This is a genomic window from Borborobacter arsenicus, from assembly GCF_003934165.1.
GTDB classification, from domain to species: domain Bacteria; phylum Pseudomonadota; class Alphaproteobacteria; order Rhizobiales; family Rhizobiaceae; genus Pseudaminobacter; species Pseudaminobacter arsenicus.
Genome location: NZ_ML133511.1, coordinates 1 through 57,391, shown reverse-complemented (window position 1 = coordinate 57,391; position 57,391 = coordinate 1). Strand labels below are relative to the sequence as shown.

Annotated in this window: 55 protein-coding genes (1 of these 55 cut by a window edge); 35 read left to right on the top strand and 20 right to left on the bottom strand. The window is 61.3% G+C overall.

Going from position 1 to position 57,391, the window contains the following annotated elements:
• The 29 genes from EET67_RS05120 to EET67_RS04980 all read left to right on the top strand — a co-directional run.
• Positions 1–369, top strand: the 3' end of a protein-coding gene (locus EET67_RS05120; RefSeq protein ID WP_128625153.1) for a phage portal protein. It extends 810 nt beyond the left edge of the window; 369 of the gene's 1,179 nt are visible here — the last part of the coding sequence; the start codon falls outside the window, past its left edge; its stop codon occupies positions 367–369.
• 29 nt (positions 370–398) lie between these two features.
• Entirely contained in the window at positions 399–755 is a 357-nt protein-coding gene (locus EET67_RS05115; protein WP_128625152.1) for a DUF6107 family protein, read from the top strand.
• Entirely contained in the window at positions 745–1,434 is a 690-nt protein-coding gene (locus EET67_RS05110; protein ID WP_128625151.1) for an HK97 family phage prohead protease, read from the top strand. Before EET67_RS05115 ends, EET67_RS05110 begins: the two co-directional genes overlap by 11 nt.
• A complete protein-coding gene (locus EET67_RS05105) occupies positions 1,431–2,681 on the top strand; it encodes a phage major capsid protein (protein ID WP_128625150.1) in 1,251 nt (416 codons plus the stop codon). Before EET67_RS05110 ends, EET67_RS05105 begins: the two co-directional genes overlap by 4 nt.
• A gap of 122 nt (positions 2,682–2,803) precedes the next feature.
• Positions 2,804–3,373 carry a head-tail connector protein gene (locus EET67_RS05100; RefSeq protein ID WP_128625149.1) on the top strand — a complete coding sequence of 190 codons (570 nt, stop codon included), beginning with the start codon at positions 2,804–2,806 and terminating at the stop codon, positions 3,371–3,373.
• Complete coding sequence (locus tag EET67_RS05095) at positions 3,373–3,708, top strand: phage head closure protein (RefSeq protein WP_245450735.1); 336 nt, start codon at positions 3,373–3,375, stop codon at positions 3,706–3,708. The genes EET67_RS05100 and EET67_RS05095 overlap by 1 nt, the downstream gene beginning before the upstream one ends.
• Positions 3,705–3,893, top strand: a complete 189-nt coding sequence (locus tag EET67_RS05090; RefSeq protein WP_128625147.1) for a hypothetical protein — start codon at positions 3,705–3,707, stop codon at positions 3,891–3,893. The genes EET67_RS05095 and EET67_RS05090 overlap by 4 nt, the downstream gene beginning before the upstream one ends.
• Positions 3,874–4,284: a DUF3168 domain-containing protein gene (locus EET67_RS05085; protein WP_128625146.1), complete on the top strand. Its 411-nt coding sequence runs from the start codon at positions 3,874–3,876 to the stop codon at positions 4,282–4,284. The genes EET67_RS05090 and EET67_RS05085 overlap by 20 nt, the downstream gene beginning before the upstream one ends.
• 43 nt (positions 4,285–4,327) lie before the next feature.
• On the top strand, positions 4,328–4,744 hold the full coding sequence (locus tag EET67_RS05080) for a phage major tail protein, TP901-1 family (RefSeq protein WP_128625145.1): 417 nt from the start codon (positions 4,328–4,330) through the stop codon (positions 4,742–4,744).
• Positions 4,741–5,079: a gene transfer agent family protein gene (locus EET67_RS05075; RefSeq protein WP_128625144.1), complete on the top strand. Its 339-nt coding sequence runs from the start codon at positions 4,741–4,743 to the stop codon at positions 5,077–5,079. Before EET67_RS05080 ends, EET67_RS05075 begins: the two co-directional genes overlap by 4 nt.
• A 44-nt stretch (positions 5,080–5,123) precedes the next feature.
• Positions 5,124–5,282: a phage tail assembly chaperone gene (locus EET67_RS05070; protein WP_128625143.1), complete on the top strand. Its 159-nt coding sequence runs from the start codon at positions 5,124–5,126 to the stop codon at positions 5,280–5,282.
• Positions 5,283–5,293: 11 nt separating this feature from the next.
• Positions 5,294–5,878, top strand: coding sequence for a phage tail tape measure protein (locus EET67_RS05065; RefSeq protein ID WP_128625142.1), 585 nt, complete (start codon positions 5,294–5,296; stop codon positions 5,876–5,878).
• 10 nt (positions 5,879–5,888) lie between these two features.
• On the top strand, positions 5,889–6,533 hold the full coding sequence (locus EET67_RS05060; RefSeq protein WP_128625141.1) for a DUF2460 domain-containing protein: 645 nt from the start codon (positions 5,889–5,891) through the stop codon (positions 6,531–6,533).
• Positions 6,530–7,420: a DUF2163 domain-containing protein gene (locus tag EET67_RS05055; RefSeq protein ID WP_128625140.1), complete on the top strand. Its 891-nt coding sequence runs from the start codon at positions 6,530–6,532 to the stop codon at positions 7,418–7,420. Before EET67_RS05060 ends, EET67_RS05055 begins: the two co-directional genes overlap by 4 nt.
• Positions 7,417–7,857 carry an NlpC/P60 family protein gene (locus tag EET67_RS05050; protein WP_128625139.1) on the top strand — a complete coding sequence of 147 codons (441 nt, stop codon included), beginning with the start codon at positions 7,417–7,419 and terminating at the stop codon, positions 7,855–7,857. Before EET67_RS05055 ends, EET67_RS05050 begins: the two co-directional genes overlap by 4 nt.
• A 20-nt stretch (positions 7,858–7,877) precedes the next feature.
• Complete coding sequence (locus EET67_RS05045; RefSeq protein WP_128625138.1) at positions 7,878–11,777, top strand: baseplate multidomain protein megatron; 3,900 nt, start codon at positions 7,878–7,880, stop codon at positions 11,775–11,777.
• Between the two features lie 38 nt (positions 11,778–11,815).
• Positions 11,816–12,022 (top strand): hypothetical protein, encoded by a 207-nt coding sequence (locus EET67_RS05040; RefSeq protein WP_128625137.1) that lies wholly within the window; start codon positions 11,816–11,818, stop codon positions 12,020–12,022.
• Between the two features lie 103 nt (positions 12,023–12,125).
• Positions 12,126–12,377, top strand: coding sequence for a hypothetical protein (locus EET67_RS05035; protein ID WP_128625136.1), 252 nt, complete (start codon positions 12,126–12,128; stop codon positions 12,375–12,377).
• Positions 12,378–12,448: 71 nt separating this feature from the next.
• Positions 12,449–13,114, top strand: coding sequence for a response regulator transcription factor (locus tag EET67_RS05030; protein ID WP_128625135.1), 666 nt, complete (start codon positions 12,449–12,451; stop codon positions 13,112–13,114).
• A gap of 43 nt (positions 13,115–13,157) precedes the next feature.
• The gene (locus EET67_RS05025; RefSeq protein WP_128625134.1) at positions 13,158–14,534 is read left to right on the top strand and encodes an ATP-binding protein; all 1,377 of its coding nucleotides are present in this window, start codon (positions 13,158–13,160) and stop codon (positions 14,532–14,534) included.
• Between the two features lie 181 nt (positions 14,535–14,715).
• Entirely contained in the window at positions 14,716–15,150 is a 435-nt protein-coding gene (locus tag EET67_RS05020) for a hypothetical protein (protein ID WP_128625133.1), read from the top strand.
• Positions 15,151–15,244: 94 nt separating this feature from the next.
• On the top strand, positions 15,245–16,387 hold the full coding sequence (gene ccmI, locus EET67_RS05015; protein WP_128625132.1) for a c-type cytochrome biogenesis protein CcmI: 1,143 nt from the start codon (positions 15,245–15,247) through the stop codon (positions 16,385–16,387).
• A gap of 5 nt (positions 16,388–16,392) precedes the next feature.
• Complete coding sequence (gene ccmE, locus EET67_RS05010) at positions 16,393–16,827, top strand: cytochrome c maturation protein CcmE (RefSeq protein WP_128625131.1); 435 nt, start codon at positions 16,393–16,395, stop codon at positions 16,825–16,827.
• A 2-nt stretch (positions 16,828–16,829) separates the two neighbouring features.
• Positions 16,830–18,821 carry a heme lyase CcmF/NrfE family subunit gene (locus EET67_RS05005; protein WP_128625130.1) on the top strand — a complete coding sequence of 664 codons (1,992 nt, stop codon included), beginning with the start codon at positions 16,830–16,832 and terminating at the stop codon, positions 18,819–18,821.
• Entirely contained in the window at positions 18,818–19,285 is a 468-nt protein-coding gene (locus EET67_RS05000; protein WP_128625129.1) for a cytochrome c-type biogenesis protein, read from the top strand. The genes EET67_RS05005 and EET67_RS05000 overlap by 4 nt, the downstream gene beginning before the upstream one ends.
• 124 nt (positions 19,286–19,409) lie before the next feature.
• Positions 19,410–20,936, top strand: a complete 1,527-nt coding sequence (locus EET67_RS04995) for a Do family serine endopeptidase (protein ID WP_128625128.1) — start codon at positions 19,410–19,412, stop codon at positions 20,934–20,936.
• Positions 20,937–21,067: 131 nt separating this feature from the next.
• The gene (locus EET67_RS04990) at positions 21,068–21,742 is read left to right on the top strand and encodes a response regulator transcription factor (protein ID WP_165899795.1); all 675 of its coding nucleotides are present in this window, start codon (positions 21,068–21,070) and stop codon (positions 21,740–21,742) included.
• Positions 21,743–21,745: 3 nt separating this feature from the next.
• A complete protein-coding gene (locus EET67_RS04985) occupies positions 21,746–23,188 on the top strand; it encodes an ATP-binding protein (RefSeq protein WP_128625126.1) in 1,443 nt (480 codons plus the stop codon).
• Positions 23,185–26,142: a bifunctional [glutamine synthetase] adenylyltransferase/[glutamine synthetase]-adenylyl-L-tyrosine phosphorylase gene (locus EET67_RS04980; protein WP_128625125.1), complete on the top strand. Its 2,958-nt coding sequence runs from the start codon at positions 23,185–23,187 to the stop codon at positions 26,140–26,142. Before EET67_RS04985 ends, EET67_RS04980 begins: the two co-directional genes overlap by 4 nt.
• 11 nt (positions 26,143–26,153) lie before the next feature.
• Here EET67_RS04980 and EET67_RS04975 read toward each other — a convergent pair whose 3' ends face one another.
• Positions 26,154–28,481 carry a PAS domain-containing sensor histidine kinase gene (locus tag EET67_RS04975; RefSeq protein WP_128625124.1) on the bottom strand — a complete coding sequence of 776 codons (2,328 nt, stop codon included), beginning with the start codon at positions 28,479–28,481 and terminating at the stop codon, positions 26,154–26,156.
• Between the two features lie 142 nt (positions 28,482–28,623).
• The gene (gene pepN / locus EET67_RS04970) at positions 28,624–31,269 is read right to left on the bottom strand and encodes an aminopeptidase N (protein WP_128625123.1); all 2,646 of its coding nucleotides are present in this window, start codon (positions 31,267–31,269) and stop codon (positions 28,624–28,626) included.
• Between the two features lie 221 nt (positions 31,270–31,490).
• On the opposite strand from pepN, the gene EET67_RS04965 reads away from it, so the two are divergent.
• On the top strand, positions 31,491–32,441 hold the full coding sequence (locus EET67_RS04965; RefSeq protein ID WP_128625122.1) for a DMT family transporter: 951 nt from the start codon (positions 31,491–31,493) through the stop codon (positions 32,439–32,441).
• 17 nt (positions 32,442–32,458) lie between these two features.
• Here the strand turns inward: EET67_RS04965 and EET67_RS04960 are convergent, their stop codons facing one another.
• A complete protein-coding gene (locus tag EET67_RS04960; protein WP_128625121.1) occupies positions 32,459–33,319 on the bottom strand; it encodes a uracil-DNA glycosylase in 861 nt (286 codons plus the stop codon).
• Positions 33,320–33,354: 35 nt separating this feature from the next.
• Positions 33,355–33,924, bottom strand: a complete 570-nt coding sequence (locus EET67_RS04955; RefSeq protein ID WP_425359507.1) for a hypothetical protein — start codon at positions 33,922–33,924, stop codon at positions 33,355–33,357.
• A 275-nt stretch (positions 33,925–34,199) separates the two neighbouring features.
• Here EET67_RS04955 and EET67_RS04950 point away from each other — a divergent pair, with 275 nt between their 5' ends.
• A complete protein-coding gene (locus EET67_RS04950; RefSeq protein ID WP_128625120.1) occupies positions 34,200–35,882 on the top strand; it encodes an electron transfer flavoprotein-ubiquinone oxidoreductase in 1,683 nt (560 codons plus the stop codon).
• A gap of 159 nt (positions 35,883–36,041) precedes the next feature.
• Positions 36,042–36,629, top strand: coding sequence for a DUF922 domain-containing protein (locus EET67_RS04945; RefSeq protein ID WP_128625119.1), 588 nt, complete (start codon positions 36,042–36,044; stop codon positions 36,627–36,629).
• Positions 36,630–36,686: 57 nt separating this feature from the next.
• On the opposite strand, the gene EET67_RS04940 is transcribed toward EET67_RS04945, so the two are convergent.
• The 4 genes from EET67_RS04940 to EET67_RS25540 all read right to left on the bottom strand — a co-directional run bounded on the left by EET67_RS04940 (position 36,687) and on the right by EET67_RS25540 (position 39,777).
• The gene (locus EET67_RS04940; protein WP_128625118.1) at positions 36,687–37,700 is read right to left on the bottom strand and encodes an endonuclease/exonuclease/phosphatase family protein; all 1,014 of its coding nucleotides are present in this window, start codon (positions 37,698–37,700) and stop codon (positions 36,687–36,689) included.
• A 58-nt stretch (positions 37,701–37,758) separates the two neighbouring features.
• A complete protein-coding gene (locus EET67_RS04935) occupies positions 37,759–39,261 on the bottom strand; it encodes an AMP nucleosidase (RefSeq protein ID WP_128625117.1) in 1,503 nt (500 codons plus the stop codon).
• Between the two features lie 136 nt (positions 39,262–39,397).
• Positions 39,398–39,592: a hypothetical protein gene (locus EET67_RS04930; RefSeq protein ID WP_128625116.1), complete on the bottom strand. Its 195-nt coding sequence runs from the start codon at positions 39,590–39,592 to the stop codon at positions 39,398–39,400.
• A 14-nt stretch (positions 39,593–39,606) separates the two neighbouring features.
• A complete protein-coding gene (locus tag EET67_RS25540; RefSeq protein WP_165899788.1) occupies positions 39,607–39,777 on the bottom strand; it encodes a hypothetical protein in 171 nt (56 codons plus the stop codon).
• A 165-nt stretch (positions 39,778–39,942) separates the two neighbouring features.
• Between EET67_RS25540 and EET67_RS04925 the strand changes: the two genes are divergently transcribed.
• On the top strand, positions 39,943–40,647 hold the full coding sequence (locus EET67_RS04925; protein WP_128625296.1) for a glutathione S-transferase family protein: 705 nt from the start codon (positions 39,943–39,945) through the stop codon (positions 40,645–40,647).
• A 45-nt stretch (positions 40,648–40,692) separates the two neighbouring features.
• Here the strand turns inward: EET67_RS04925 and EET67_RS04920 are convergent, their stop codons facing one another.
• Positions 40,693–41,037 carry a DUF2147 domain-containing protein gene (locus EET67_RS04920; protein WP_128625115.1) on the bottom strand — a complete coding sequence of 115 codons (345 nt, stop codon included), beginning with the start codon at positions 41,035–41,037 and terminating at the stop codon, positions 40,693–40,695.
• A 428-nt stretch (positions 41,038–41,465) separates the two neighbouring features.
• Between EET67_RS04920 and EET67_RS04915 the strand changes: the two genes are divergently transcribed.
• On the top strand, positions 41,466–41,732 hold the full coding sequence (locus EET67_RS04915) for an SEL1-like repeat protein (RefSeq protein WP_128625114.1): 267 nt from the start codon (positions 41,466–41,468) through the stop codon (positions 41,730–41,732).
• Between the two features lie 190 nt (positions 41,733–41,922).
• On the opposite strand, the gene EET67_RS04910 is transcribed toward EET67_RS04915, so the two are convergent.
• From EET67_RS04910 to EET67_RS04870, 9 genes are all read right to left on the bottom strand, one after another.
• The gene (locus EET67_RS04910) at positions 41,923–43,884 is read right to left on the bottom strand and encodes an acetyl/propionyl/methylcrotonyl-CoA carboxylase subunit alpha (protein WP_128625113.1); all 1,962 of its coding nucleotides are present in this window, start codon (positions 43,882–43,884) and stop codon (positions 41,923–41,925) included.
• An 11-nt stretch (positions 43,885–43,895) separates the two neighbouring features.
• On the bottom strand, positions 43,896–44,666 hold the full coding sequence (locus EET67_RS04905) for a VOC family protein (RefSeq protein WP_128625112.1): 771 nt from the start codon (positions 44,664–44,666) through the stop codon (positions 43,896–43,898).
• A gap of 195 nt (positions 44,667–44,861) precedes the next feature.
• Positions 44,862–45,389, bottom strand: a complete 528-nt coding sequence (locus EET67_RS04900; RefSeq protein WP_128625111.1) for an O-acetyl-ADP-ribose deacetylase — start codon at positions 45,387–45,389, stop codon at positions 44,862–44,864.
• Between the two features lie 4 nt (positions 45,390–45,393).
• Positions 45,394–47,001, bottom strand: a complete 1,608-nt coding sequence (locus tag EET67_RS04895) for a carboxyl transferase domain-containing protein (protein ID WP_128625110.1) — start codon at positions 46,999–47,001, stop codon at positions 45,394–45,396.
• A 1-nt stretch (position 47,002) separates the two neighbouring features.
• Complete coding sequence (locus tag EET67_RS04890) at positions 47,003–48,166, bottom strand: isovaleryl-CoA dehydrogenase (protein ID WP_128625109.1); 1,164 nt, start codon at positions 48,164–48,166, stop codon at positions 47,003–47,005.
• Positions 48,147–48,776 carry a TetR/AcrR family transcriptional regulator gene (locus EET67_RS04885; protein WP_128625108.1) on the bottom strand — a complete coding sequence of 210 codons (630 nt, stop codon included), beginning with the start codon at positions 48,774–48,776 and terminating at the stop codon, positions 48,147–48,149. The genes EET67_RS04890 and EET67_RS04885 overlap by 20 nt, the downstream gene beginning before the upstream one ends.
• A 102-nt stretch (positions 48,777–48,878) precedes the next feature.
• Complete coding sequence (locus EET67_RS04880) at positions 48,879–49,991, bottom strand: pyridoxal phosphate-dependent aminotransferase (protein WP_128625107.1); 1,113 nt, start codon at positions 49,989–49,991, stop codon at positions 48,879–48,881.
• Positions 49,992–50,148: 157 nt separating this feature from the next.
• Positions 50,149–53,223, bottom strand: coding sequence for an efflux RND transporter permease subunit (locus tag EET67_RS04875; RefSeq protein ID WP_128625106.1), 3,075 nt, complete (start codon positions 53,221–53,223; stop codon positions 50,149–50,151).
• Positions 53,220–54,410 carry an efflux RND transporter periplasmic adaptor subunit gene (locus EET67_RS04870; protein ID WP_128625105.1) on the bottom strand — a complete coding sequence of 397 codons (1,191 nt, stop codon included), beginning with the start codon at positions 54,408–54,410 and terminating at the stop codon, positions 53,220–53,222. The genes EET67_RS04875 and EET67_RS04870 overlap by 4 nt, the downstream gene beginning before the upstream one ends.
• 147 nt (positions 54,411–54,557) lie before the next feature.
• Here EET67_RS04870 and EET67_RS04865 point away from each other — a divergent pair, with 147 nt between their 5' ends.
• Entirely contained in the window at positions 54,558–55,106 is a 549-nt protein-coding gene (locus EET67_RS04865) for a TetR/AcrR family transcriptional regulator (RefSeq protein ID WP_128625104.1), read from the top strand.
• On the opposite strand, the gene EET67_RS04860 is transcribed toward EET67_RS04865, so the two are convergent.
• Complete coding sequence (locus EET67_RS04860; RefSeq protein WP_128625103.1) at positions 55,068–56,090, bottom strand: tyrosine-type recombinase/integrase; 1,023 nt, start codon at positions 56,088–56,090, stop codon at positions 55,068–55,070. The genes EET67_RS04865 and EET67_RS04860 overlap by 39 nt on opposite strands.
• Before the next feature lie 277 nt (positions 56,091–56,367).
• Positions 56,368–57,391: porin (locus EET67_RS04855; RefSeq protein ID WP_133308877.1), on the bottom strand; the 1,024-nt coding region annotated here is incomplete at its 5' end.

Here is a 57,391-nt window from a genome sequence, read left to right as displayed (position 1 = left end):
ATGACGCCGAAAGACATGGATTTCATCGAGGCCAAGCATTCGGCCAGCCGCGACATAGCGCTCGCCTTCGGCGTGCCGCCAATGCTGCTCGGCATTCCCGGCGACAACACCTATGCCAATTATCAGGAGGCCAACCGCGCCTTCTACCGGCTGACGATCCTGCCGCTGGTCGGCCGTATCGCAAAGGAGCTGTCGGCGTGGCTTGGCCCGGTTTTCGGCGGCAGCCTGCGGCTCTGGTACGACGCCGACCGAGTGGACGGCCTGTCGGGCGAGCGCGATGCGCTGTGGGCGCGTGTGGAGGCGGCATCATTCCTGAGCGACGACGAGAAGCGCGAGGCCGTGGGTTATCAGCCTCGCGGTTTCGACTGATCGGCGTTTCTGTAGAAGGAGCGAGGACTATGACTGACCTGACCGAAGCGGCCTGGCTGTGGCTGGCCAAGGGGGCGGGCGCGGTCGCCGGCTCGGCGATCTCGCTTGCCTATATCCTGCCGCATGGGCGGCGCGAGGCGGCGGCGCGTTTCGCCGTCGGCGTGGTGTGCGGGATGGTGTTTGGCGGGACCGTTGGGCTGAAGATCGCCAACGAACTGGGACTGCAGGACAGGATCGGGCCGGGCGAACTGGTGCTGATGGGCTCGGCGGTAGCCAGCCTGTGCGCCTGGTGGGCACTGGGCTTTGCCGCCCGCACCCTGCAGCACGGCAGCCTGGGGCGGCTGCTTCAGAAAAACCGGATTAAGGAGGATGCGGATGAGCGCTGACGCCATCATGCGGCGATGCGAAACCAAACATGTCGATCTGACGCTCGATGCGGTGGAAAGCGACGGCAGCTTTTCCGGCTATGCCAGCCTGTTCGGGCGCATGGACATGGGAAAGGATATTGTCGAGCCGGGTGCTTTCGCCAAATCCTTGCGGACAAGAGGAACGGCAGGCATCCGCATGCTGTTCCAGCACGATCCCAACCAGCCCATCGGCGCCTGGACGCAATTGAAGGAAGACGCTCGCGGCCTGTTTGTGCGCGGACGCCTTGCCACCGGTGTCGAGCGGGCGCGCGAAGTGCTGAGCCTGATGCGTGGCGGAGCGTTGGACGGATTGTCGATCGGCTTTCGCACCATCCGTGCCCAAAAGGATGCCGCCAAAGGTGCGCGCCGCATCCTGGAAGCCGATCTCTGGGAGATTTCAATCGTCACCTTTCCGATGTTGCCCGAAGCGCGCGTCGAGACCGTGAAGGCGAGGCGGCTGCCGACGATACGGGAATTCGAATGCTGGCTCACGCGGGATGCGGGGCTGACGCGAAGCGAGGCCAAGGCGGTGATCGCCAAAGGCTTCGCCAGCCTGGCAGCAGAGCGGGATGCCGCGCCGGGCACACCGGGAAACCTCGCCGCGACCATAAGGCAGGCGACCCGCATGATCCAATCAACAAGGATGAAGCAGATATGACGCAAGCACTGAACGCGCCGGAGATCAAATCCGTCTCCGGCGACCCGGCTGACCTGGCGGATGCCTTCGGCGAATTCATGGCCACCTTCGAGGCTTTCAAGGACAGCAACGACGAAAGGCTGGCGCAAATCGAGCGCCGCAGCGCCGATGTGGTGACCGTGGAAAAGGTGGACCGCATTTCCAAGGCGCTCGACGAGCAGAAGCGGGCGCTCGACAATCTTTCCCTGAAAAAGGTCCGCCCGGTACTTGGCCGGGAAGGCGCTACCGTACAGCGTAGCGAGCACAAGAGCGCTTTCGAAGCCTATATCCGCAATGGCGACGATCGGCATTTGCGGGCACTCGATACGAAGGCGATGTCTTACGGCTCAGGCCAGGACGGCGGCTACCTCGTACCGGACGAGACCGAAGCCGAGATCGGCAAGCGGCTGACAGCCCTGTCGCCGATCCGTTCGATTGCGTCGGTAAGGCAGGTTTCGGCCTCGGTGCTGAAGAAGCCGTTCGCTATCTCCGGGCCGGCGGTTGGCTGGGTCGGCGAGACTGCGGCACGCCCGCAAACGGCAACGCCTACGCTGGCCGAACTGCAGTTTCCGACCATGGAACTCTACGCCATGCCGGCGGCGACGCAGACGCTACTGGAGGATTCCGTGGTCGATCTGGATCAGTGGATTTCCAGCGAGGTGGAAGTTGCGTTTGCCGAGCAGGAAGGTGCGGCATTCGTCAGCGGCGACGGGGTGAACAAGCCCAAGGGCTTCCTCGATTATACGCAGGTCGCCGACGCGAATTGGGTCTGGGAGAAGATCGGCTATAAAGTGACCGGCAAGGCCGATGCGCTGCCCGATACCGCCCCTTCGGACATATTGATCGACACGATCTATGCGCTGAAGGCCGGCTATCGCCAGAACGCGAACTGGGTGATGAACCGCAAGACCCAGGCCTCGATCCGCAAGCTGAAGGATGCGGATGGGAACTATATGTGGCAGCCGCCGGCGGCCCCCGGCCAGCGCGCAATGCTGATGGGGTTCCCGCTGGTGGAGGCCGAGGACATGCCCGATGGCGGCGCCGATACCACGCCGATCGCCTTTGGCGACTTCGGTCGCGGCTATCTGGTGGTCGACCGCACCGGCGTGCGGGTGCTGCGCGACCCCTATTCGGCCAAGCCCTATGTGCTGTTCTACACCACCAAGCGCGTCGGCGGCGGGGTCCAGGATTTCGAGGCGATCAAGCTCTTGAAATACGGCACCGCCTAGAGACTCTACCTTGCCGGCCATCTGACGCGGCAGAGCGAGTTATTGAACGGTCTCTCACAGAAAGGCCCCGGGACTCTTTGCCGGGGCCTTTTCTTTCAGAAATCTCCAACAGGGGTATTCGAATGACGCTTTTGCGAACGGTCGATCCGGCCAACGAGCCGGTGACGCTGGTCGAGATGAAGACCCATTTGCGGCTGGCGCATGACAGCGAGGACGAGCTGCTCACCAGCCTTATCCGGGCGGCACGCGAGGATGTCGAAAGGGCTACCGGTGTGGCCATGATCCAGCAGAGCTGGCGGCTGGTGCGCGACGACTGGCCGCGCGAGGATCGCGTCGTGCTGATGCGCCATCCGGTGCGTGAAATTCTGTCAGTCACGCTGTTCGGCAGCGAGGGCGAGGCGAGCGTCATGGACCCGTCCGATTATCTGCTCGACAGCGTTTCGCGGCCGGCGCGTCTGCATTTCGAACGCCGGCCCGGACGGCTGCGCGCGATGAACGGGATTGAGATCGACTTTACCGCCGGCTTCGGCGAGGCGGGCACCGACGTGCCGGACCTGCTTCGGCGCGCCGTGGTGATGCTGGTGGCGCATTGGTATGAATTCCGCGCCAGTGTCGCCCCCTCGCAGCAGCCGGTTTCCTATCCCGCCGGATATGAGCGCCTGATCGCCTCCTATCGTGACCGGAGGCTGTGATGCGGGCGCTGTTCATCGATCCGGGCCGGTTGCGCAACGAACTGTCGCTGGAAGCCTGCGTGCCGGTGGCTGACGAAATCGGCGGCTACCAGGAAACATGGACCGAGATCGCCACCGTTTTCGGCATGATCGAGCCGGTATCGGCCACCAGCGTGTTCGGTGCAGGCCAGCCATTGGAGACCACGACGCACCGCATCACCATCCGGCATCGCAGCGGCGTCGAGAGCGGGATGCGTTTGCGCAGACAGGATCGGGTTTTCGAGATCATCACGGTGCATGATCCGGACGATTCCGGGCGATACCTCATGTGCCGGGTAAGGGAGACCGGAGCATGAAGATGGCCATGACGATGACCGCTGACGGGCTGATCCGCGCTCTGCGCTGGAAGGCGCATGATCTGGCGGAAGACATCGAACGCGATTACCGTAAGGGAGCCCCGATGCCGGGATCGGGTCGGGACGCTCGCGCCGAGAAGGACAAAAGCGCCAGGGAGCAGAGCGATGAACGCGCCGGCCGTTGAGTTGCAGAGAGCCATTTTCACGGCCCTCAAGCAGGATGGCGTGCTTACTGCGCTGCTTGGCGGCGAAAAGATCTTCGACCAGGTGCCGCCGAAGGCGACCTTCCCCTACATCACCTTCGGGCGGACCAGCCTTTACGACTGGAGCACGGGAACCGAAAGCGGCACTGAGCAGCTTTTCACGTTGCACATCTGGTCGAGAAGCAAGGGCAAGAAGGAAGCGCTCGACATCATGGAAGCCTGCAAGACTTGCCTGCATGACAGCGGGCTTGCGCTTGACGGGCATCATCTGGTGAATCTGCGGCTCGAATTTGCCGAATGCAGATATGACGAGAACCTCTTGGTCCATCATGGGCTGCTGCGCTTTCGTGCCGTGACCGAGCCTGCTGCCTGACGGCTGGCCAATTCCAAGACATTCGCAAAATCAGGAGGCCGATATGGTCGCACAAAAGGGCAAGGACCTGCTCTTGAAGCTCGACACCAGTGGTGCCGGCAGCTTCGTCACGGCAGCGGGAATGCGTTCGAAACGGATTGCCTTCAACAGCGAGACGGTGGACGTGACCGATGCCGATTCCGCCGGAAGGTGGCGCGAATTGCTTGCCGGCAGCGGCGTGCAGCGTGCTTCGATCAACGGATCGGGCATTTTCAAGGATGCGTCATCCGATGCGGAAATCCGCACTCGGTTCTTTGCAGGCACGATCGCCGACTGGCAATTGATCGTTCCGGATTTCGGCACGGTCGAAGGCGCTTTCCAGATCACGGCGCTCGAATATTCGGGCAGCCATGACGGCGAGGTGACATTCGAGATGGCGCTGGAATCCGCCGGGCCGATAAGCTTCACGGTGATGCTATGACCGCAAATCGGCATCGCGGCGAAATCGCCGCCGAACTCGACGGCCAGACGGTGCGGTTGTGCCTGACGCTGGGGGCCTTGGCTGAATTGGAAGCCACTTACGCCGCCGACGATCTGGGTGCGCTGGTCGAGCGGTTTTCGCGCGGACGGCTGTCGGCCCTCGACATGATGCGCATCGTGGGCGCCGGATTGCGAGGGGCCGGCCAAGACATCAGCGACGAGGAAGTCGGCCAGATGCACACGCCGAACGGCGCGGCGGGGTTCGCCGCAATCGTTTCGGAACTGCAGGCTGCGACCTTCGGCGCCGCAAGGGAGCAAGGCCCGGAAAACCCTTAGACGCCGTGGCAGGCCAGCGAAACGCGTTTCCCTGGGATGAGGCGATGGCCATGGGATTCGGTCTGCTGCGGCTTTCACCGGCCGCATTCTGGGCAATGACGCCGCGCGAATTGGAGCGAGCGCTGAGCGTATTGCCGCGTGACGGCGGACAAGCACCTCGCCGCGCCGAGTTGAGCGCACTGATGCGCATCTTTCCTGACTGATGGGAGAAACGATGGCCGAAGATGTCACCGTATCGATTACCGCAGACACGGCACCGTTCCAGAGCGCACTGGAAGGACTGCAGAAAATGTCCGACCGGTTCGGCGTGCAACTGACCGGCGCGCTGAAGAGTGCGGCCGTCCATGGCAGGGAACTCGATGATGTTTTGCGGCGGGTTGGGCTGAACCTCGCAGGTCTGGCGCTGGAACAGGGGCTGAAGCCCCTGCAGACGCTGGCAGGTGCGCAGTTTTCCGCATTGCTTGGCGGTATTTCCGGAGTGATGCCCTTTGCCAAAGGCGGGGCCGTCCGTAACGCGAATGTCGTGCCTTTCGCCAGTGGTGGGGTGATATCGAGCCCGAGCTACTTTCCGTTGGGAAGAAACATAGGTCTTGCCGGCGAAGCAGGCGCCGAAGCGATCCTCCCTCTGCAGCGCTCCGCCGATGGCAGGCTGGGCGTCGCCGCAACCGGAACAGGCGGGGCGCCGGTGAATGTGGTCTTCAACGTGACCACGCAGGACGCGCAATCCTTCCGCAGATCCGAAGCACAGATTACCGGCATGCTGGCACGCGCGGTTTCGCGCGGCAGCAGGACATTTTGAGGGGGCTTCCGTGTCAGAGCTTGCTAGTTTTCATGACGTGCGGTTTCCGCTGGCTGTCTCATTTGGAGCAACGGGCGGTCCCGAACGGCGCAACGAGATCATCACGCTGACGTCGGGCCGCGAAAAGCGCAATGCGCGGTTCTCGCAGTCGCGCCATCACTACGATGCCGGGACGGGTGTGCGCTCGCTGCGCGATCTTCACGTCGTGCTTGCCTTCTTCGAGGCGCGGCGCGGCTCGCTGCACGCCTTCCGTTTTCGCGACCCGTTCGACATGAAGTCCTGCCGGCCGGACGAAACGCTATCCTTTCTCGATCAGAAAATCGGGACCGGCGACGGGACGGCGGTACGCTTCAAGCTGGTCAAGGCTTATGGCGAGGGCGAGGACGTCTATCTGCGCAATATCTCAAGGCCCGACACAGCGGCATTGACGGTGGCGGTAAATGCCATTCCGCTGTCCACATCGGTCGATTTCCATTTCGACGAGCAAACCGGCGAAGTGGTTTTTCAGATCGCCCCGTCGCCGGGCGCCGCGATAACAGCAGGCTACGAATTCGATGTGCCGGTGCGCTTCGACACTGATCGCATGTCGGTTAGCCTGACGGCGTTCAAGGCCGGTCAGATCCCCACCATACCGCTGATCGAGGTGCAGCTTTGAGCGCATACAAGCAACAATTGGTCGACCATCTGGCCGGCGAAGTGACAACGGTTTGCCATTGCTGGCGGCTGACGAGGAAGGACGGCAGTGCGGCGGGCTATACCGACCATGACCGTCCGCTGAGCGTCGATGGCATGGCCTTCAAGCCGGAGAGCGGATTCAGCGCCAGCGAGGCCAGAGGCACGCTGGGGCTTGCGGTCGATACCGTCGATATAGAAGGCGCGCTTTCGTCGGCCGATATAAGCGAAGAGGACATTGCCGCCGGCCTTTACGACGGAGCGAAGATCGAAACGATTTTGGTCAACTGGTGCCAGCCGGAAGATTTTGCGGTGCTGCGGACGGCCACGATCGGCAAGATAAAACGAAGCGATCAGCGTTTCGTGGCCGAGCTCGAGAGCCTCATGCACACGCTCGACCAGCCCAATGGACGCTATGTGAGCCGCACCTGCGATGCCGAACTCGGCGATGCGCGCTGCCGTTTCGTCCTCGATCTGCCCGGTTTTCGTGGCAACGGCCATGTGACGGCTAAAGAAGACGGCGATACATTCCTTGTTGCAGGGCTGGAGGCATTTCAACCCGGATGGTTTTCGCATGGCACGCTAAGCTGGTCGACAGGCGCACGTGCTGGGCGCAGCGAGCAGATCGTGGATCATGGCCGGCATGTGGAGGGGATGGCAATAGCGCTGCGGCCTATGGGCGGGCCGCCAGTCGAGATCGGTGATGCATTCGTTGTCCACGCCGGGTGCGACAAGAATTTTGCCACCTGCAAGGGCAAATTCTCCAACAGCGTGAATTTCCAAGGGTTTCCGCACCTGCCGGGCAACGATGCCGCCTATGGTTATGTCGTTGATGGCGGGCAGTTTGACGGGAGCCCGATCGTGCCATGAGCGGTGACCACGCGATTGCGTTGCGTATCGTCGCCGAGGCGCTGACCTGGCAAGGCACGCCCTACCGGCATCAGGGATCGCGCAAGGGTGTGGGCTGCGACTGCCTTGGGCTGGTGCTCGGGGTCTGGCGGGGCGTTTACGGCGAGAAGCCGGAACTTCCTGGCCCTTATGCGGCGGACTGGGCCGAGGCCGGAGGCAAGGATCTGCTTCTTGATGCTGCCAGACGCCATTGCGCTGAAAAGGCAATGGGCGGCATGTCGGACGGGGACCTCGTCCTGTTTCGCTGGCGAGCGCATCTGCCGGCAAAGCATGCCGGCATAATGGTGGCGAAGGAGCGCTTCATCCACGCCTATCAGGGACAGTCGGTGGTGGTTTCAGCGCTGGTGCCGCAATGGCGCAAGCGCATCGCGGCGGTCTTCGCATTTCCCAAAATATGACCTGATTTCCGGAGGCCTATATGGCAACCATTCTGCTGCAAGCGGCCGGGGCCTTTCTCGGCGGCGTGCTCGGGCCTGTCGGCAGCGCGATCGGCTCGGCTGCCGGTGCGCTTGCCGGCTACGCCATCGACAGTTCGCTGATCAATGCCACGCGACGCATCGAGGGTCCCAGACTTTCCGGCGCACGGCCTTTCACCGCCGAGGAAGGGGCGCCGATCCCGCGGGTTTATGGCACAATACGGGTCGGCGGGACTCTGATCTGGGCGACGCAGTTCGAAGAGACGCGCACGACCAAGCGTCAAGGTGCCAAGGGTGGCCCGCGCCTTACCGAATACGCCTATTTCGCCAATGCGGCCTTTGCCATTTGCGAAGGCGAGATCGCGGGCATTCGCAGAATCTGGGCGGACGGACGCGAGATTGACCGCAATGGTGTGGAAGTCAGGGTCTATCGCGGCACGGCGGATCAGCCTGTCGACCCCCTCATAGAGGCCAAGCAGGGGCAGGGGAATGCTCCAGCCTATCGTGGTCTTGCCTATGTGGTGTTCGACCACCTTCCGCTCGCTGAATATGGCAATCGCTTGCCGCAACTTCAGTTCGAAGTGTTGCGCCCGGTCGGAACACTGGTGGATCAGGTTCATGCCGCCTGCCTCATACCGGGGGCAACAGAATATGGCCTGTCGCCATCGCTGGTAACGCAGGAAAAGCGGCCCGGCGAGACGCAGGCCGAAAACCGGCATATGTTCCACGCAGCGACCGATCTCGCTGCATCGCTCGACGAAATTCAGATGCTTTGCCCGAAGCTGAAGCATATCGGCCTCGTCGTAACCTGGTTCGGGGACGATCTGCGCGCAGGCGCTTGCAAGATCAGACCCGGTGTAAGCACGCGTTCGTCGCAGGGACTGTCCGAAGCGTGGTCGGCCTCCGGCGTGGATCGAAATGGGGCGATGCTGGTGTCGTCCTATGGCGGCGGGGCGGCCTATGGTGGCACGCCCTCCGACCGCAGCGTGATTGCGGCAATCCGCGAGATCAAGGCACGCGGCCTGAAAGTCACCCTCTATCCGTTCATCATGATGGATATCACGGCCGATAACGGGTTGCCCGATCCATACGGCAAAGCGCAACAATCGGCATATCCATGGCGCGGGCGCATTACGTGCTATCCGGCGCCACTGAAACCCGGAACCGTCGACCGGACCATTGCCGCACGCTCGCAGGTCGCGAGCTTCTGCGGGACGGTGCTTCCCGAGGATTTTACGGTATCGTCGGATACTGTCTCCTTTCACGGCGATGCCAATGACTGGGGTTACCGGCGGTTAATTCTGCATTTTGCCAACCTGGCCGTCGCAGCAGGCGGCGTCGATGCATTTCTGCTTGGATCGGAACTGCGTGGACTGAGCACCTTACGTGACCAGAACGACGCATTTCCGTTCGTCGAGGCATTGTGTGACCTGGCAACCGATGTGCGGTCTATCCTCGGGCCGCAGACAGCTATCACCTATGGCGCGGACTGGAGCGAATATTTCGGCCACCATCCGGCGGATGGCAGCGGAAACGTCTATTTCCACCTTGATGCTCTCTGGAGTCATGCTGCAGTCAATGCTGTCGGTATCGACAACTATATGCCGCTATCGGATTGGCGCGATAGCGATCACGCCAATCCGAACCCGGACGGGTTTGCCGGGCCGTACGACCTAAACGGATTGCGTGCGGCCGTCACGGGTGGCGAGGGCCAGGACTGGTACTATCCGAGCGAGCAGGCCCGAGTCCAACGCTTGCGTGCTCCCATTACGGACGGCGCTTATGGCAAGCCGTGGGTGTTTCGGTACAAGGACCTGGCCGGCTGGTGGGGAAATGAGCATTTCAATCGGATTGGCGGTGTGGAAACGGCCCAGCCGACGGGCTGGGTGCCGCGTTCAAAGCCGATCTGGTTTACCGAGCTGGGCTGCCTGGCAGTTGACAAGGGGCCAAACCAGCCAAACGTCTTTCCGGACCCGAAGTCGGCAGAAAACGCCATTCCATATTTCTCGAATGGCGGGCGTTCTGACATCGCCCAGCACAGGTTGCTGGAGGCTCATGCGCTGGTGTGGGACCCGGCAAGCCTGGGCTTTGACGACGCAAAAAATCCCGTATCGTCCCTCTATGGCGGCCGGATGGTCGATCACACCCGCAGCTACCTCTGGGCATGGGATGCCAGGCCGTTCCCGGTATTTCCGCTGCGGGGCGAGGTGTGGGCCGATGGGGCGAACTGGCATCGCGGACATTGGCTGAACGGCAGGCTTGAAGCTCCGGACGTCGGGGCTCTGATCAACGAGATACTGGCGGATCACGGACTACCGCCGGCCGATATAACCGGCGTCGAGGGAACGGTTCATGGTTACATGATCGGCGATCCGTCTTCAGCGCGCTCGGCCCTGGAACCACTGGTCGATCTGTTCGATCTGGCAGTGCACGAGGAGGCCGAGAAACTAATCTTCCGGCGGTGCGGTGCGAACGCTGCGGCGCCGGTCGAAATCGAAGAACTCGTCTCCGATGGCCAGAATACCGTCATCGAAAAAGTGCGTGCCCCTGAGCATGAATTACCGGTTGAGGCAATTCTGGCCTTTCGTGACCCGCTTGCCGAGTATCAGACGGTATCTGTCCGTAGTCGACGCTATGGTGCCGCCGGGAGCAGGCAGCAGACCATTTCATTTCCCGGTGCTCTGGAAGCCGGGCAGGGCAGGGCGCTGCTGGACGACTGGATGCGGCGGACCTGGTCCGAGCGGGAAAGCATCAATTTTTCCGTCGAGGCCTTGCATCCCGAGATTGTCCCCGGTGCTGTCATTCATGTTCCGGCAGCGGCCGACGATGTCTTTTTCCTCGTCACCGAGGTTGAAGACGGACTGGTGCGCAGGGTTTCCGCCAGGCAGATCGCCCATTCCATGCCTGCCGCATGGCGGCCGTCCCAAACCGGAGCGGTGCCGTCAAGGGTGCCGGTGACAGGCCGGCCATATGCGCAATTCCTGGATTTGCCGTCGATCTCGCATGAGCCTGCGCAGTCCCGGTTCCGGGTAGCACTCTGGCAGAAGCCATGGAGAAGCCAGGCGCTGTTCTTGTCGCCTGAAGACAGCGGCTTCGTGCAACGCGGTACGATCGGCAAGGCTGCGAATGTCGGGAGGTTGGTCGAGCCGCTTTTGTCCGGCTTTTCGGGGCGTATCGACTGGTTGCGGCCGATCGTTGTCGAGTTGTTCGATGGCGAGGTGGAAGGTGTCAGCCGGCTCCAATTGCTCAATGGGGCCAATGTCGCCGCCATAAAATCGGCTGTTGGAAACTGGGAAGTGATCCAGTTCCAGTCGGCCGAAGAGATTGCGCCGAATGTCTGGCGGCTCAGCGGATTGTTGCGTGGCCAGTTGGGGACGGATGACGGCATGGCGGCTGGCGCTCCTATCGGTGCGAGTTTCGTCGTCTTGGACGATGCCGTGCAACCCGCCGGCCTGCTGGCCAGCGAAATCGGCCTGCCCCTCAATTGGCGGGCAGGGCCGGCAGGGTCCGACTTTTCCGGCGAAAATTTCGTGACATCGGCTGAGGTCGGCGGTGTCCGTGCGAGCCTGCCTCTATCTCCAGTGCATCTCAGGGCGGTGCGTCAGGCAAATGGGGATCTGGTGCTCTCCTGGATACGCCGCGGACGCATCGATGCCGATAGCTGGGAGGTCGGAGACATTCCGCTGGGAGAAGAGACCGAACAATATCGCATCACCATCCTCACCGTCTCCGGCGAAAGCATTCGTACCCAAACCGTGTCGCAGCCCGGCTGGATTTATACGGCTGCGGCCATCGAATCGGACCTCGGTGTCTCCGCCGGCGAGATAGACATTACCGTAAGCCAACTGAGCCTGTCGGTGGGCTGGGGTATTCCGGCACGTCTCCGTTTGGTTCTGGCTTGACGTCGGGACCGCGCATCATTGTCAAGAAAGGAAAAATCATGATCGCCAACAAACCCTGGTATCTGTCGCGCACCATTTGGGCGTCGTTGATCGCCGTTCTGTCGGCCGGCGGCAGCCTGCTGGGCGTGCCGGTCGATGACGCGGATCAGGCTGCACTCGCTGATACGGTCCTGCAGGCAGTGGCAGCGCTTGCGGGCATTCTGGCCATCATAGGTCGGGTAAGTGCAACTAGCCGGATCGGTTGACAGAAAAGCATTCGTGCGAGGGCTTCCAAGCTCTCGCTTTTCAGCTTCTGCTGTGGTCGATTGTTCATTCCACGTTCAGCAGTCGGGGGCTAGAAGAACACGTATGAAAACGCTTCGCCGTCTTTTTTGTTCTGCAGTTCTGGCATCTTGCATGGCAAGTTTGCTTGCGCCTCCCGCGTTTGCAGCCGACTGCTACGCCATAGGCCAGCAGATCGCCGCTCAAAACGGCGGCACGCTGGCCAAGGCAAGTTCGTCCACGCAGGGCGGGCGGCCTGTCTGCGTGATTGTCGTGCTCGTTCCGGGCAGGGATGGCGAACGGCCGCGGCGGGCTGAATTCGTCGTTCCCCAAGGCTGAAACGCGGCGTTGTTTCAACAAAGGCAGGAATCGGCCTATATCTCACAGGATCGACAACGGACAGGCAGGCGATGCGCATACTCGTCGTTGAAGACGACAAGGAATTGAACCGGCAGGTGTCCGATGCACTGACCGATGCCGGCTATGTCGTAGACCGCGCCTTCGACGGCGAGGAAGGGCATTTTCTCGGCGACACGGAGCCCTATGATGCGGTGGTGCTCGACATCGGCCTGCCGCAGATGGACGGGATCAGTGTCGTCGAGCGCTGGCGCCGTGACGGGCGCAAGATGCCGGTGCTGATGCTGACGGCGCGGGACCGCTGGAGCGACAAGGTTGCCGGCATCGACGCCGGCGCGGACGACTATGTTGCAAAGCCGTTTCACATCGAGGAAGTGCTGGCCCGGCTTCGCGCCTTGATAAGACGTGCCGCCGGTCATGCATCCTCCGAGCTATCCTGCGGGCCGCTGCGCCTCGATACCAAGGCATCGAAGGCGGATGTGGACGGCGTTCCGTTGAAGCTCACCTCTCACGAATTCCGGCTGCTCGCCTATCTCATGCACCACATGGGCGAGGTGGTTTCCCGCACCGAACTGGTCGAGCATCTCTACGATCAGGATTTTGACCGTGATTCCAACACGATCGAGGTTTTCGTCGGCCGCCTGCGCAAGAAGATGGGCATCGACATGATCGAGACCGTGCGCGGTATGGGCTATCGAATTCGAGAGCCGGGCGATTGACAGCCAGCGACCGGACCTGTCGTTCGACTTGTGACCGAGCCCTATGATCGCCGGCTCCCGCTCGCTCGCGTTTCGCGTCATTGCGTTTTCCACGGTGTGGGCGATCGTAGCGCTGGTCGTTATCTATACCGTGATTGCAACGCTCTATCGCCAGGCAAGCGAGCGGGGCTTCGAAAGCCTGCTTTCGGCGCATCTTTTCAATCTCATCGGCTCGGTAGGCCTATCGGATCAGGACATGCTGACCGGGCGCCCGGATCTTGGCGATCTCCGTTTCTCACGGCCAAACTCCGGCTGGTACTGGGCGGTCGAGCCGGTTTCGCCCGGACTTGGGGGCACGCTGCGCTCGCTGTCGATGACCGAGGGCGTGCCTTCCCCGCCAGTCTCGGAAGTGCCTTTCAATTCCGAGTTCCAACGTAACTACGATACCCAAGGCATCGCCGGTGAGGAGCTGGAGGTACTTGAGAGCGAATTTGTGCTCGGGACCAACAATCAGATCGCGCGGTTCCGCGTCATGGGCAATCGCAGCGAACTGGAAGACGAGATAGGCATATTCGAACGCCGGCTGGTGACTTACCTGTCCCTTTTCGGCCTGGGGATGATCGCCATCAACGCCATTGCCATTCTGCTCGGACTGAGACCGCTCGGACGAGTCCGGGAGGCGCTGGCGATGGTGCGGGAAGGAAGGGCGCATAGGCTGGACGGGCGATTTCCGACCGAGATCGAGCCGCTGGCCAATGAAACCAACGCCCTTATCGAAAACAACAGGCGCATAGTGGAGCGCTCACGCACGCAAGTCGGAAACCTGGCGCACTCGCTGAAAACACCATTGGCCATATTGCTCAACGAGGGACGAACACTTGGTGGAAGGAAGGGCAAGCTGATTGCCGACCAGGCGTCGGCCATGCAGAGTCAGGTCGAGCACTATCTGCAACGCGCCCGCATGGCCGCCCAACGTGACAGTGTCGTCTATCGCACGCCGACTTCAGCGCTTCTGCGGCGTATGGTGAGGGTGGTGGAGAAGCTCCACCCCGAAATCGCCCTCTCGCTCGTGCTTCCGGCAAATGAGATCGTGTTTGCCGGCGAACGCGAAGATCTGGAAGAGATCGTCGGCAATTTGCTGGAAAATGCGATGAAGTGGGCGAAGACCACCGTACGCATATCGGTTGCACCGATCCCCGGAGAGGAGAACGCTGCCGCGCAGTTCTCAATTGAAATTGAAGATGATGGACCTGGTATCCCGGAGGACAAGGCGCGTGAGGCGCTGAAGAGGGGGAGAAGACTCGACGAAACCAAGCCGGGAACAGGGCTGGGGCTCGCGATCGTCAGCGATCTGGTGAACGAATATGGCGGGAAGCTCCTGTTGGAGGAGTCGGCGATGGGAGGGCTGAAGGCAATTGTTCGGTTGCGCGGCGTGCGCTAGGTCCTGACCTTGGTTCTGTCTGGGCGCCCGGCCAAATTTAAGCCAAAGATCACCGCTAACGGCGCATCCGGCTTCAGCGCCGCGTAATGCTTTGAATCGACGCAGCTTCTTTCCAGAAATCGATTCCGGTTTCCGGGCTTATGCGTTAATCATCAGGGCGAATTCGGAATTGGTGGCAGGCATGATTTTTCGCGTGGCGGTAATTGTCGGGCTGGTTGGGGTCTCTGGCTGCACGACGATGGGGCTGCCCGGTACGAGGGCCAGCACTGGCAGCGCGGCGGTGGCGGGCAACGGTCAAGTTGCAGCGACGATCATTTCGTCAATGGGCGGTGGGCTTGTCGGCGGTCCTATCGGAGATGGCCTTAGCGAGCGCGATCGGCGCAGCGCGCTGGAGGCGGAGTATCGGGCCTTGGAATACACCCAAGGTGGGCGTCCGGTGGGCTGGAAGAGCGACAGATCGGGTCGTTCCGGCGAGGTGGTTGCCGCGCAGCCCTATCGGGTAGGCTCGCAGGATTGCCGTCAATATACCCATACGATCTTTACTGCCGGCCAGTCACGCAGCGCCCGTGGAACTGCTTGCCGCAATCCGGACGGCAGTTGGACGCCGCTTACATAGAGCCCGCGTAAGCAGCGCCGGAACAAGTGCAACCGTCAATCAGTCGCAGCCCCAGGATGTTGGCATGCGATGCCGCCAGGGCTATTAAAGGCATATGGTGTTCTGGTTCGTAGCCGCTTTGCTCACATTTGGTGCCAGCGTCGCGGTTTTGCTGCCGCTGACGGGCTCATCGCGACGTGATTCGGCAGGCAATCAGCACGACCTTGCCGTCTATCGCGATCAACTGGCCGAGCTGGACCGCGATGCAGCGCGGGGCCTTATCCAGCCAGCTGATGCAGAACAGGCGCGAGCAGAGATCGCCCGGCGTATCATCAGGGCGGACAGCAGCGAGGAGATGCCCGCCGAAAAAGCTGGGTGGTCCGCTGCGGGCCGCGTGCTTGGCGGAGTGGCAGTGCTTGTTGTACCGCTGATGAGCTGGGGGCTCTACGCTGCTCTCGGCTCCCCGGATATACCGTCGCAGCCGCTGGAAGCGAGACTGACGCAAAACCCTGCCGATAGTTCGGTCGATGAGCTGATCGCGCGTGCCGAGGGCCATCTGGCCGCCAATCCGCAGGATGGGCGCGGTTGGGACGTCCTGGCGCCGATCTATCTGCGACTTGGGCGATTCGACCAGGCCGTCACCGCGTATAAAAACGCAATCAGGCTGGAAGGTGCTTCGGCTGCGCGTGAAGCGGGGCTTGGCGAAGCGCTCACCAATGCCGGCGGAGGAATTGTCTCATCCGGCGCACAGCAGGCTTTTGAACGCGCGCTCGTCCTGGAACCCGCCCAGCCCAAGGCCAGGTTCTTTCTGGCCGTAGCGCTGCTGCAGGACGGAAAGTCGGCGGAGGCGATCAAGGCCTGGGAGACGATGGGCGCCGAGCTTCCGGAAGGATCGCCCTGGCGAGAGCCGGTGGCGCAGGCCCTGGCGGAGGCTCAAAGTCGTATTGCCGCAACCGAAGCCAAAGAGCCGGCAGCAGGCCCGACACAGGCGGAAATGGATGCAGCCGCTTCCATGTCGTCCGGCGACCGCAAGGCGATGATCGAGACGATGGTCGCAGGGCTTGACCAGAAGCTGCGCGAGAATCCTCAGGATACTGACGGTTGGATGCGCCTGGTGCGTTCCTATGTCGTGCTCGGCAAGACCCAGGAGGCACGCTCGGCGCTTGGAAGGGGGCTTGAGGCACTGGGCGCAGCCACGGAGAACGGGCGCAAACTCACCGAATTCTCGGCTGGTCTCGGTATCCCGGTTTCGGAGTAGGTCACGTGACACGCAAGCAAAAGAGACTGTCAGTCATCGCCGCCGGGGCGGTCTTTCTGGCAACGGCAACCGGCCTGACATTCTATGCCCTGGGGCAGAAGGCATCCTATTTCTACATGCCGGCCGATTTGCAGGCAGCTACGCTTCAGCCGGGGCAACGCATTCGCCTGGGCGGACTGGTGGAACCCGGTACGATCGTGCGCGGGCAGGGGACCGAGGTCAGCTTTGGCGTGACCGACCATGAAAAATCCGTCAAGGTGACGTATACAGGCATTCTTCCCGATCTCTTCCGTGAAGATCAAGGTGTCATCACCGAGGGCACGTTCGGTTCTGACGGGGTTTTCGTGGCCGACAGCGTTCTGGCCAAGCACGATGAAACCTATATGCCCAAGGAAGTGGCCGATGGCTTGAAAGCCAAGGGCGTCTGGCAGGAGAACTGACCATGGTCGAGACCGGCCACTTCGCGCTCATTCTCGCCTTTTCGCTTGCGCTGGTTCAATCCGTGGTGCCGCTTTTCGGCGCCCGCACCGGCAATGAGCGCCTGATGGCAGTTGGTGGCCCTGTGACGGTGACCGGCTTTGCCCTAACAGCGCTGGCCTTTGCCGCCCTGACAATGGCTTACGTGCAGTCGGACTTTTCGGTGCTGAATGTCTGGGAAAACTCCCATTCGCTCAAGCCCATGCTGTTCAAGATCACCGGAACATGGGGCAACCACGAAGGCTCCATGCTGCTGTGGGTGCTGATCCTGACCTTCTTCGGGGCGCTCGTCGCGGTGTTCGGCGGCAATCTTCCGGCGACGTTGCGGGCAAATGTGCTGGCGGTCCAGGGCTGGATCGGGGCCGCTTTCCTGCTGTTCATCCTGACGACCTCAAATCCGTTCACACGGCTGGCCCCGGCTCCGATCGAGGGGCGCGATCTCAACCCGATCCTGCAGGATATTGGGCTCGCCGTTCATCCGCCGCTGCTCTATCTCGGCTATGTCGGCTTTTCCGTGTGCTTTTCCTTTGCGGTTGCAGCCCTCATTGAGGGCCGTATCGATGCCGCATGGGCGCGCTGGGTCAGGCCGTGGACGCTTGCGGCGTGGGTTTTCCTGACCGGGGGCATCGCGATGGGTTCCTACTGGGCCTATTACGAACTCGGCTGGGGCGGGTTCTGGTTCTGGGACCCGGTGGAGAATGCCTCCTTCATGCCGTGGCTGGCCGGTACGGCGCTGCTGCACTCGGCCATCGTCATGGAAAAGCGGTCGGCATTGAAAATCTGGACGCTGCTGCTGGCAATCCTGACATTCTCGTTTTCGCTGCTCGGAACCTTCCTTGTCCGCTCGGGCGTGTTGACTTCGGTGCATGCTTTCGCCACCGACCCTAGCCGCGGCGTCTTCATTCTCGGCATCCTGATGCTCTTCATTGGTGGTTCGCTGGCATTGTTTGCGCTGCGTGCCGGAAATCTCGCCGCAGGAGGTATATTCCAGCCGATCTCGCGCGAAGGCGCACTCGTGCTCAACAACCTTTTCCTGACCACGGCTGCGGCCACCGTGCTGATCGGAACGCTTTATCCGCTCGTGATCGAAGCGCTGTCTGGCGACAAGATTTCGGTTGGCGCTCCCTTCTTCAACCTGACCTTCGGATCGCTGATGGTGCCGCTGTTGGCGCTTGTTCCGTTCGGACCGCTGCTTGCGTGGAAACGTGGTGATATTCACGCTGCCGCACAACGGCTGATGGCCGCTTTTGCCGTGGCGCTGCTTGCCGTACTTTCGACGCTGCTGTTCATTGATGGCGCCACGGTGCTGGCGGCCTTGGGAATAGGCCTCGGTGTCTGGATGATTCTGGGGGCGCTGACAGACATTGTATTGAAGTCGGGTCTCGGGGCGGCATCCGGGAAGGTGATGCTCAGCCGGCTGCGCGGCCTGCCGCGCTCGGTCTATGGAACCGCGCTTGCGCATATGGGGCTTGGGTTATCGGTGCTTGGCATTGTCGGTGTCGTTTCGTTCGAAACCGAGAACATCCTGACCATGCGCCCCGGGCAGACTGTCGAACTTTCCGGGCATACGCTGCGGTTTGATGGGCTCCATCCGGTCCAGGGCCCGAATTTCACCGAAGACCAGGGGCGGTTCGAACTGCTCGACGACGATCAGAAGGTCATTGCCGAGATCGTTTCTTCGAAACGCTTCTACCCGGCAAGGCAGATGCCGACGACCGAAGCCGGCATCAAGACGATGGGCTTGAGCCAGCTCTACGTTTCGCTGGGCGACGAAACCGCCGATGGCGGCGTCGTGGTGCGGTTGTGGTGGAAGCCGCTGGTGATCCTGATCTGGTTCGGCGGACTGGTGATGATGGCAGCTGGTGCCATATCGCTGAGCGACCGGCGTTTGCGGGTAGGAGCGCCTTCACGACGGGCAAAGCCGCTGGCCGGCAAGGTAAGCCAGAGCCAATCATGAGACGGGCACTGATCCTTTGCGCGGTATTGATATGCAGCCTCCTCGGCGGCCTGTCAGCACATGCGGTGCAGCCTGACGAGGTGCTGCAAGATCCTGCCCTTGAGCACCGGGCGCGTGAGCTTTCAGCTGAACTACGCTGCATGGTGTGCCAGAACCAGTCGATCGACGAATCGGACGCCGACCTGGCGCGCGATTTGCGGGTGCTGGTGCGCGAGAGGCTGGTTGCGGGTGACAGCGACACGCAAGTGCTTGACTATGTGGTTTCCCGCTATGGCGAATTCGTCCTGCTGAAACCGCGCCTCAGCTTACGCAACGCATTTCTTTGGGGTGCGCCGCTGGTCCTGCTGCTGCTGGGCGGCGGCTTCATGGCCTATGCGATCCGCACGAAACGACGCGACGAAGTTCCGGCGCTGACCAAGGATGAAAGCAAGGCGCTTGAAACGATCCTACGGCGGGATGACTGACGCCGCATGCGCCAGGCCAACATTACGAAAGTTTCATTCCCCGGAAAGAGTACCGTAATGTGAGCTGTCTTATCTCTTTTGCCAAGGATGCGCTTCGAGTGTCCCTGCAAGAGGATATGATCACATGACTGATTCTCCCAACTCCGTTTCAAAAACCCGCAGCCGGCTTCTTGCCGCTGCCGCTTCCGTTGCCATTGCCGGCGCCATCGGACTTGGCGCGGTAACGACCGGGACCGCGCCCGTATTCGCCGAAGCCGTTCGCGTGGACGCGCCCCAGGCTCCGAGTTTCGCTGATGTCGTCGAGCAGGTCTCGCCCGCAGTCGTCAGCGTGCGTGTGAAGGCAAAGACTGCCGCCGTATCCGACATGGACGGCGATTTCTTTGGCCCTCCCGGATTTGAAGACCTTCCGGACGACCATCCGATGAAGCGCTTTTTCCGCCAGTTCCGTGGTGATCAGGAAAAAGGCAAGCGCTTCGGTCGCCGTGACCGCGGCGAACCCCGTCCGGTCGCGCAGGGCTCCGGTTTCTTCATCTCCGAGGACGGCTATCTCGTCACCAACAATCACGTCGTCGATGGTGGCGCCACCTTTACGGTGGTGACCGATGATGGCACCGAGCTTGACGCCAAGCTGGTCGGCAGCGATCCGCGTACCGATCTGGCCGTGCTGAAGGTCGATAGCGACAAGAAGTTCACCTATGTGGATTTTGCCGATGATGCCAAGGTTCGGGTCGGCGATTGGGTGGTTGCCGTCGGTAATCCGTTTGGGCTTGGCGGCACCGTCACGGCCGGTATCGTTTCGGCCCGCGGCCGCGATATCGGTGCGGGCCCCTATGACGATTTCATCCAGATCGATGCCGCGGTCAATCGGGGCAACTCGGGCGGTCCGGCCTTCAACCTCAGCGGGCAGGTCGTCGGCATCAATACGGCGATCTTCTCGCCCTCCGGTGGTAACGTCGGCATTGCCTTCGCGATCCCTGCCTCTACGGCAAAATCGGTGGTCCGGGAGCTGATCGACAATGGTGCGGTTCAGCGCGGTTGGCTCGGCGTCCAGATTCAGCCGGTAAGCAAGGAAATTGCCGAGTCGCTCGGCATGGCTGCGGATGCAAAGGGCGCACTCGTTGCCGAATCGCAGGATGACGGTCCTGCAAAGAAGGCCGGCATCGTCGCCGGCGACGTCATCACCAAGGTCAATGGCAAGGATGTGGCATCGCCGCGTGAACTTGCGCGCGTAATTGCGGGGATCGCACCGGGAACCTCCATTGACGTTGATCTGTGGCGCAAGGGCAATTCCGAGACTGTGAAGTTGACCCTTGGCGAATTGCCCGGCTCTGACAAGCTGGGATCGACCGATGAGCCGTCATCGTCGCAGACCAGCACCGACAAACTCGCCGATCTCGGCCTGACTGTGACCGGGGCCGACGACGGCAAGGGGCTGGTCGTGACCGATGTCGATCCCGACAGCGATGCAGCAAGCCGTGGCATCCAGGCCGGTGACGTCATCGTTGCGGTGAACTCGATGCAGGTGAACGGGCCAGCCGATGTCTCCAAGGCAATGGATGAGGCATCGAAGGCAGGCCGCAAGGCGGTGCTGCTGCAGATCAGCCGCGATGATACCAACCGGTTTGTCGCGCTTCCGGTTGCCAAGGGCTGAGTGCCGATCAAGAGTGTCTAAAGGTGTCCAAGTCTAGCGGCAGCAGGTGAATGCCTGCTGCCGCTCGTGGTTTGGAGGTTGCCATGAAGATCAGCACCATTGAACCAAGTGAAATCGCGTATAGTGGCTCGATGAAGATTCTCATCGTCGAAGACGACCGCGAAGCGGCTGAATATCTGGAAAAGGCGTTTGCCGAGGCGGGGCACACCGCCCATGTCGCCGGTGATGGCGAGACGGGTTTTGCGCTTGCCGATTCGGGTGACTATGACGTGATGATCGTCGATCGCATGCTGCCGCGCCGTGACGGGCTGTCGCTGATTGCAGGATTGCGCTCGCGCGGCAATCGGACACCGGTGCTGATCCTTTCGGCGCTCGGCGAGGTCGATGACCGCGTGACCGGCCTGCGCGCCGGCGGTGACGATTACTTGACCAAGCCCTATGCGTTTTCTGAATTACTGGCGCGGGTAGAGGTGCTCAATCGCCGCGCCACGTCCAGGGAAGCCGAAACCGTATACCGGGCCGGGGATCTGGAACTCGACCGCCTGTCGCACACCGTTCGCCGAGCGTCGCGCGACATAATCCTTCAGCCGCGGGAATTCCGGCTGCTCGAATACCTCATGCGCCATGCTGGCCAAGTGGTGACGCGCACCATGCTCCTGGAAAACGTCTGGGACTATCACTTCGACCCGCAAACCAACGTCATCGACGTTCATGTCTCGCGGCTGCGGGGCAAGATTGAAAAAGGATTCGACAAGCCGATCCTGCACACCGTTCGCGGCGCCGGCTACATGCTCAAGGCCGACTGAGTGATGGCGCTGCGGCTGTCTGCAATCATGAAGACGACGGCTGCGCGCCTTTCGGCTCTCTATCTGCTGCTATTTACGCTCTGTGCCGTCCTCCTGGTCTTTTACATGACCTCGCTTTCGTTTGACATGCTGAAAGCGCAGACCATGGAAACCATAAATGAGGAGATGCAGGGGCTGGGTAGCGCTTATCAGCGTGGGGGATTGCCTCTGCTTGTGCGCACGATCGAACGGCGCTCGCGTCAACCGGGCGCAAATCTCTACCTGATTGCCGACCCGGCCGGCCGTGTCCTTTCCGGCAATGTGGAGGGTCTGGACCCAACTGTTCTGGCAATGGAAGGCTGGACCGAACGGCCATTTCGCTATCTGCGTTACGGAGATGCCAGTTCCGAACGGCGTGATTCAAGTAATTCTGACGCCACCAGGCCGGAGGTCGGGCATGAAGCCATCGCGCTGGTGTTGCGGCTGCCCAACCAGATGATCGTGCTGGTCGGCCGCGATCTCGGCGAGCCTGAGCGGTTTCGGGCGGTGGTGCGCCGCGCGCTGGTAGCGGCGCTGGGGACGATGGGGCTGGGTGCACTGCTGATCTGGTATTTCGTCGGACGCCGCGCGCTCAAGCATATCGACAAGGTCTCGGAAGCAAGCCGCCGCATCATGGGCGGCGATCTTTCCGGTCGGCTGCCGGTTACAGGCGCTGGCGACGAGTTCGACAGGCTCTCGGAAAACCTCAATACAATGCTGGCGCGTATCGCCGAATTGAATGAGGGCCTGAAACAGGTCTCTGATAATATTGCGCATGATTTGAAGACGCCGTTGTCGCGGCTGAAAAATCGCGCGGAGGCGGCTCTGTCAGGCAAGCGCACGCCAGCCGAATATCGTGCGGCGCTGGAAGGCACGATTGCGGAATCGGACCAGCTCATCCGTACATTCAATGCGATTCTGATGATTTCCCGGCTCGAAGCTGGCTATTCCGCAGAGAGTCTCTCCAAGGTCGATCTTGCCGAGACCGTTCGCGACGTTGTCGAGCTTTACGAAGCGGTCGCCGAGGAGGTTGGGGTCGGGCTGGAGTCCGTCGTGGCCGGTTCAGTCATCGTGGACGGCAATCGCGAACTGATAGGGCAGGCGCTGTCGAACATTGTCGATAATGCGATCAAATATTCCGCCGAGACTGACAATGCATCGGTCCGCGTCACTTTGGAGGCGAGCGGCACCGATGTGAGACTGACGGTAACCGACAATGGCCCCGGCATTCCCGATGATGCCGATCGCCAGCGGGCGACAGAACGGTTTGTGCGGCTGGAGAAGAGCCGGTCGCAGCCGGGGTCGGGGCTGGGCTTAAGCCTGGCCAAGGCGGTGATGAAACTGCATGGCGGGCGGCTTGATCTTGTGCCTGCGAATCCCGGATTATCAGTGGTGATGGTTTTCCGGAAGAAAGAGGCAGGCGCATGACGACGGGTGTCGCGGCAAGAACGGCCGGCTCGGACTGGCGCCTGAAAGTCGTCCACGAACTGGCTCCGCTTGATAGCAGCCGCGCGAAGCAGGAATGCCGTGAAATTGCCATGGCGGCCAAACAGGCAGGCCTGCCGCGATTGTCCGAATTCCTGTCCGCAAATAGCCGCCAGGCACGATTTCTTCGCGCGGTTTTCGACCTGTCGAGCTTCATGCGCGACTGTGCCCGCCGTGCACCGGATATGCTGGACTGGCTATTCGACCGCGATGTCGAAGAGCTGCTGGCCTCCATCCATGCCGATATTGGTCGTTCTGTTCATGCCGAGGATGTTTCGGAAAAGAGCGTGATGATGACGCTGCGCCAGCTCAAGCTGCACGCGCATTTCCTCATTGCCCTTGCCGATCTGGCAGGCGAGGCCGAGCCGGCAGTGACGGTGCGCAGATTGAGCGATCTGGCCGAGGCCTGCACGCAGGCTGCGGTGATGTTCCTGCTGCGAGAGGCGCATCTCCAGGGCAAGCTCAAACTGCCGGACCCGCAGCGCCCGACCGAGGGGTCGGGCTGGATTGTCCTTGGCATGGGCAAGCTCGGTGCACATGAACTCAATTTTTCGTCCGATATCGACCTGGTGGTTTTTTTCGATCCTCAGGCGCCTGCCATCATCGATCCTCTCGATGCCTCCGAGCTTTTCTCGCGCCTGACAAAGCGTCTGGTGCGTATCCTTCAGGATCGCACCGAGCATGGCTATGTGTTCCGCACCGATCTTCGCCTGCGCCCGGACCCGGGGTCCACACCGCTGGCGATCCCGGTTCAGGCAGCACTGCTCTACTATGAGGGGCGGGGTCAGAACTGGGAGCGGGCCGCCATGATCAAGGCGCGCCCTGTGGCCGGAGACAGGGAAGCGGGAGTGAATTTCCTGAAGGAACTGCAGCCCTATGTCTGGCGCAAATATATGGATTTTGCCGCTATCGCCGACGTGCATTCGATCAAGCGTCAGATCCATGCGCATAAGGGCCACGGCGAAATCACGGTCAAGGGGCACAATATCAAGCTGGGGCGCGGCGGCATCCGCGAAATCGAGTTTTTCGTCCAGACGCAGCAATTGATTGCCGGCGGCCGGTTCCCTGAACTGCGCGGTCGCGAAACCGTGCCGATGCTTGCCGAGCTTGCTTCCCGCAACTGGATCACTGCCGAAGCGCGGGATTCTCTTGCCAAGCAATATTGGTTTCTGCGCCGGGTCGAGCACGCAGTCCAGATGGTCGCGGATGAACAGACCCACACATTGCCGCAGGACGATGAGGGGCTGGAGCGCATCGCGCATATGCTGGCCTTTGCGAACGCCGATACGTTCGCGGACGCGCTGCGCCGGGCTTTGCAGGAGGTCGAGCGACATTATGCGGCGCTGTTCGAAACCGCGCCGGAATTGTCTTCGGGCGTCGGCAATCTTGTCTTCACCGGCGATGTCGATGATCCCGACACGCTACAGACCTTGCAGCGGCTCGGCTTCGAGCGGCCGAGCGACATTTGCCGGGTGATCCGCGCCTGGCATTTCGGCCGCTACCGGGCAACTCAATCGGCCGAAGCGCGCGAGCGGCTGACGGAACTGACGCCGGCGCTTCTGGAAGCTTTCGGCAAGACGCGCCGCGCCGACGAAGCGCTTATGCGCTTCAACGAATTCATCGCCGGACTGCCGGCAGGCATTCAGCTCTTTTCGCTGCTGCAATCCAACCCAGGCTTGTTGAAGCTGCTGGCCACGATCTTGAGCGCCGCGCCTCGCCTGGCGGCGGTCATCACGCGCAGGCCGCATATTTTCGACGGACTGCTCGACCCGGCATTGCTCTCCGAATTGCCTGACCGTGCCTATCTGGCGGCGCGGCTTTCGGCGTTTCTGGAAGCCGCCAAAACCTATGAGGAAATCTTAGACAGGCTGCGCATTTTCGCAGCCGAGCAGAAGTTCCTGATCGGCGTCCGGTTGCTTGCAGGGTCGATCGACGCAGAGCGGGCCGGCCGGGCTTTTTCCGATCTTGCCGACCTGACCATCGGCGCCGCACTCGAAGCGGTGCTGGAGGAGTTTGCTGTGCGCCACGGTAAGATCGCAGGCGGCAGGGTTGCGATCCTTGGCATGGGCAAGCTCGGCAGCCGTGAACTGACAGCGGGCTCCGATGTCGATCTCATCCTGCTTTACGATCACGCGGCGGACGCCGAGGAATCGGATGGCGAAAAGCCCCTTGCGCCTTCGCACTATTATACAAGGCTGACGCAGCGCCTGATTGCCGCCGTTTCGGCGCCAACCGCCGAAGGCGTGCTCTACGAACTCGATCTGCGCCTGCGCCCTTCGGGCAACAAGGGCCCTGTCGCTACCAATATCGATGCGTTCCGGAAATACCAGAACGAGCAGGCCTGGACCTGGGAGCACATGGCGCTGACACGTGCGCGCGCGGTGGCGGGAGATGACGCGCTCTGCGGCGAGGCTGAAGCCGAGGTGGCGGCTCTGATTGCCTTGCCGCACGATAAAACCAAGATCGCCAAGGAAGCCGTCGAAATGCGCCACATGATCGAGGAGGAAAAGCCGCCGCGTGATTTGTGGGATATCAAACTGGTCCCCGGCGGGCTGATCGATCTGGAGTTTATCGCACAGGTCGGGGTGCTGACCGGGCAACTCACATCCGGTGAGCGCCCGATCGGCACGGGCGAAACCTTGCGGCGCCTGGCGCCTGGCTTTGCCGGTGAGCAGGCTAGGCAAGATCTTGTCGATGCCTATTCGCTCTATTTGGGGCTCACACAGATGATAAGGCTGTGCCTGACAGATGCATTTCAGCGCGACGACGTCCCGCCAGGACTCTCCGACCTGCTATTGCGCAGCACGGACCTTCCGGGTTTCAGTGTTCTTGAAGCGCACATCAAGGCCACGGCACGAAAGGTGAGGGCGGTTTTCGACCGCTTGTTGCGAAGCTGATTGAACGGGTGTCAGGCTGCCTTCCGGCTTATCTTGGATGGCTTCTTGCGCACCGGAATGCGAACTGAAACGATTGTTCCGGATCCTTCGGTCGAGCGGATTTTCAGGGCGCCGCCATGGAGCTCGGCCAATGACCGCGAAATGGCAAGGCCAAGGCCCGATCCGGTGTGGTTTTTGGAAAACTGGTTCTGCACCTGTTCGAACGGCCGCCCAAGCTTGCTCAGCGCTTCGCTCGGGATGCCGCAGCCATTGTCCTCGATGGTGATCATCAAGGCGCCGGCGACGTTGCGCGCCCGCACCAGAACATGCCCGCCATGACCGGTGAATTTGACCGCGTTGGACAGGAGATTGATGACGATCTGCTTGACGGCCCGCCTGTCGGCGAACAGCGTCAGGGATTCCGCGATGCGCGTCTCGACGGTGATGGACTTCTGCTTGGCTTGCAGAGAAATCACGCGCACCGTCTCGTGGATCAGCGGGCACAGGTTGATTTCCTCGCTGTCGATCGAGAACTGTCCTGCCTCGATCTTCGACATGTCGAGAATGTCGTTGATGACGCCCAGCAGATATCTGCCGCTGCTGAGGATATCGCTGGCATATTCTTCATAGCGCGACGAGCCGAGGGGTCCGAACAGCCGCGATTCCATGAGTTCGGAAAAGCCGATGATGGCGTTGAGCGGCGTGCGCAGTTCATGAGACATGTTTGCGAGAAACTCGGACTTGGCGCGATTGGCAGCCTCCGCTCGCTCCGTCTCCTTCATGTATTTCTTGTTGAGGTCGACCAGTTCGCGTGCACGCTCCTGCTCGGCCCGGCGCGCGACGCTGAGATCGTGGATCGTCGCCATCAGGCGCCGTTCGCTATCGACCAGCTTTTCCTGATGCTGCTTGATCTGGGTGATGTCGGACCCCACCGACACGGTTCCGCCGTCGCGGGTCTTCAACTCGTTGACCTGCAGCCAGCGGCCATCGGCAAGCTGCCTTTCATAGGTGGCGCCGCCGCTGCGGCCATTGGCATTGGCAAGCCTGCGCTCGGAGGCGTAGGCGGTCATGCGTTCCTCCAGCGTCGGGCGCAGAGCGCCGGCGACCACGTCGGCGTCGGACAGGCCATTGTCCTGCTGATATTTGGAATTGCACATGACAAGGCGCTGCTTTGCGTCCCAGAGGACGAAGGACTCATTGATGCTCTCGATTGCGGTGCGCAGGCGCTGGTCGGCGGCTTCCGAACGCTGCGCCAGATGGCGCTGCTCGGTGACGTCGACGGCAATGCCGATAAGCTGGATTTCCGGCGCGTCAGGATCGATGACCTGTGCGCGGGCACGAACCCAGACCCACCGCCCGTCGGCATGGCGCATGCGGAAAACCTGGTCGATGTGGTCGATCTCGCGCGCTACGATTCGGTTGGCCACCTGGAACAGATCGCCATCGTCCTCGTGAATGATCGCATCGACCTCGCCGAAGGAGAGCATCGTCTCGCATGGCTCGTAGCCGAGCATGTCATACATGGAGCGCGACCAGTACATCTTGCCGCGAACCATGTCCCAGTCCCACAGGCCGCAGCGGCCGCGCACCAATGCCAGGTCGATGCGCTGATGGGCTTCCAGATAGATGCGGTCGGCCGCCTGCGCCCGCGCCGCCTGGCTGAAATAGGCATAGAGGACGATGATCAGGATGCCGGCGGTGAGCACGAACAGGGTAACATTCAGCGACACGGTCTTGCGCCATTCCGCAAAGACGGCGGTCTGCGGGATCAACGCCGTTGCTGCCGCGCTGCGGTCGTCGGTTAGGCTCAGCGCGGCGTACCAGACTTGACCGTCGATCCGGACCTTCATCACACCGGCACGCTCACCGAACATGAACAGTGGCTGCCCGCCGGAGACGAGTTCGTTGAGCACCTTGCCTTCCCAGCGCGTCGACTGGGGCGACACCGCGACCACCCGAAAGGAGTGATCGGTTATCGCCAGCACATGCCTGCTTCCCATGCCGCCTTGCTGGATCACGCTTTCCAGAAGGTCCCGGGGCGCCGTCGGGTTGGTGTCGTCTGCGATATTCTCCGCCATCAGGCTATTGGCGAGCTGAGCTGCACCCAGAGCCAGTATGGCCCTGGTGTTGCGCTCGACATCATCGTGCCAGGCCATCAGTGAAAGAAATCGCGCGGCCGCCACCACCAGCAGGAAAATGACGATCAGGGCAGGGATGGAACGCCGCAAAAGCGGTTCGGCGGCAAGAAGCCGCCGGTAAGCCGGTTCGGCAATGATGCGCGCGCTTCCCGCAAGGCTGCTGCCCTTGCGTCGCACAAACGCATTCCCATCGGGCGCGCCCCACGCGTCCGCCTTCGCCATACCCAGGCTCCCCGAAACCTATTCGCCAAAAATGATCCGGAAACACCGCACATCCGAATCATCCATAAGGAATCAGAGGTGATTCGCCTTGTCCAGAGGCAAGAGTGAATAGAACGTAAATAGTGCTCTTCGGTCTCCGGAATCAGGCCAGTGTGCGCTCGACGATGTCACGCAGGTCGGCCGAGAGATTTTCTGCTCGGCTGATGGTCACAAGCGCCTCGCGTGCCTTGGCCTGGCGTCTGGGCTCGAGCGAACGCCAAGAACGCAGGGCCGTTGCGAGCCGGGCCGCCACCTGCGGATTGCGTTTTTCGACAGAAAGCACCGTCTCGACGAAGAATTCGTAGCCGGCACCGTCGGCGCGATGAAAACCGGTCTGGTTGAGGGTTGCGAATGTGCCGATCAGCGAGCGGACACGATTGGGGTTCGCAAGGGCAAATGCAGGGTGGGTCGTCAGCTTCTTGACGCGATCGACGGTGCCGGCGCCCGGCGCGGATGCCTGGATCTGGAACCATTTGTCCATGACAAGGGCATCGGAACGATATCTGGCTTCAAAGCCGGTCAGCGCCTCCTTGGCTTCCGGCGTGTCGATATGGCGATGGGCAAGCACGGTCAGTGCTGCCGCCCGATCGGTCATGTTGGTTGCTTCGGCAAAATGGGTGGCGGCAAGCGCGGCACCATTCGGCAGGGTCGAGAGATAGTCCAGAAGCACGTTGCGCAGCGCCCGTCGTCCGGCACTCGCAGCGTCCGGGCTGAATGCGCCGTCGCTGCTCAAGTCATGATAGAGCTTCGTGAACAGGTCCGCATTTGCCTGTGCGATCGCTGCCATCAATGCTTCGCGGCCGGCAAGAATTGCGTCGGGATCGATATTGGAGGCGGCTTCACGCGCGATGTCGGCTTCGCTCGGCAGGGTCAGCGCCAGTGCGCGGAACGCATGTTCCAGCGTTTCGTCGGCCGCTATCGTTCCGGCCAGTTCGAGCAGATCCGTACTGAACTCGATCGGCTTTCCGCCGCGCGACTGGCGAAACGCCGAGATCAGCGTCTCGGTCAACAGCGTGTTGAATGCCTGCCAGCGTGAAAATGCATCGCTATCGTGTCGTGCCAGGAAATATTGATCCTGCGCGCTTTGCTCGATGGAAAGGGTGATCGGCGCGGAAAATCCGCGATTGAGCGAAATGGCCGGGCGCTCCTTGACGCCTGAGAAGCGCACCGTGTGCCGGCGCTTGTGAAGATGAAGCACATCATCCTCGACGGTCGCACCCTCGACGCTGTCATAGGCGATATCCTTGCCATCCGGTCCGACCAGTCCGAACGCCAGCGGAATATGCATCACCCGCTTGCGGCTTTCGGAGGGCGTAGGCGGCACCGACTGCTCGATCTCCAGCGTGAACTGCTGCGAGGACGCATCATGCGAGGCGGCCACGGTCACATTGGGTGTTCCCGCCTGGTGATACCAGAGCGCGAATTGCGACAGGTCACGACCTGAAACATCCTCGAATACCTTCAGAAAATCCTCGATGGTCGCCGCTTCGCCGTCATGACGCTCGAAATAAAGGTCCATGCCTTTGCGGAATGTCGCTTTGCCGAGAATGGTGCGGATCATCCGCACTACTTCCGAGCCCTTCTCATAGACGGTCGCGGTATAGAAGTTGTTGATCTCACGATAGCGCCGCGGCCGCACCGGATGTGCGAGCGGTCCCTGGTCTTCCGGAAACTGATGCGCGCGCAGGGTCCGCACTTCGGCGATGCGCTTGACCGATCGCGAACGCTGGTCGGCTGAAAACTCATGGTCGCGGAAAACGGTCAGCCCTTCCTTCAGGCAAAGCTGGAACCAGTCTCGGCAAGTGATTCTATTGCCAGTCCAATTATGGAAATATTCATGCGCGATGATGGCTTCGATATTGGCGAAGTCCGTGTCGGTCGCGGTCTCTTCATCGGCAAGCACATATTTGTCGTTGAAGATATTCAGCCCCTTGTTTTCCATCGCGCCCATGTTGAAATCCGACACGGCAACGATGTTGAAGACGTCGAGGTCATATTCGCGACCGAACACTTCCTCGTCCCAGCGCATAGAGCGCTTGAGCGCATCCATCGCATAGGCGGCAAGCCGCTCCTTGCCATGCTCGACATAGATTCCGAGCTCGACTTCCCGCCCGGACACGGTCACGAAACTGTCCGCCACGCGGCCAAGGTCGCCTGCGACCAGCGCAAACAGATAGGACGGCTTGGGGAAAGGGTCGTGCCAGATCGCATAATGCCAGCCATCGGCCAGATCCCCGCGCTCGACGGGGTTGCCATTGGCCAAAAGCAGCGGCGCCTCATCACGGCGGGCTTCGATCCGCACGGTGTAGACCGACAATATGTCCGGGCGGTCGAGGAAATAGGTGATGCGCCGAAAGCCCTCGGCCTCGCACTGGGTGCAATAGACATTGTTGGAGCGGTAGAGCCCCATCAGCGCCTGGTTTTTTGACGGGGCGATTTCCGTCTCGATAAGTACCCGGAACTGCTGGGTGGCAGGCGGGGTTTTTATCGTCAGCCGGTCAGGTGTGGATTCATAGGCTGCGGGATCGAGAGACGTGCCATCGATTTCAACCCGCTTGAGGACAAGCCCGTCGCCATCGAGCACCAGCGGTGGATTTTCCGTACTGCCGCTGCGCCGCTCGACCGTCAGTTCCGAAACGACGGAGGTTCCGTCTGGCGAAAGCCTGAAGGTAAGGCCGGTCAGCGGGATGAGATAGTCGCTGGGCCGATAGTCCTCGAGCCTGAAAACCTGGCCGGTATCTGTGCGCATTGCGGATTTCCTGACGAAGTTCCGAGCCTACCGGTGAGTCGTGGCTTTCTGGTGGCCCAACAAATTGAAGCTGGTGCTCTTTACACCAAACATCCCCTCGACAAAACTGCCGCAGGGTCTATGGCAGGGCGGCGTCGCCCCGGAAATTGCAGTGCAGAAATGATCATCGACACGTCTAACCTCGATAAGAATCCAGATTTGCTGGCCGCGATGGCCGCAAAGTGAAGGCATCGCATAACCCCGGCACAAACAACCCAATCAAAGGTATCGCCCTCAAGGTGTCGTCGGTCGCCATTTTTGTGGCGATGTCGTCGCTGATCAAGGCAGCCGGCACGGTGCCCGCCGGGCAGATCGTGTTCTATCGCTCGCTTTTCGCCATGTTGCCGATACTGGCTTTTCTGGCCTTCCGTCATGAGTTGCGAACCGCTTTCTACACCACAAGGCCGCTCAACCACATTGCCCGCGGCGTGGTCGGCGTGACCTCGATGGGCCTTGGCTTTTTTGCCCTGACGCGGCTTCCGCTGCCGGAAGCGATCACCCTGAACTATGCGCAGCCTCTGATGGTGGTGGTTTTCAGCGCGATTTTTCTCGGCGAAACCGTTCGCGTCTTCCGCTGGAGCGCGGTCATTGTCGGCTTGATCGGTGTCTTCATCATCTCCTGGCCGAAACTGACCCTGCTGAGCGGGGGCGCTGCAATGGGAAATGAGCAGGCGGTTGGCGTCATCGCCGCACTTGCCGCCGCCGCGGTGTCGGCAGTCGCTGCCATCCTCGTACGCAGCCTCGTCCACACCGAAAGGACAGGCACCATCGTCCTGTGGTTTTCGCTGACCGCCACTATAATGGCGTTGGTAACCTATCCGTTCGGCTGGGAGAAGCTCACCGTTGCCCAGACGATATGCCTCACCGGCGCCGGCCTTTGCGGTGGTCTGGGCCAGCTCCTGATGACGGAAGCCTATCGCCATGCCCAGCTGTCCACCGTTGCGCCCTTCGAATATACCTCGATGATCCTTGCCATTGTGGTGGGCTATTTCGTTTTCGCCGACATTCCGACCATCCATATGCTGGTCGGTGGGGTGATCGTGGTCGGCGCCGGCATCTTCATCATCTGGCGTGAACAGCGGCTCGGACTTGAACGCGGTGCCGCTCGCAAGGTCACGCCACCGCAAGGCTGAGCCGACCTTGGGACAGGTCAGTTTCCGCTCAATTGCCTGAGCCTGACCTTCACTTCGAGGAAATCGCGCCAGGCCAGCTTCTTGTGGGCGGGGTTACGCAGCAGGTAGGCCGGGTGCAATGTCGGCATGGCCGGAATGACAGTGCCCGTCTTCGTTACATGTTGCCGCCAGCCGCCCCGCAGCCGCAGGATACCTTCCGTCGTGTTGAGCAGAAGCTTTGCCGACGGGCCGCCGAGCGTGACCAGCACCTTTGGATTTGCCAGCTCGATCTGCCGCTCGATGAAGGGGCGGCAGATTTCAGTTTCATGCGGGGTCGGCGTACGGTTGCCCGGTGGCCGCCACGCAATGACGTTGGCGATATAGGCGCTGGTGCGGTCAAGGCCGATGGCGGCCAGGATCCGGTCGAGCAGCTGGCCCGAGCGCCCGACGAAGGGCAGGCCTTCCATGTCCTCGTCGCGTCCAGGAGCTTCGCCGACCAGCATCACTGCCGCATCGGGATTGCCATCGGCAAAGACCGTGTTCTTTGCGGTATATTTCAGGTTGCAGCCCTCGAAGGCTTCCAGATGTCGGCGCAGTTCATCGAGCGTATTGGCGCTGGCAGCGAGTTCGCGGGCGAGCGCTGCCTGGCCCTCATCCGGTATGGCGGCGGTCGCACGTATGGGAGCCTCTGTCCTCGGCCGGGATTCATGCCGGGCAGGGGAAGGGCGTTCCTGTTTACCGGAGGCGCTTTCACGCCGCTCGCTTTGGAGCGGCGACGCTGCCGGTTGCGAGAAGCGGTCTACAGCCTCCTCCACCAGCGCATCATCGACGCCTGCTTCGGCGTAGAAGGCAAGCAGTTCGCCAAGATTGGCAATGTCGGTTCCGGAGGGCAAATTCATGGCCCACAATCTCCCGGACGCCTGCTGAAAGCAAGTCAGGTCGAAGGGATACGGGGGTCCTGGACCAGATAGAATTGAGACTTCGGCGTGAAATCGGTGATCAGGAAACCGAATGTCGCGGTTTCACCCGGATCGACTTTGCCGTTGCGCAAAAGCAGCCGGTCATATGGCTCGAAATCCCGGCTGAACTCCATGAAACTGTCGGACGAAATGGTCCTGGCATCCGTACGCCGTTGGTCGAAGGAGAGACCGTCGCCAAAAAGACTCGGCTCGTGCAACTGTTCCTGAAGCTCGAATTCGAATTCGATCCAGGCCAGCCGGCTGTTGTTGAGGATCTCCAGCCGCACATGCAGGAAGCCATTGGCGTAGTTTCCTGAAAAATCGAAGGCTCGAATCGGCCGAATGGTGCGGATGACGAGCGTGACCGGACTTGCGGAGTTCATTTCCTCGGAAATGACGACCGGGTCTTCCCTGGTTCCCCTGCCGGTGACCGACCTGATGTGAAATCCGCCCAGCTCGTCTGAAAAGGAATAGGCCCCGGCAGGCCATTGCCGATGCTCGAACTCGCTTTCCTGTGCAGGTGCGGGCAGGGTCCAGAGAAGCAGGCAGTACAAAACCGCAAACAGGATACCCAGCGCCTCGCGACGGAAATTGCGCGGGCGCGTCAACACGGACGGGGACACCACGGCGTGTCGCATGCTGCGAGTATGACCGAGAACCGCGCCGACGCAAATCCATGAAACGCGTTCGTTCGCCTGCGTGACAGGTGGAGATTGGCCATTGCCGCTCCTTGCATGGTTCCCCGTCGCATTCGGATGCGCTATGGGAGCGCTGAAACCAGCAAAGTGCCAGATGGGGCGAAGCCAGTGCGGAGGTTTGGATGAGTGAGATTGAACGCGAAAGCATGGAGTTCGACGTTGTCATCGTCGGTGCGGGGCCTGCTGGTCTGGCCGCTGCAATCCGGCTGAAACAGGTCAACCCCGAGCTTTCCGTCGTGGTTCTCGAAAAGGGCGGTGAAGTCGGCGCGCATATTTTGTCCGGCGCCGTGGTCGATCCCATCGGCATAGATCGCCTGTTACCGGCTTGGCGCGAGGAAACTGACCATCCTTTCAAGACCCCGGTCACCGACGATCATTTCCTGGTGCTTGGCCCGGCGGGTTCGGTACGCCTGCCGAATTTCCTGATGCCGCCTTTGATGAACAATCACGGCAACTACATCGTGTCGCTCGGCAATGTCTGCCGCTGGCTGGCAGGTCATGCCGAAGCGCTCGGCGTGGAAATCTATCCCGGATTTGCCGCCGCAAGCCTGATCTACAATGATGAAGGGGCCGTCACCGGCGTCATCACCGGCGATATGGGCGTTGAGCGCGACGGCTCGCATGGACCGGCCTTTGCGCCGGGCATGGCGCTGCTCGGCAAATATGTGCTGCTTGGCGAGGGCGCGCGCGGATCGCTCTCCAAGCAGGCGATTGCGCGCTTCGGCCTCGATAAGGATCGCGAGCCGGGCAAGTTTGGCATCGGCCTGAAGGAACTGTGGCAGGTGAAGCCGGAAAACCATAGGCCGGGCCTCGTGCAGCACTCCTTTGGCTGGCCGCTGGACATGAAGACGGGCGGCGGCTCGTTCCTGTACCATCTGGAAGACAATCTGGTTGCAGTAGGTTTCGTGGTTCACCTCAACTACAAGAACCCCTATCTCGCACCCTTCGAGGAATTCCAGCGCTTCAAGACGCATCCGGCAATCCGGGGCACGTTCGAGGGCGCCAAGCGCATTTCCTACGGCGCGCGAGCCATTACCGAGGGCGGCTGGCAGTCTGTGCCGAAACTGACCTTCCCCGGCGGCGCGCTGATCGGGTGTGCGGCCGGCTTCGTCAACGTGCCGCGCATCAAGGGGTCGCACAACGCGATATTGTCGGGCATGCAGGCCGCCGAACATGCTGCTGCGGCCATCGCCGAAGGGCGCGCCAATGACGAGCTTTCGGCCTATGAAGCTGGCTGGCGTGCGAGCGCTATCGGCAAGGATCTCAAGCGCGTTCGCAACGTCAAGCCGCTATGGTCGCGCTTCGGCACACTGATAGGCGTCGGCCTCGGCGGGCTGGATATGTGGCTCAACACCTTGTTCGGATTCTCGCCCTTCGGCACCATGAAGCATGGCAAGCCGGACTATGCCACGCTTGAACCTGCCGAAAAGCACAAGCGTATCGATTATCCGAAGCCGGATGGCGTGCTGACCTTCGATCGCCTGTCATCGGTGTTCTTGTCCAACACCAATCATGAAGAGGATCAGCCGATCCATCTTCAGGTCAAGGACATGGAACTGCAGAAGCGTTCTGAATACGGCCTGTTCTCAGGCCCGTCGGCCCGCTATTGCCCGGCCGCCGTCTATGAGTGGGTCGACGCCGACGGCAATTCGATTGCCGCCGAGCCTGGGCACGCCGATGCGCGCTTCGTCATCAACGCGCAGAACTGCGTCCACTGCAAAACCTGCGACATCAAGGACCCCAACCAGAACATCAACTGGGTGCCACCGCAGGGCGGCGAGGGGCCGGTCTATCCGAACATGTAGCTATTGGCCCGGTTGACGACACCGGATCAGGCCGGGCGCGGCGCCCGGCCTTTGCAAGACCATGAGCGTATGAGGGAACGCTTCCTTTAGTTCATGCTTTATCATTATTGAATTCGCCTTGGCGATATGCTGTGTTCAAAGCCTCACTGGAGCCAGGACATGTGGTCAGTCGCAGTCGCAGTTCTCGCCTTGGTTTTCGGCTTCGCTAACGCCGCCTATGCCGGAACAAAGACGGTCGTCCGGACTGAGACATACGCCGTTGCCGGAAAAAATGGCGAGGCCCTGATGAGGGCGATGAACCTGAAGGGTCCGAAGCACGGGTTCCTGGCGCGCGCGATGGCACAGACCCGCTACAGCGTTCAGTGGGACATGGACTGGGCGGCCACGGCAGGCGGATGCAAGCTGAAGCGCGCCAATGCGGTGCTTGCCGTCACCTACCGCTATCCGCGAATAACCGGATCGGTAACCCCCGACCTCAAGCGGCGCTGGGTTCGTTTCATGGCCGGCGTTCGCGCCCATGAGGAAACCCATGGGCAGATTGCGCAACAGATGGTGACCGCCGCGCACCAGGCGATCGCCGGAATCGGCAATGACAACGATCCGAACTGCACCAAATCGCAAAGCGAGGTCAGGCGCCGTGTCAACATGGTCTATGCCGATTATGAGCGACGGCAGCGCAAATTCGACGCCAAAGAGCACCATTATGGCGGCAATGTCGACGGGCTGGTTGCACTTCTGACGGATTGATTGTCATTTACGCTGGACTTTGAGCTGCTCGCAGCAGCACTGCGCTCTTTGCGCTCTTCATTCGGTTATGCCCGCAGTTGCCGTTTCTGCATCCTCCTCGGGCGTCGGCTTCCGCAATGGCAGCGAGAATTCCACCAGCACCGGCAGATGGTCGGATCCCACTTCATCAAGCGTTCGCGCGTTATGGATGGTCGCGCCCCGATGGAAGACCTGGTCGATCGGCAGGCCGGCAAAGCGCATGAACTGCGGCAGCCGGTTGCTTTGCCAGGTCGGTCCGACCGACCGCATCAGTTCGAGGCCGCCAAGCTCGGTCACGCGCGATACCGCCGCGCTCCATGGCGTGGCATTCATATCGCCAGCGAGTAAAGCGGTATCGGCCAGAAAGGCGAGGGGCCCCGCCAGCGCGGAGAGCTGCCGAGGCTGATGAAATGGCCACGGCCAGCCAAGATGGAGCGTTGCAACATCCACTGCCCGCCCGCCGAAATCGATCGGTGCGATTGCGAGTGAGCCGCGATCGTAGCATCTCGCCTCGGCATCCTGCGCGAACGGACGGCTGGACAGGATGGCGACGCCCCAGCGTCCGTTCGGGAACGGGCACAGGACCCGGTGAGGATAGGCCGCCGACAGCAGTTCCAGCTTGTCCGCCCACATGGGCGAGACCTCGTTGAGTGTGATGACATCGGGGCGGATGCGGCCGATCAGTGACAGCACGCGGTTCGGTTCCGGATTGTTGTAAAGCAGGTTGAGCTGCAACAGCCGGTAGACCGGTTGCCCTGCCGACGCCTGCGCATGAATTGAGCCAAGCAACGGCAAGTCCATCGATTTCGTCGTAGTCGCGACGGCACCAATGGCAAGGGCAATCGCCACCGCACCTTCGAGGAAAAACCTGCTGCCGATCAGCAGAAGCGCCGCCAGTGCCATGAGCACCGCGAGGTGGATACGGAAATGCGCGAAGGAATCAAATGCCGGGTGCAGCCGGCCGAAAAAGCCCGCCAATAGTGGCAGCGACAGCAGGGTGACTGCGGCCAGTGCTGCCAGCCCGATCTTCTTACGCAGTGCCGATCCATCCATGCGGCGTTCTTATCGGCACAATTGCGGCCCATTCAAGATGCACCAAAAGTCGATGCAGCTATTGGAAGGCAGTCTCCGAGAAGCTGCGCAACTTGCGCGAATGTAGCCGATCCATCGGCATTTCGGCCAGCTTCTCCACCGCCCGGATGCCGATGCTCAGATGCTGGGCGACCTGGCGCTTGTAGAATTCAGTGGCCATGCCCGGCAGCTTGAGTTCGCCGTGGAGCGGCTTGTCGGAAACGCATAGCAGCGTGCCGTAGGGGACACGGAAGCGGAAGCCGTTCGCGGCGATGGTTGCCGATTCCATGTCGAGCGCGATGGCGCGCGATTGCGACAGCCGCTGCACCGGCCCGCGCTGGTCGCGCAGTTCCCAGTTGCGGTTGTCGATCGTGGCGACGGTCCCGGTGCGCATGATGCGCTTGAGATCGTAACCTGACAGGCCGGTCACTTCGGCCACGGCCTCCTGGAGCGCGACCTGGATTTCGGCCAGCGGCGGCACGGGAATCCAGACCGGCAGGTCGTCGTCGAGAACATGGTCCTCGCGCACATAGGCATGGGCAAGCACATAGTCGCCAAGCGCCTGGGTGTTGCGCAGGCCAGCACAATGGCCGAGCATCAGCCAGGCATGTGGCCTCAGCACTGCGACATGATCGGTTATCGTCTTGGCGTTGGAGGGGCCGACGCCGATATTGATCATGGTGATGCCGGCGTGCCCTGCCTTCTTCAGATGGTAGGCGGGCATTTGCGGCATGCGCGCCGGCGAGGCGCCGTCGGCCGGCTTTGTTTCGCCGGCAGTGGTCATGACGTTGCCGGGTTCGATGAATTCATCATAGCCGCCGCCGCCATCGGCCATCAGCTTGCGGGCATAGACGCAGAACTCATCGATATAGAACTGATAGTTGGTGAACAGGACAAAGTTCTGGAAATGCTCCGGCGTCGTCGCCGTATAATGCGAAAGCCGATGCAGCGAATAATCGACGCGCTGCGCGGTGAATGGCGCTAGCGGCCGCGGTTCACCGGGCAGGGTCTCGAATGTGCCGTTGGCGATATGGTCGTCGGTTCCGTCCAGGTCGGGCACGTCGAACAGATCGCGGATCGGGCGCTTGATGCGATCGGCCACCGAACTGTCGACATGGGTGCCTTCCAGGAAGGCGAAATGTAGAGGAATGGGCGTTGCCGATTCCGATACGACAATCGGAACGCCATGGTTGCGCATGATCAGCTGGAACTGCTCGATAAGATAGCTTTCGAAGAGATCGGGACGGGTAATCGTCGTCGTATAGTGGCCGGGCAGTGGCATATGGCCGTAGGCCTGCCGGGAATCGACCTGGGTATAGGAGGAGGTCGTGACGCCGATCTCGGGATAGAATGCCCGGTATCTCTGGTGGCTGTCGCCGCTTTTGGCCAAGGCAGTGAATGCGTCGCGCAGGAAAGCGGTGTTTCGCGTATAGACTGCCTTCAATGCGGCGACGGCCTCGGCGGCATCGGTAAAACTGTGCTGCCCGAACGGTTCCGGGCTGGCGATCAAGTCGATCGGTTCAGGGTAGATTCTCTTTTCCATGCCTCAATATAGAGTGGCGGAGGCCGGCTTGGGAGGGGGGAGGCCGCGCTATTCGTTTCAGCCGGCCGACAGGCGTTAAGGTCGTGAACTCATCTCCTCTGGCCGGCTACAGCGTCGCGAAGGACTTGAAAATGGTCTAGCCGCGCTGGAGGCTCATCAGCAGGACCAAGCCCGCTCCGGATTTCTTCAAGGCGGGTGCCTCTATCGTCGTTCCGGTCGAACTGCGTGCTGCGGAAACGCCAAGAACCGGTGCCGTCAGCACGGCGACGACAAGCGCTGCCCGGGGGAGCAATCTCAGGATTTTCAGCGAAGGGGCGATGATGGTCGACATGGTGTGGCGCCTTCTCACAGAGGCCGGGTCATTATGCAGCGTATGCTCGTCTCGGCAGGGCAGGTCCGCGCCACACCACGATCCCAGGAATGGGCGGGCCGGCTGGCCTTGGCGACCAGAACCGAAAACGCCATTCCGAACAGGGCCATCAGCAGGCAGAAAATGGTGAACCGGCGGGCAAGCATGGGTATCTCCTTCAATGGTTGGGAGAATGCCCGCTGCCGGCTGAACGGCCTCTGAGGTGTCCGTTCATCTTCGGTTCAATTTTATTAAATCAGCATCGCGCATTACGCGCTTGTGCCGGCGGCCCATATGCCTATCTGGGAGTTAGACCAACCGGAGACCGCATGATGACGACGCAGACCAAGCCGATCGAACTCTATTACTGGCCGACGCCCAACGGTTGGAAGATTTCCATCATGCTGGAAGAACTGGGCGTTCCCTATGTGGTCAAATATGTGAATATCGGCAAAGGCGAACAGTTCGAGCCGGCTTTCCTGAAGATTTCTCCCAACAACCGCATGCCGGCGATCATTGATCCGGAAGGGCCGGGCGGAGAGCCGATCTCGGTGTTTGAATCAGGTGCCATCCTGCAATATCTCGGGCGCAAATTCGGCAGGTTCTATCCGTCGGATGAACGGCAGAAGGTCGAGGTCGATCAATGGCTGTTCTGGCAGATGGGCGGGCTTGGGCCGATGGCTGGGCAGGCACACCATTTCCGCCAATATGCCCCGGAGAAAATTCAGTACGGCATCGACCGCTACACCAATGAGGTCAACCGGCTCTATGGCGTCATGAACAAGCGCCTGGCCGACCGCGAATTTCTCGCCGGCGATTACTCCATCGCCGATATGGCCAGCATAGGCTGGGTGAGGCCCTACAAGAACCAGGGTCAGGACCTGGACGATTTTCCACATCTCAAGCGCTGGTTCGAGACCGTGATGGCACGTTCTGCCGTCGCTCGCGGCGTGGCGGTCGGCGAGGAGCGCCGCAAAAACCTGGCCGACGACAAGGAGGCGCAGAAGGTGCTGTTCGGGCAAAGGGCGCGCGCCTGACGGCTGAAACCAGCGCAGGAGCCTGCTATCGAGGCGGGCTCAGCTCTACTGTTTCGACCAGTTCTGGCTTTTGCAGATCAGGCCGCCGAACACGCAGCCGCTCATTTTCAGCGCGCTTCCATTCAAGTTGGCCTTGCCCTTATAGGTCTTGTCGTCGGCGGGGTCGGTGATCGAGCCGGCATAATTGCCCTCGCCGCCCGCCTTCATCTGGCCGATCTGCTTGCCGGCATGCTTGCCCGTCTTCAAGGTGATGCAGAAGGCGCTGCCGCATCCGCCGATCGCCGCCGTCTCGCCGCTCTGGGTCTTCCAATTCCCCTCGATCGGATCGGCATAGGCTGCGCCTGCCAGCATCACGGTCGCCGCGAATACGATGATTGAAATGCGCAACATCAATCTCCTCCTGTCGATGCCTGCTGGTCGCTAGACCAGCAGTTTACGCAAACGTAGCTAGCCTGGTTGGCTGGAAAGGAAAAGCCGGTCCAGTCGGGGAAGGATTGCGGGATCTGACATGGCTTGCCGCGTGAAGTTTCTTGATTTTCCGATCGGAATCTTTCGGGGGTACCCGTTTTGTGGTTATCGAACCCTTTCCGCCATCATACCGGATTTTCAGCAAATTTATCGCGAAACACCGGAATCCCGCGCCTCTGCATCCTTAATGAATTCAGTAATTTACCTCTTGTTTGAACTTTGTTTGCGCCAAATTAAGCACGCCATTTAACGGCGGATTCAAGCCTCCGGTTCATGCTTCGAAGCATCGGAAGAGCAAGCCCGAAACGCAAAGAGGCGGCCTTCCAGAAACGGGACAGGGACTTGGAAAAATGGCACGTTTTGAGATGCTTGAAGCCGGTTTCGGCACCATGGGCGCAACGGCTCAGGCCGATATCCTCTTCGAACTGGGCATGATGTATGCGACCGGCCGCGATTGCGAGGTCGATGTCGTCAGCGCCCATAAATGGTTCAACATCGCCGCCATCAAAGGGTCGGCGCGGGCTGCCGAATTGCGCTCGGAACTGACCTCCTCGATGTCGAAGCAGGAGATCGCCCGTGCGCTGCGTGAAGCGCGCGAATGGATGACCGTGCACTGAGATCGAATACAAGGGCAAAAGCCGCGCAGACGGCAGGCCCCAATCAAAAGAACGCGGCAGCTTGGAGGCGGGCCAGCCGCGCGGGTGACGGGGAATGGCAGACAGCTTTTCGGGCGGGGGTGTTCGGAGGAGAAAGCCGCGATCGGCCTTGACGGCTGGCGCGGCTTTTTGCCGGATTCGGGACCGCCGTTTACTCTGCTGGCGTCTCCTCGAACCGCACCAGAACCGTGCCATCCGTCACCTGAGCGCCCTCGGCGGCGATCTCGGCGATCACCCCGTCATGCTGGGCGGTGATGGTGTGCTCCATCTTCATGGCTTCGAGAATGAGCAGCGGCTGGTTCTTGACCACCGCATCGCCCTTTGCCGCCCGCACCAGCTTGACCAGACCGGGCATCGGCGCCCGCATGCTGGCGGCGCCATTGCCGCTTTCGGCAGCCTTGGCGAAGGGATCCGGAACCTTGAAGTCGAATGCGGCACCATCGGCAAATATGGTGACATGACCGGGCCAGGCAACGGCGCCCTGCCGGTCGCCGGAGATGATGACGCCATCCTCCTGGCCGTCGAACCGGATTTCGACCCTGCCGTCGGGGCGCATGCGAATGCCGGCCGTCGTCTCCTGTTGCTCGAAGCCGACACTAGCCTGCCGCCAGAGCGGGTGGAAATGGCCATAGCCGGAAATCAGCTCCCACGGATCATTGCCTGTCGGTGCGAGGTGGCCGACGCCCGATGCGGTGAGCAGTGCCCGCGCGATGATATCGGGGTCAGGCTTGGGGCTTGCGACAAGCGCCGGCTGCTTGCGGGCTATCAGCCCGGTATCGACGTCGCCGGAAGCGAAATCCGGGTCCTGCGCGAGTGCGGCGAGGAAGCCGATATTGGTGGTGGAGCCGGCGATTTCGCTGGTCTTGAGCGCCTCACCGAGGGATGAAAGGGCCGAGGGCCGGTCGGGCGCATGGACCACCAGCTTGGCGATCATCGGGTCATAGAAAGGCGAGATGGAATCGCCCTCGCCCACGCCGGTTTCCACCCGGATGCTCGATTTTCCTGCGCCTACGCTTGGAAAGCGCAGATGGTGCAATGTCCCGATTGCCGGCAGGAAATCCTTCGCAGGGTCTTCGGCATAGATGCGCGCTTCGAAGGCGTGGCCGGAAAGCGTGATCTCCTTCTGGCTTTTCGGCAGCTTTTCGCCTGCCGCCACACGCAACTGCCATTCGACCAGATCGACGCCGGTGATCATTTCGGTCACCGGATGCTCGACCTGCAGCCTTGTGTTCATCTCCATGAACCAGAAGCGGTCAGGCTTCAGCCCGTCCGATGCATCGACAATGAATTCGATGGTTCCGGCACCGGAATAGCTGATGGCCTTTGCCGCCGTCACCGCCGCATCGGTCATCGCCTTGCGCATCTCGGGCGTCATGCCGGGGGCAGGGGCTTCCTCGATCACCTTCTGGTGGCGACGTTGTGCCGAGCAATCGCGCTCGAACAGATGAACGGCATTGCCGAAATTGTCGCCGAAGACCTGCACCTCGATATGACGCGGCTTGTCGACATATTTCTCGACCAGCACGCGATCATCGCCAAACGCAGCCTTGGCCTCGCGCCGTGCGCCCGACAGCGCCTCGGCGAAATCGTCGGGATGCTCGACTCGGCGCATGCCCTTGCCGCCGCCGCCAGCACGCGCCTTGATGAGCACCGGATAGCCGATCTCGCGCGCCTTCGAAGCGAGGATCACGATCTCCTGGGCTTCGCCGTGATAGCCGGGAACCACCGGCACGCCGGCCTTTTCCATCAGCCGCTTGGCGGCATCCTTCAAGCCCATCGCCCGGATGGACGCCGCCGAAGGGCCGATGAACACCAGACCGGCAGCCACGACCTGATCGACGAAATCAGGGTTTTCCGACAGGAAGCCGTAGCCGGGATGGATGGCTTCGGCCCCTGTTTTCCTTGCTGCCTCAATGATCCTGTCGCCACGCAGATAGCTTTCGCCGACCGGCGAGGGGCCGATATGCACCGCCTCGTCGGCCATTTCGACGTGAAGCGATCTGGCGTCGGCGTCGGAATAGACGGCCACTGTCTTCACGCCCAATTTGCGGGCCGTGCGGATCACCCGGCAGGCGATCTCGCCGCGATTGGCGATCAGGATCTTTGAAAACATTGCACCTTCCGTTACTTGCGGGAGCCGACCAGCGCGAACATTGCGCCCTGCGGGTCCATTGCCTGTATGATCCATGCGCCGCCCGGCACCTCCATCGGCCCGTTGAGCACCTGGCCCTTGCTTTCGGTAACGCGCGAGACGGCGGCGTCGATATCGGTTACGTTGAAATAGAATAGCCAATGCGGGGAGGGCACCTGAGGAGGCTTGGTCATCATCCCGCCGATGGCATCGTCGCCGCCAGCGGCAAAGAGCTGATAGGTACCCATCTCGCCCATATCCATCGCATTACCCTTGGTCCAGCCGAACTGGCTGGAATAGAAGGCGAAGGCGCTCTTCCAGTCGGTCGCATAGAGTTCGCGCCAGCCGATCTGCCCGGGCGCCGTCATGGATTCCGGCGGCCGTTCTTCGCCTTTGGGCGTCAGCAGCATGAACATGGCGCCTTGCGGATCGGCGACGACCGAGAAACGGCCAACCTCCGGAATATCGTCCGGCTCGCGATGGATCGTGCCGCCGGCTTCCTTCACCCGCCGCGTGGCAGCATCGACATCGGGCGTGCCGATATAGCCGACCCAGGCGGGCCGCAGTCCCATTTTTGCTGCGTTTTCAGGAATGTTCATCAGCCCAGCAACGCCGGTGTCGCCCGCTTTCATGATGACATAGGGCATTTCGGCGCCACCCCATGCTTCCGGTTTCCAGCCGACGACGGTCTTGTAGAAGGCCTCCGCCGCGTCAAGGTCGGAGGTCATCAGTTCGTACCAAACGAAATTGTTGGGTTTTGCCATGTCACGCTCCTAAGTTCGTGCCGGCCCCGCGCAGCCTTATAGTCTAGGCCTGCCCGATGCCGGGGCAACCGCCCTCCTTGCGTGGAAATGCGCGCTACCCGGATTGTGATCGCCCGCACGCAAGCGTCCCGACCTGGCCCGGCCAATCGAGGGATGGCAGTTGGAAACGGGGTGCTGGGCTGTACCGCGCCCATCTTATTCTTCGCCAAGCGCTGCGAATTCACGCAGATAAAGAACTGTGGTCTGCTCGTCGAAACAGCAGAAAATCACCTGATGCGGCAGGTCGCTGGCCTCAAGAAAACGGGAAACTGCCCCGACCGCGATATGTGCGGCGGCATCCTTGGGATAGCCATATATCCCCGTCGAGATGGCTGGAAAAGCGATGGTGCGGCAGTCATTCTCGGCAGCCAGTTCGAGTGAGCGACGGTAGCAGGAGGCGAGCAGGCCAGCCTCGTCGCCGTCCCCGCCCTGCCAGAGCGGGCCGACAGTGTGGATGATATATCGCGCTGGAAGCCGGTAGCCGCCGGTGATCTTGGCGTCGCCCACCTTGCAGCCATTGAGGGTGCGGCATTCGGCATCAAGCTCCGGCCCCGCCGCGCGATGAATGGCGCCATCGACGCCACCGCCTCCCAGCAGTGAGGAGTTGGCGGCATTGACGATAGCATCCACGGTCAGCTTGGTGATGTCGCCGGTAACCACCTGCATGCGCTGGGTCAGGCTCATTTCCTCACATCCTGAACACGCCGAATTTCGTTTCCGGTATCGGTGCGTTGAGCGCAGCGCTAAGCGACAGCGCCAGCACCTCGCGCGACCGGGCCGGATCGATGATGCCGTCGTCCCACAGCCGCGCCGACGAATAGAGCGGTTGGCCCTCATGCTCATATTTCATCAGGATCGGCTTCTTGAACTTCCGCTCTTCCTCGGCAGACCATTCGCCGCCCTTGCGCTCGATGCCCTCGCGCTTGACCATGGCCAGCACCGTGGCGGCCTGCTCGCCGCCCATCACCGAGATGCGTGCGTTGGGCCACATCCACAGGAAGCGGGGCGAATAGGCCCGGCCGCACATGCCGTAATTGCCGGCGCCGAAGGAACCGCCGATGATCATGGTCACCTTGGGCACCTGCGCGGTGGCGACTGCCGTCACCAGCTTGGCGCCGTCCTTGGCGATGCCACCGGCCTCATATTTGCGGCCGACCATGAAGCCGGTGATGTTTTGCAGGAAGATCAGCGGAATCTTGCGCTGGCAGCACAATTCGATGAAATGCGCGCCCTTCAGCGCGCTTTCGGAAAACAGCACGCCATTATTGCCGATGATGCCGACCGGCATGCCGTAAAGATGGGCAAAGCCGGTGACCAGCGTGGTTCCGTAATTCTGCTTGAACTCGTCGAATTCCGAACCGTCAACGATGCGGGCGATGACCTCGCGCACATCATAGGGCTGGCGGATATCGGCGGGGATGACGCCGTAGATCTCATCGGTCGCATAAAGCGGCGGAATCACTTTCGCAAGATCGAGCCCTATCGCCTTCTTCCGATTCAGGTTTTTGACGATGCGCCGCGTGATGGCGAGCGCATGGGCGTCGTCCACCGCGTAGTGATCGGCAACGCCCGACTGGCGTGTATGAACCTCAGCGCCGCCAAGGTCCTCGGCGGTCACGTCCTCGCCGGTGGCCGCCTTGACCAGCGGCGGGCCGCCTAAAAAGATCGTGGCCTGGTTGCGCACCATGATCGATTCATCGGCCATCGCCGGCACATAGGCGCCGCCGGCCGTGCAGGAACCCATGACGCAGGCGATCTGGGGAATGCCCATCGCCGACATATTGGCCTGGTTGTAGAAGATGCGGCCGAAATGATCGCGGTCGGGAAACACCTCGTCCTGGTTGGGCAGATTGGCGCCGCCGGAATCGACCAGATAGATGCAGGGCAGGTTGTTCTGCATGGCGATTTCCTGCGCCCGCAGATGCTTCTTGACCGTCACCGGATAATAGGTGCCGCCCTTCACCGTGGCGTCGTTGACGACGACCATGACTTCGCGGCCTTCGACGCGGCCGATGCCGGCAATCATGCCGGCCGCCGAAATATCGCCGTCATACATGTTCCAGGCGGCGAACTGGCCGATCTCAAGAAAGGGCGAGCCGGGATCGAGCAACTGCGCCAGGCGCTGGCGCGGCAGCATTTTTCCGCGCGAGGTATGGCGCTTGCGCGCTTCCTCCGAGCCGCCCTGCTCGACGGCGGCTCCCTTTTCGGCAATGTCGGCCACCAGCGCGCGCATCTGCTCGGCATTGGCCTTGAAGGCATCGGAGGAGGGGGATATCTGCGACTGGATGACGGGCATGTCAGAGGCTCTCCGCCATGATCTCGCGGCCGATCAGGAAGCGGCGGATCTCGCTGGTGCCGGCCCCGATCTCGTAGAGCTTGGCGTCGCGCAAAAGCCGCCCGGTCGGATAGTCGTTGATATAGCCGTTGCCGCCCAGAAGCTGGATCGCGTCCAGCGCCATCTGGGTCGCCTTTTCGGCAGCAAACAGGATGCAGCCGGCGGCATCCTTGCGGGTGCTGCGCCCGGCATCGCAGGCGGAAGCCACGCCATAGACATAGGCGCGGGCAGCATTCATGGTCGTGTACATGTCGGCAAGCTTGCCCTGAACGAGCTGGAAATCGCCGATCCTCTGGCCGAACTGCTTGCGTTCATGCACATAAGGAACGGCGACATCCATGCAGGCGGCCATGATGCCGAGCGGCCCGCCTGAAAGCACGGTGCGCTCATAGTCGAGCCCCGACATCAGCACTTCGACGCCGGCGCCTTCTTCATGCAGCAGGTTTTCGAACGGGACCTCGACATTCTCGAACACGAGTTCGCCGGTGTTGGAGCCGCGCATACCGAGCTTGTCGAGTTTCTGCGCTACCGAAAAGCCGGGCATGGTCTTCTCGACGATGAAGGCCGTGATGCCACGCGATTTCTTGTCCGGATCGGTCTTGGCATAGACCACCAGCGTGTCGGCATCCGGGCCGTTGGTGATCCACATCTTGGTGCCGTTGACGATGTAGCGGTCGTTGCGCTTTTCGGCGCGCAGCTTCAGCGAGACGACATCGGAGCCCGAACCGGATTCCGACATTGCGAGCGCGCCGACCTTCTCGCCCGAGCACAGGCCGGGCAGGTATTTCTCCTTTTGCTCGGGCGTTGCCCATCGATTGATCTGGTTGATGCACAGATTGGAGTGGGCGCCGTAGGAGAGGCCGACCGAGGCGGATGCGCGCGAAATCTCCTCCATCGCCACCACATGGGCAAGATAGCCCATGCCGGTGCCGCCGAAATCCGGATCGGCAGTGATCCCAAGCAGGCCGAGTTCGCCCATCTCGGTCCAAAGCTGGGCAGGAAACTGGTTGGAACGGTCAATTTCGGCGGCAAGCGGGGCGATGCGGTCCTGGGCGAAGCGGCGGACAAGGTCGCGCAGGCTGTCGAGGTCTTCACCCTGGCCGAAATCAAGCGTGTGCGTGTACATGCGGTTTCTCCCTGATTTCTTCCGCGCCCGTCAGACGCATTGTCATTGTGAGATAGGTCTCGGCGACTTCCTCGACAGAAAGACGCTCGTCGGGCCGGAACCAGACGATCACCCCAGTGATCATCTGGATGATGGCGATGGCGGTCAGCCCGACATCGTCGATCCGGAACGCGCCGGAGTCTGCGCCTTCGCGTAGGATTTGTCGAAGTTCCTTCTCATAGCCGCCGCGCAGCCGCAGGATATGGCTGAGATTGTCACGCGACAGGCTGCGCAGCTCCATATTGGAGACATGGGTGGAGTGCCGGCGGACCACATGGAAGCGGATATGGTTGCGCACGAAGGCGGCAAGCCGCGCCTGCGGATCGGCAGAAGCTGGTCTTGCCTGATCCCAGTCCTTCAGCAGGTCCTCCATATGCTCGCGCATGAGCGTGAACAGCAGGTCTTCCTTGTTGGGGAAATAGCGGTAGAGGGCAGCAGCCTGCACGCCGACCTCGGCGGCCAGTTGGCGCATGGAAACGGCTTCATAGCCGAAGCGGGCGATAAGATTGATCGCCGCCTCGCGGATAGCCGCTTCGGTCCTGCCGCCGTCTGAGCCGGTCGTCCGCGCCATCTTGCCTCCCTATTGAAAGCAAGAATAAAACGAACGTTCAATTATTTCAAGCGGTGCTGTGGAAAACCGCCTGGCCTGCGAGAAAATCCGTATCGTTGTTCGTCAGTTGGCGCGTGCGGCGGCCAGTGCTGCGGGCAGTTCCTCGGCAAGGACGTCGAGTTCGTGGTCGAGCCCGACGCTGATACGGATGCAGCGGTTGAGCACCGGCGCCATCGGCTTGCGGATGAAGACGTCGCGTCCAAGCAGGTTCTGCATCACCTTCATGGCGAAGTCGGCATCTCGGCCGCAATCCACGGTCACGAAATTGGTGGCGGATTGTATGGGCGCAAGTCCGTTTTCGCGGGCGATGCCCGAAATACGATCGCGCGCGGCCGCGACCCTGGCGATGACGCTGGAGAGATAGGACTGGTCGGCCAACGCTTCCAGCCCGGCGATCTGCGCCATGCGGCTGACCCCATAATGGTTGCGGATCTTCTCGACATTCGCGATGACCTGGGCGTCGGCAAAGGCATAGCCGCAGCGTATGCCGGCCAGGCCATAAGCCTTGGAGAAGGTGCGCATGCGCAGCAGGTTGACGCGCTCGACCTCCACCGGCGGCAGCGCGGAGGCTGGTGCGGTCTCGCCATAGGCTTCATCGAGAATGAGCATCGTGGTCTGCGGCAGCGCATCCATGAAGCGGATCAGCTCGTCCGATTCCCACCAGGTGCCCATGGGGTTGTCGGGATTGGACAGATAGACCAGCGGCGCCTTCTCGCGCTTGACCGCTTCCAGCAGGCCATCAAGGCTTTCACGGTCGTTTTCGTAAGGAACGACAACCAGCCTGCCGCCCACGCCGGCGACGTGGAAATTGAAGGTCGGGTAGGCGCCGAGAGAGGTGATAACCGCATCACCGGGCGAGACATACATGCGCACCGCCAGGCTGAGCAGACCGTCTATGCCTTCGCCGACCGCGACATTGTCCTTGCCGAGGCCGAGATGGGCGGCGAGCGCCATGCGAAGATCGTAATTGTCCGGGTCGCAATACATCCACATGTCGCGGGCGACTTCCTGCATGCGCGCGATGACGCGGGGCGAGGGGCCGAAGCTGCTTTCATTGGCGCCGATGCGCGCACGAAATACGTGGCCGCTGGCGCGCTGCTGGGCTTCCGGGCCGACAAAGGGAACGGTGGAGGGCAGGGCGTCGATGATCGGCGTCAGGGGCGGGCGTGTGGTCATGGCGAACTCGAAGAAAATGGATGCTGGTCGGCGAAAGCCGCGCCAGCAATAACCTATTCCCCGCCGGGCCGGTACAAAAATTCTGGATCCGAAGAAACGGCAGGTCCTGCAATGAAAAAGGGCCGGCGTGCCGGCCCTTCGAGCTTGATCCCGAAAATCAGGATTGAGCGGCAGGAGCCGTCTCCGGCTCGGTGGCGCTGCGGTGCACGATCTCCTTTTCCGAGATGATGGTGTAGAACATCGGCACCACGAAGAGCGTGAACATCGTTCCAACCAGAATGCCCGAAAAGATCACCAGGCCCATCGAGTAGCGTGCGGCCGCACCTGCACCGGCCGCGGTGATCAACGGCACGACGCCGAGCGCCATGGCAGCCGTGGTCATCAGGATCGGACGCAACCGCACCTTGGCCGAGGCAACGATGGCTTCGCGCCGCGACAGCCCATGTTCCTCTCGCTGCTGGTTGGCGAACTCCACCAGCAAGATGCCGTGCTTGGTGATGAGGCCGATCAGCGTGATCAGGCCGACCTGCGTGTAGATGTTGAGCGTGCCGAGACCGAGATTGAGCGGCACGATGGCGCCGAAGATCGACAGCGGCACCGACATCATGATGATGAGCGGATCGCGGAAGCTTTCGAACTGCGCCGCCAGCACCAGATAGATGACGATGACGGCGAGGCCGAAGGCGATGATAATCGTATTGCCCTGATCTTTTTCCAGCCGCGACTGGCCCGAATAATCGGTGAAGAAACCGGCCGGCATCAGCGGCTGGGCAATTTCCTCGATCGTCGCCAATCCGGTTCCGGTGGTGACGCCCGGCACCGGCAGGGCCGAGATCGTCGCCGAGTTCAACTGGTTGAACTGCTCGATGGATGAGGGCGAGGCATTGGTCTCGATATTGACCACGGCAGAAAGTGGCACCATTTCGCCCGACATGCTGCGGACATAGAACTTGCCGAGTTCTTCTGGGTTTTCGCGATATTTCTGCGGCACCTGGGTGATGATGTCGTAGCTGTTGGAATCGCGGTCGAACTGCGCGATGGACCCGCCGCCGACCAGAAGGCCGAGCGTGGAGCCGATGTCGCGGATCGGCAAGTTGAGTGCAGCTGCGCGATCGCGGTCGATGGTGACGGTCACCTGCGGCGCGTCGAAGGACAGCGAATTCTGCACGACGATGAATCGGCCGGAGGCTTCCGCCTCCTGCTTAATGCGGTCGGCAACCTCGAACACCTCGCTTGGGTCGCCGGTCGACTGGATGACCATGGAGATCGGCAGCCCGCCACCGGCGCCGGGCAGCGAGGGCGGTGCAAAGACCAGCGCCTGCGTACCCGAAACCTTGGACAGGCGACCCTGGATGTCCTGCTGTATCTCCTTTTGCGAGCGCTCGCGCTCAGCCCAGTCCTTGAAGGCCCAGACCGCAAAGCCGCTATTGGTCTCGCCGCCCATGCCGACGATGGAGAAATTCGCGCGCAGTTCGGGCAGGTCCTTGGTGAGGTCGCGAATCTGGTCGGCATAGAGGCTGGTATATTCGCTCGTTGCATAGCGCGGCGCCTGGATCAGCGAAAACAGCGCCCCGACATCTTCTTCCGGCGCCAATTCGCTGGAAGTCTTCATGAACATGAAGCCGGTGGCGCCCATCAGCGCGACCACCACCATCAGTGTCACCGGACGATATTTGAGCGAGCCGAAGACTAGCCGTTCATAACCGTTGGCGATGCGATCGAACGTCCGGTCGATGAAGCCCTGGAACCGGCTGTGGCCGGGCTTGAGAATGCGCGCCGACATCATCGGCGTGATGGTGACGGCCACGAAACCCGAAATGATCACCGCACCTGCAAGGGTGACGGCGAATTCGCGGAACAGCGAGCCGGTGAGCCCTCCGGTGAAGGCGAGCGGCGCAAACACGGCCGCCAGCGTGATGGTCATGGCCACCACCGGGCCGAAGATCTCGCGCATGCCCTTGAAGGCGGCCTGCATCGGCGTCATGCCTTCTTCCATGTGGCGGTGGATGTTTTCCACCACCACAATGGCGTCGTCCACCACCAGGCCGATGGCAAGCACCATGGCCAGCAGCGACAGCAGATTGATCGAGTAGCCCATCGACAGCAGAATGAAGCAGACACCGACCAGAGATAGCGGAATGGTGACGATCGGCATCAGCACCGAGCGGAAGGAACCGAGGAAGAGCAGGATCACCAGCACGACGATGGCGACCGCCTCGGCAATCGTCTTGAACACCTCCTTGATCGACGCGCTGATCGTCTCGGTCGCGTCATAGACCATGGTGATGGTCATGCCCTCAGGAAGGCTTGCCTGGATGGCCGGCAACTCGTCGATGACGGCAGCTGCCGTGTCGAGCGGATTGGCCGAAGGGGTGGGGAAGATGCCAATGAATGTGCCGGGCTCGCCGTTGAAATTGACGACGGTGTCGGTGCTTTCGGCTGCCAGTTCGACATCGGCTACGTCGCGTAGTCTGATCACGCCGTTGCTATCGGAGCGCAACGGCAGGGCACCGAAAGCTTCCGGAGTCTGCAGCGTCGACTGCATGGTGATGGAATAGGCGACATAGTCGTTCTTGGTCTTGCCGGGGGCGGCGAGAAAGTTCGACGAGTTGATGGCGTTAAGCACCTCGCCGGCGGTAAGGCCGCGGGCGGCAAGGCGGATCGGATCGATCCATATCCGCATCGAATAGTTGGCGGCGCCCAGAATCTGCACTTCGGCAACGCCCTGGATGGTCGAAACGCGCGGGCGGATGACGCGCTCGATATATTCGGTAAGTTGCTCGGAAGTCATGTTCGGGTTTTGCATCGCCAGATACATGATGGCGAACTGCATGCCCGTACCCTTGACGATGGTCGGGTCCTCGGCGTCCTGCGGCAACTGGCTCTTGACCTGCTGCACTTTCGACATGACCTCGGTGAGGGCGATGTCGGGATTGGAGCCGAGCTTCATCTGCACCGTCACCACGCTGGCGGAAGGCCGGCTCTGCGAGGTGACATAGTCGATGTTTTCCGTGGTCGAAACCGCGGCAGCGATCGGCGAGGTGATGAAGCCCTGGATGAGATCGGCACTGGCGCCCGGATAGGCCGTCGTGATGGTAATGACGGTTTCCTCGACCTCGGGATATTCGCGTACCGACAGGTTGAATATGCCCTGGATGCCGAGCAGCAGGATCATGAAGGCCACGACCGTCGAAAGCACGGGCCGGCGGATGAAAATATCGGAGAAGCTCATTGGACCGCCGGCTGTTTCTGGGCCGGAGCGGCCGGGTTGACGGTGTTGTCGACTTTTACGGGCGTGCCATTGGATAGCCGGTTCTGGCCGGCGGTGACCACCTGGTCACCGGGCTTGATACCCTCCAGTATCTCGACGAGGCCGTGCGAGCGGCGTCCGGGCTTGATGAAGATCTGGGTAGCGACGAGCGCCGGCTCGGCAGCGTCATCCGAGGTGGCGGCTGCTGCTCCATCGGCAGGCGCGGCAGCTGGTGCCGGGGCAGCGCCGTTCCCGGCGTTCGCCGGGCGCACGACATAGATGAAGTCGCCGTAAAGGCTGGTGACCAGGGCGGTTTGCGCCACGGTAAGCACATCCTTTTCCTCCGGCAGCACGACCTCGACCTGTACGAACTGGCCGGGAGTGAGCCTGCCTTCCGGATTGGTGATCTCGGCACGCACGGTCACCATGCGGGAGGTGGGGTCGACCTTGGGTTCAATGCCCTTGATGGTGCCGACAAAGGGCATGTCGTCGGCAGTGACGCCGAACCGCACCGGCCTGCCGATCTTGAGCAGGCCAATCTGCTGCTCGGGGATAGAGAAATCCGCGCGCATGGTCTCCAGGTCCTGGAGCGTTGCCACGATGGTGCCGGGTGCGAGATACTGGCCAAGCTCGACCCGCGGAATACCGATCGTGCCGGAAAAGGGCGCCCACAACTGCTTCTGGTCCAGCACCGCTTGCAGCTTGGCGACCTGCGATTCCGACGCGGAAAAGGCCGTGCGCGCCTGGTCCAGTGTGACATCCGAGCCGACGCCGCGCTTTCGCAGCTCGGTCGCGCGGTCAAGCGTGGTTTTGTAAAGTGCGGTCTGTGTCTTGCCGGCTTCCAGGTCGGCCTTCTCGACGGCATCGTCCAGCTGGAGGAGGATGTCGCCATCCTTGACCTGCTGATTGGCCTTGAACAGCACCTCCTTGACCACGCCGGTCGTCTCCACCGTCAGGTCCACGCCCTGGGAGGCGTTGACTGTGCCAAGCGCCTCGATGCCTGGCGTCCAGGCCTGCGGCTCGACGACTTCGGTCGGTACCGTCACCGATGCCACCGGCATATTGGCGAAAAACTGCTCAATCGCCCGGTCGCGGAACATGTTGAAGCCAACGATGCCGCCGACCACGACAACGAGAAGAATGAGGGCGATGATGAATCGTTTGATCATGAAGGGCTACCGGCAGGAACAAGGGTGGCGCAGGAATAGACGCGTCGCAGCGCTCGGTTGAACCAAACGGCTAAACCAAAACGCACGGTTTGAAAATATAACTGTACCGTCTGGACGGTATTGTCAACCTCGGCTAAGGTCGTTTTCATGACCGATATCAAGATGAGTTCGCGCGACAGAATCCTCAAGGCCGCCGGCCAGGTGGCGCGCGAGGTGGGGCCTGGCCATCTGTCGCTTGACGCGGTGGCGCAGCAGGCGGGCGTCTCGAAGGGAGGCTTGCTTTATAATTTCCCCAGCAAGGCCAAACTGTTGGAGGCGCTGGTGGAGCAGCACCTTGCCGATTTCAGCGCGGCTTTGAATGAAAAGGAAAAACATCAAGCCGCTGGGCTGGGCGCAGCCTATCTGGAGCTTTTCATCACCGAGCTCAAGCAGCGCCAGCCTCCGCCGTCCGGCGTTTTAGCGGCGCTGGCGGAAAATCCCGACTTTCTCGCGCCGGTTAGGCGCTTCAATCGCGACCTTCTGGACCGGATGAAGGCCTCGTCCGAAGACGAGGGCGCGATTCTCGTCTTCTTCCTGGCGCTGGAGGGCATGCGTGCCCTGAGGCTGTTCGGGGTGGATATTCTTTCGCCCGAAGAGCAGGACGTTGCGAATGCCTCGCTAACCGAAATTCTCCTCCATAGTCAGCGGCTGGCGTGAGAAACTCTTGTTCTCTGCTGCGAAAGGCGCCTCTTTGCTCTGATTGGGCGTGTGCGCGCGATAGCATTCGCGGTCGAGCACGTTGACGCAGGCGTCGAGGTCGGTCGTCGCCAGATGCGCATAGCGCATTGTCATCTGCAGCGTCTGATGGCCTAGCCACATCTGTACCCGGCGAATATCGATTCCACCCTGAACCAATCGGGAAGCGCAGGTGTGCCTGAGAATATGCGGGACCACCTGCACATCGGTGGCCAATCCCACCTCCGCCTTGGCTTCGTTCCAGATGGCCCGGAAGCGTGCGCCCGTCAGCATGCAGAACGGGCCCTTTTGATGCGTGCGCTCCACACACACGGTCTGTTTGGCGCGTGCCGTCAGGGGCACGGTGCGGCTGCGTCCGGATTTGGTGATCCAGAAACTCACGCGATGTCCCTGAATATCGTTCCAGATCAGGCCGAGTGCCTCACCAAGACGGCAGCCGGTGTCGACCAGGAATATGCAGAGCCGATAGGAATTCTCGCAGCGCTTTTTTATCGCAGCAAACAGGAGATCTTCCTCGCCATATTCGAGGAAGCGGATTCTGCCTGCCCGCTCTTTTTGCCGCCGGAACTCCGGCAGGCTATGGATGTCCCCCATCTTGTACGCCTTTCGCAGCAATTTGCTGAGCGCCGCCATCTTTCTGTTGATGGTGGCGTTACTGTTGCCGCGCTCGCGCAGGGAGCCGATGAGATCGTCGAGAGTGCTCTGGTCAAAGGTGCTGAAACGTTGTCCCATAAGGATTTCGTTCAGCTCTCCTATAAAGAAATTCACATTATATTTGTGATTTCCGTCTTCCCACAAAATATTCTTGTATTTTTCAAACAGTTCAGAAACAGAAAAGCTTTCGACAATATTAAATCTGCCTTCGCCAAAACTCAGCGTCGAGCTATAGTTTGTCGTGTAAGAAGAGGCGGAACTTGGCAGTCCGTCTAAACGTTCTATTTTCATCTTCTGGTTGCACCTTACCCAACCAATACCACTAAAATAAATTAAATATGGGTACCTGTTGGGTGTTCAAATACATAGTTGTGAGAGTTTTGGAAGCCTCTAACCAAACCGTCTCAAGAAAATACGGATTCAGGTCCCCGCCGTATTTCTTGCCTTAGTTTTTGCACTTCCGGCGATACCCCTCCTTGTGCTGCCCCGCCAACGCCAGCTTCTAAAAAGCAACAGCCCGGGACCGAAGTTCCGGGCTGCCTGGATCATATCAAGCTACGAAAGCGCATTAGAAGTTACGCTGGAAGCGCAGGAAGCCGCCAACGCCATCGACGCCGTCAACATCAAAGTTGTCGGTGTAGGCGATTTCCGGGGTGATGGTCAGACCAGGAACCAGCCTGTAGTTCACGCCGGCAACAGCAGCGAAGTTCTCATCTTCGTCGTAGGAGAGCTGAACGTTCAGCTTGGCCTTTTCGGTCAGCTGAGCCGAGCCGCCGCCCCAGACAGCCCAATCGCCGCCCCACTGGGCGTAGAAGTTCGGCTTGTCGGCATCCGACTGCCAGCCGCCCATGATGAAGAGCGACACGGTCTCGGTCGCGTTGACATCCAGGCGAACCTTACCGGCCCACTCTTCCCAGACCGAGTCATAGCCAACGACGGCCGAGACACCGCCCCAGCCCTGCGTGTAGGACGCGCCGGCCACGACGTGCGGGACATAGGAGTCGAGCGTGAAGGTCGAGCCATTGCCTTCTTCCAGAGCGACCGCAGCCGAGAAGCCGTTGCCACCGGTGTAGGTGTAGGCGATCTGGTGGGTGTCGAACGGACCGTAGAAGACCAGGTCGTCCTGGATCACGCCGCCGGCATAGCCGGTGAAGGTCGAGAACAGCGAGTCGGTCTTACCGATGCGGAAGCCGCCGAGTTCGATATAGGCGTGGTTGATGGCGACACCGGTTGTGGTGGTCGTGTCGTTACCCGAGCCGACGATGATAGCACCGGTCGCATCGCGGGCATCAGCAGTGACGCCAGTATCCCAGTTGAAGTTGAGGTGAATGTAGGCGCGCAGGGTGCCGAGTTCGGTTTCCGAACGGGCGTCGAGCTGCACGGCAGCGCGGGCACGCTTGAAGTAGGTGTCGTCCGTGCCGCCATCGAGACGATCGTTGACGTCGTTCAGGCCGCCGTAGCCGCCGTCGCCGGCGCGGATGTCGTAGCGCAGATAGCCGCCGACGCGCAGGCAGGTTTCGGTGCCCGGGATGTAGTAGAAGCCGGCGCCGTAAACGTCGCAGACGCGGACATATTCCATGGGTTCCGGTTCG

Coding starts and splice junctions, on each gene's coding strand:
- ccmI (WP_128625132.1), top strand. CDS start 15,245: ATGGTGTTCTGGTTCGTAGCCGCTTTGCTCACATTTGGTGCCAGCGTC.
- EET67_RS04860 (WP_128625103.1), bottom strand. CDS start 56,090: ATGAAAATAGAACGTTTAGACGGACTGCCAAGTTCCGCCTCTTCTTAC.
- EET67_RS05095 (WP_245450735.1), top strand. CDS start 3,373: ATGCGGGCGCTGTTCATCGATCCGGGCCGGTTGCGCAACGAACTGTCG.
- EET67_RS04890 (WP_128625109.1), bottom strand. CDS start 48,166: ATGTACACGCACACGCTTGATTTCGGCCAGGGTGAAGACCTCGACAGC.
- EET67_RS05110 (WP_128625151.1), top strand. CDS start 745: ATGAGCGCTGACGCCATCATGCGGCGATGCGAAACCAAACATGTCGAT.
- EET67_RS05105 (WP_128625150.1), top strand. CDS start 1,431: ATGACGCAAGCACTGAACGCGCCGGAGATCAAATCCGTCTCCGGCGAC.
- EET67_RS04995 (WP_128625128.1), top strand. CDS start 19,410: ATGACTGATTCTCCCAACTCCGTTTCAAAAACCCGCAGCCGGCTTCTT.
- EET67_RS05035 (WP_128625136.1), top strand. CDS start 12,126: ATGAAAACGCTTCGCCGTCTTTTTTGTTCTGCAGTTCTGGCATCTTGC.
- EET67_RS05080 (WP_128625145.1), top strand. CDS start 4,328: ATGGTCGCACAAAAGGGCAAGGACCTGCTCTTGAAGCTCGACACCAGT.
- EET67_RS05025 (WP_128625134.1), top strand. CDS start 13,158: ATGATCGCCGGCTCCCGCTCGCTCGCGTTTCGCGTCATTGCGTTTTCC.
- EET67_RS04865 (WP_128625104.1), top strand. CDS start 54,558: ATGACCGATATCAAGATGAGTTCGCGCGACAGAATCCTCAAGGCCGCC.
- EET67_RS04885 (WP_128625108.1), bottom strand. CDS start 48,776: ATGGCGCGGACGACCGGCTCAGACGGCGGCAGGACCGAAGCGGCTATC.
- EET67_RS05040 (WP_128625137.1), top strand. CDS start 11,816: ATGATCGCCAACAAACCCTGGTATCTGTCGCGCACCATTTGGGCGTCG.
- EET67_RS05045 (WP_128625138.1), top strand. CDS start 7,878: ATGGCAACCATTCTGCTGCAAGCGGCCGGGGCCTTTCTCGGCGGCGTG.
- EET67_RS05000 (WP_128625129.1), top strand. CDS start 18,818: ATGAGACGGGCACTGATCCTTTGCGCGGTATTGATATGCAGCCTCCTC.
- EET67_RS04895 (WP_128625110.1), bottom strand. CDS start 47,001: ATGCCCGTCATCCAGTCGCAGATATCCCCCTCCTCCGATGCCTTCAAG.
- EET67_RS04990 (WP_165899795.1), top strand. CDS start 21,068: ATGAAGATTCTCATCGTCGAAGACGACCGCGAAGCGGCTGAATATCTG.
- EET67_RS04985 (WP_128625126.1), top strand. CDS start 21,746: ATGGCGCTGCGGCTGTCTGCAATCATGAAGACGACGGCTGCGCGCCTT.
- EET67_RS04910 (WP_128625113.1), bottom strand. CDS start 43,884: ATGTTTTCAAAGATCCTGATCGCCAATCGCGGCGAGATCGCCTGCCGG.
- EET67_RS05020 (WP_128625133.1), top strand. CDS start 14,716: ATGATTTTTCGCGTGGCGGTAATTGTCGGGCTGGTTGGGGTCTCTGGC.
- EET67_RS04915 (WP_128625114.1), top strand. CDS start 41,466: ATGGCACGTTTTGAGATGCTTGAAGCCGGTTTCGGCACCATGGGCGCA.
- EET67_RS04960 (WP_128625121.1), bottom strand. CDS start 33,319: ATGAATTTGCCCTCCGGAACCGACATTGCCAATCTTGGCGAACTGCTT.
- EET67_RS04980 (WP_128625125.1), top strand. CDS start 23,185: ATGACGACGGGTGTCGCGGCAAGAACGGCCGGCTCGGACTGGCGCCTG.
- EET67_RS04975 (WP_128625124.1), bottom strand. CDS start 28,481: ATGGCGAAGGCGGACGCGTGGGGCGCGCCCGATGGGAATGCGTTTGTG.
- EET67_RS04930 (WP_128625116.1), bottom strand. CDS start 39,592: ATGTCGACCATCATCGCCCCTTCGCTGAAAATCCTGAGATTGCTCCCC.
- EET67_RS04950 (WP_128625120.1), top strand. CDS start 34,200: ATGAGTGAGATTGAACGCGAAAGCATGGAGTTCGACGTTGTCATCGTC.
- EET67_RS05070 (WP_128625143.1), top strand. CDS start 5,124: ATGGCCATGGGATTCGGTCTGCTGCGGCTTTCACCGGCCGCATTCTGG.
- EET67_RS05050 (WP_128625139.1), top strand. CDS start 7,417: ATGAGCGGTGACCACGCGATTGCGTTGCGTATCGTCGCCGAGGCGCTG.
- EET67_RS04940 (WP_128625118.1), bottom strand. CDS start 37,700: ATGGATGGATCGGCACTGCGTAAGAAGATCGGGCTGGCAGCACTGGCC.
- EET67_RS04935 (WP_128625117.1), bottom strand. CDS start 39,261: ATGGAAAAGAGAATCTACCCTGAACCGATCGACTTGATCGCCAGCCCG.
- EET67_RS04925 (WP_128625296.1), top strand. CDS start 39,943: ATGACGACGCAGACCAAGCCGATCGAACTCTATTACTGGCCGACGCCC.
- pepN (WP_128625123.1), bottom strand. CDS start 31,269: ATGCGCACAGATACCGGCCAGGTTTTCAGGCTCGAGGACTATCGGCCC.
- EET67_RS25540 (WP_165899788.1), bottom strand. CDS start 39,777: ATGCTTGCCCGCCGGTTCACCATTTTCTGCCTGCTGATGGCCCTGTTC.
- EET67_RS05100 (WP_128625149.1), top strand. CDS start 2,804: ATGACGCTTTTGCGAACGGTCGATCCGGCCAACGAGCCGGTGACGCTG.
- EET67_RS04900 (WP_128625111.1), bottom strand. CDS start 45,389: ATGAGCCTGACCCAGCGCATGCAGGTGGTTACCGGCGACATCACCAAG.
- EET67_RS05005 (WP_128625130.1), top strand. CDS start 16,830: ATGGTCGAGACCGGCCACTTCGCGCTCATTCTCGCCTTTTCGCTTGCG.
- EET67_RS05115 (WP_128625152.1), top strand. CDS start 399: ATGACTGACCTGACCGAAGCGGCCTGGCTGTGGCTGGCCAAGGGGGCG.
- EET67_RS05030 (WP_128625135.1), top strand. CDS start 12,449: ATGCGCATACTCGTCGTTGAAGACGACAAGGAATTGAACCGGCAGGTG.
- EET67_RS04920 (WP_128625115.1), bottom strand. CDS start 41,037: ATGTTGCGCATTTCAATCATCGTATTCGCGGCGACCGTGATGCTGGCA.
- EET67_RS04870 (WP_128625105.1), bottom strand. CDS start 54,410: ATGATCAAACGATTCATCATCGCCCTCATTCTTCTCGTTGTCGTGGTC.
- EET67_RS04875 (WP_128625106.1), bottom strand. CDS start 53,223: ATGAGCTTCTCCGATATTTTCATCCGCCGGCCCGTGCTTTCGACGGTC.
- EET67_RS05065 (WP_128625142.1), top strand. CDS start 5,294: ATGGCCGAAGATGTCACCGTATCGATTACCGCAGACACGGCACCGTTC.
- EET67_RS04905 (WP_128625112.1), bottom strand. CDS start 44,666: ATGGCAAAACCCAACAATTTCGTTTGGTACGAACTGATGACCTCCGAC.
- EET67_RS04945 (WP_128625119.1), top strand. CDS start 36,042: ATGTGGTCAGTCGCAGTCGCAGTTCTCGCCTTGGTTTTCGGCTTCGCT.
- EET67_RS05075 (WP_128625144.1), top strand. CDS start 4,741: ATGACCGCAAATCGGCATCGCGGCGAAATCGCCGCCGAACTCGACGGC.
- EET67_RS05090 (WP_128625147.1), top strand. CDS start 3,705: ATGAAGATGGCCATGACGATGACCGCTGACGGGCTGATCCGCGCTCTG.
- EET67_RS04880 (WP_128625107.1), bottom strand. CDS start 49,991: ATGACCACACGCCCGCCCCTGACGCCGATCATCGACGCCCTGCCCTCC.
- EET67_RS05085 (WP_128625146.1), top strand. CDS start 3,874: ATGAACGCGCCGGCCGTTGAGTTGCAGAGAGCCATTTTCACGGCCCTC.